This window comes from Micromonospora sp. CPCC 205546 (assembly GCF_036902715.1).
Taxonomy (GTDB): domain Bacteria; phylum Actinomycetota; class Actinomycetes; order Mycobacteriales; family Micromonosporaceae; genus Micromonospora.
This window is the reverse complement of sequence record NZ_JBAKHL010000015.1, coordinates 57,672-112,055: the sequence shown is the minus strand read 5'-3', so window position 1 is coordinate 112,055 and position 54,384 is coordinate 57,672. Positions and strand designations below refer to the sequence as shown.

The following is a 54,384-nucleotide window of genomic DNA, read 5'->3' as shown; positions in this document are numbered from 1 at the left end:
CCGGCGGCCGGGGGGCAGGGCCCGCCGGCCGGCACGGACGCCGCGCGGCGCGCGCCGGCCGGCCGCGCATCGAGCGAGGTCACCGCCTCCTGATCCGGTGCCGGGGCGTCCCGCCGCCCGCTGCGGGTGCGCCCGGCGGGCGGGCCGGGGGAGGTGTTACCGTGGAATCCCGTGGATCGCGTGATCACTTTGCTGATCGGCACGGCGGTCTGCACGACCGCGACGGACGACACGGGAGCAGGCCTTGGCCCCTTCAGCACGGACGACCAGGCACATTTTCGTCACCGGGGGAGTCGCCTCCTCACTGGGTAAGGGCCTCACCGCCTCCAGCCTCGGCAACCTGCTCACCGCGCGCGGCCTGCGCGTGGTCATGCAGAAGCTCGACCCCTACCTCAACGTCGACCCGGGGACGATGAACCCGTTCCAGCACGGCGAGGTCTTCGTCACCGAGGACGGCGCCGAGACCGACCTCGACGTCGGGCACTACGAGCGGTTCCTGGACCGGGCGCTCTCCGGCAAGGCGAACGTCACCACGGGCCAGATCTACTCCGAGGTGATCGCCAAGGAGCGCCGCGGCGAGTACCTGGGCGACACCGTCCAGGTCATCCCGCACATCACCAACGAGATCAAGGCGCGGATCCTGGCGATGGCCGACCCGGACGACGACGGCCAGGTGCCGGACGTGGTGATCACCGAGGTCGGCGGCACCGTCGGCGACATCGAGTCGCTGCCGTTCCTGGAGTCGATCCGCCAGGTCCGCCACGACCTGGGTCGGGACAACTGCTTCTACCTGCACGTCTCGCTGGTGCCCTACCTGGCGCCCTCGGGCGAGCTGAAGACGAAGCCGACCCAGCACTCGGTGGCCCAGCTGCGCAGCATCGGCATCCAGCCCGACGCGCTGGTGCTGCGCTGCGACCGGGAGATCCCCGACAAGGTGAAGCAGAAGCTGTCGCTCTACTGCGACGTCGACCGCGAGGCCGTCACCGCCGCCCCGGACGCGCCGAGCATCTACGACATCCCGAAGGTGCTGCACCGCGAGGGTCTCGACGCGTACGTGGTGCGCCGCCTCGGCCTCTCCTTCCGCGACGTCGACTGGGCCAGCTGGGACGACCTGCTGGACCGGGTGCACCAGCCCCGGCACACCGTCACCGTTGCCGTGGTCGGCAAGTACGTCGACCTGCCCGACGCGTACCTGTCGGTCAGCGAGGCGATCCGCGCCGCCGGCTTCGGTCACCGCGCCCGGGTGCAGCTGCGCTGGGTGCCCAGCGACGAGTGCGTCACGCCGGCCGGCGCGGCGGGGGCCCTGGCCGGCGTGGACGGCGTCGTCATCCCGGGCGGCTTCGGGGTGCGCGGCATCGAGGGCAAGATCGGCACCGCCCGCTACGCCCGGGAGAACGGCATCCCGCTGCTCGGCCTCTGCCTCGGCCTGCAGTGCATGACCATCGACGTGGCCCGGCACCTGGCCGGCCTGGAGGGCGCCAACTCGCTGGAGTTCGACGAGGAGGCGGCGCACCCGGTCATCGCCACGATGGCGGACCAGGAGGACATCGTCGCCGGCAGGGGCGACCTGGGCGGCACCATGCGGCTCGGGGCGTACCCGGCGACGCTCGCCGAGGGCTCGCTGGTCGCCGAGGCGTACGGCAGCGCCGAGGTCAGCGAGCGGCACCGGCACCGTTACGAGGTGAACAACGCCTACCGCGACGCGCTGACCAAGGCGGGCCTGCACATCTCCGGCACCTCTCCCGACGGGCGGCTGGTCGAGTTCATCGAGCTGGACCGGAGCCTGCACCCGTTCTTCGTCGCCACCCAGGCGCACCCGGAGCTGAAGAGCCGCCCGACGCGGCCGCACCCGCTCTTCGCCTCCTTCGTGAAGGCGGCGGTGACCTACTCGGAGGCCGACCAGCTCCCGGTCGACCTGGACGCGACCGAGAGCACCGCGGCGGAGAACGCCGCCCGCAACGGTGCCGCCGCGAAGGCGACGTCGGCCTCGTGAGCGAGCACAGCGAGACGCGCACCGGGCACGGCGGCGCGAGCGCCCTCGAGCACCGCTACGAGGTGCGCTCCCGCACCGAGCGCTACCGGGGCCGGATCTTCGGCGTGGTCAGCGAGGAGGTGGCCATGCCGGGCGGCGGGACGGGCGTGCGCGACGTCGTCCGGCACGTCGGCGCGGTCGCCGTGGTGGCGCTCGACGCGGCCGGTCAGGTGGTGCTGATCCGCCAGTACCGGCACGCGGTCGGGCGGTACCTGTGGGAGCTGCCCGCCGGGCTGACCGACGTCTCCGGCGAGGACCTGGCCGCCGCCGCGCTGCGGGAACTGGCCGAGGAGGTCGACCTGACCGCCGGGCGGGTCGACGTCCTGGTGGACCTGCACAGCTCGCCGGGCTTCACCGACGAGCTGGTCCGGGTGTTCCTGGCCCGGGAGCTGACCGACGTGCCGGCGGAGCAGCGCCACGAGCGACGCGACGAGGAGGCCGACCTGCAGGTCCTGCGCGTCGACCTGGACGAGGCGGTCGGCATGGTCCTCGCGGGCGAGATCACCAACGCCTCCTGCGTGGCCGGGCTGATCGCCGCGGCCCGGGCCCGCGACACCGGCTGGTCGAAGCTGCGCCGGGCCGACGCGCCGCTGCCGGGCTGAGCCGGCCGGAGAACGCGAAGGGGCCGTGCGGTACGACCGCACGGCCCCTTTCGTCGTTGCGCAGCGGTCAGTCGCGCAGCGGCCGACCCTGCCCGTCGACGCCACCGTTGATCAGGATCAGGATGCCGTCGACGAAGCCCCAGATGCCGCCGATGCCGCAGGTCACCAGGGACACGATGAGCTGGATGACGCCCGTCTTGGTGTCGCCCATGTAGAAGCGGCCGATGCCGAAGGTGCCCAGCACGATCTGCAGGACGCCCGCGACGACCTTGCTCTTGTCGGAGACACCCGACGGGTACCCGGGCTGGTTGGGGTAGCCGGGCTGGTAAGGAGGTGTGGTCATGAGGCGACACCCTAGTGATCCACTGGTCTCCTGTCCGCAGCGGTATCCGAAGAGTGGGACGATAATGGATGAACACTGTCCTGACGGCTGAGGTGACGTCGCACCGCCGGCCCCGTTCCATGCCTGACACATCGTCAGCGTGTGCGGGCACCGGATGTCACTGTGCTGCCTCATCGGTGGCGGCGACGCGCCTAGACTGCCGCCGGCGGGACCGGTGGACCGCGGCGGCAAAGGGGCCGCCGTGGCACCGCGCAGTCGGGGGAGCGCAGCCCCGAAGAGAGGTGTCTGCATCGTGAAGGTCGGAATCCCCCGCGAGGTCAAGAACCACGAGTACCGCGTGGCGATCACGCCGGCGGGCGTCAACGAGTTCGTCCGCGGCGGCCACCAGGTCTTCGTCGAGTCCGGCGCCGGGGTCGGGTCCAGCATCGGCGACGACGAGTTCGCCGCCGCCGGCGCCAAGATCCTGGCCACCGCCGACGAGGTGTGGGAGACCGCCGAGCTGGTGCTCAAGGTCAAGGAGCCGATCGCCGAGGAGTACCACCGGATGCGCGAGGGGCAGGTGCTCTTCACCTACCTGCACCTGGCCGCCTCGAAGGCGTGCACCGACGCGCTGGTCGACCGCAAGGTCACCGGCATCGCGTACGAGACCGTCGAGCTGCCCGACCGGTCGCTGCCGCTGCTCGCCCCGATGTCCGAGGTGGCCGGCCGGCTCGCCCCGCAGGTGGGCGCCTACCACCTGCAGCGGCAGGGCGGCGGGCGCGGCGTCCTGATGGGCGGCGTCTCCGGCGTGTACGCCGCGAAGACGGTGGTCATCGGCGCCGGTGTGTCCGGCATGAACGCCGCCGCGATCGCGCTGGGCCTGCAGGCCGAGGTGCTGCTGCTCGACAAGAACGTGGCCCGCCTGCGCCAGGCCGACGCCATCTACCGCGGGCACCTGCAGACGGTCGCCTCCAACGCGTACGAGATCGAGCGGGCCGTGCTGGACGCCGACCTGGTCATCGGCGCGGTCCTGGTGCCCGGCGCGAAGGCCCCGACCCTGATCTCCAACGAGCTGGTCTCCCGGATGAAGCCGGGCAGCGTGCTGGTGGACATCTCCATCGACCAGGGCGGCTGCTTCGAGGACTCGCGTCCCACCACGCACGCCGAGCCGACCTACCAGGTGCACGACACGATCTTCTACTGCGTGGCGAACATGCCGGGCGCGGTGCCGCACACCAGCACCTACGCGCTGACCAACGTCACCCTGCCGTACGCGCTGGAGCTGGCCAACCACGGCTGGCGCGAGGCGCTGCGGCGCGACCCGGCGCTGGCGCTGGGCCTGAACACCCACGACGGGCAGGTCACCTACGGCCCGGTCGCCGAGGCGCACGGCATGGCGCCCCTGGCGCTGGCCGACGCGCTGGCCTGAGGGGTGGCGGGCTGACCGGCATACCCGACGGGGCCGGCACGGGCGGGCAGCCCGCGCCGGCCCTGCGCCGTGCCGTGCGTGGCTACCTCGACCACCTCACCGTCGAGCGGGGACTGTCGGCGAACACGCTCTCGTCGTACCGCCGGGACCTGGAGCGCTACCTGGCCACCCTGGCGGCGGCCGGCGTGCCGGACCTGGCCGCCGTCGGCCCGGGACAGGTCGAGGCGCACCTGGCCCGGCTGCGCGCCGGCGACGAGGAGCACCCGCCGCTCGCGGTCTCCTCCGCCGCGCGGGCCGCCAGCGCCGTACGCGGCCTGCACCGGTTCGCGTTGCGCGAGGGACTGGCCGGCGCCGACCCGAGCCGGGACGTCCGGCCGCCCACGCCGCCGCGCCGGCTGCCCCGCGCGCTGCCGGTCGACGCCGTGGTGCGGCTGCTGGAGACCGCCGGCGCGGTGACCGCCGCCGGCGAGGGCGCGCCGCTCGCGCTGCGCGACCGGGCGCTGCTGGAGTTCCTGTACGGCACCGGGGCGCGGATCTCCGAGGCGGTCGGCGCCGCCGTGGACGACCTGGACGTCGACGAGGGCACCGTGCTGCTGCGCGGCAAGGGCGGCCGCACCCGGCTCGTCCCGATCGGCGGGTACGCCGTCGAGGCGGTGCGGGCCTGGCTGGTCCGGGCCCGGCCCGGGCTCGCCGCCGCCGGCCGGGGCACCCCGGCGGTCTTCCTCAACGCCCGCGGCGGCGCGCTGACCCGGCAGGGCGCCTGGACCATCCTGCGCCGCGCCGCCCAGCGGGCCGGGCTGCCGGTGGACGGCCCGGAGGCGGTCTCCCCGCACACCCTGCGCCACTCCTACGCCACCCACCTGCTCGACGGCGGCGCGGACGTGCGGGTGGTGCAGGAACTGCTCGGCCACGCCTCGGTGACCACGACCCAGGTCTACACCCTGGTCACCGTCGAGCGGCTACGCGAGGTCTACGCCACCGCCCACCCCCGGGCGCGGGGGTGACCCGCCAGTCCCGTCCGGTCCGGTCCGGACCCGGGTCCACCGCCGGCCGGTCGAACGGCCGGCGCCCGTTGCACCCGTGGTTGCCGCGGGCCGGTCCGCGCGGCGCGAGGGGGCCGGGGCGGGGTGCCGCCGGTGGCTGGCCTGGTCGGCGGGGAGGCGACACGCCGAGCGGGTGCGACCGGGCCGCCGGACGGTGGCGTACAGTCGGCATCGGCGCGGACCTCCTGGGGCGACGGTGATGCGGACCGGGGTGCGCAGCGGCGCCGCGAAGGACGTCGGACGGCTCCGACGCCGGGTGGTCGTCGGGAGGGGGCAACGAGCACATGGCTGGCAACGGTGACCGTGCCGAGACCTGGACGTCGGAGCTCCGCGAGCAGCAGGCCACGCTCGGGGCGGATCTCGGTCCGGCGGATCCGGCGGCATACACGATGCGCAAGCCCATTCCCGAGCCGATGCCGACCGATCGGCACGGCCCGGCCCGGATCATCGCGATGGCCAACCAGAAGGGCGGCGTGGGCAAGACCACGACGACCATCAACCTGGGCGCCGCGCTGGCCGAGTACGGCCGCAAGGTGCTGCTGGTCGACTTCGACCCGCAGGGCGCCCTCTCGGTCGGGCTGGGCGTCAACCCGCACAACCTCGACCTGTCGGTCTACAACCTGCTCATGCAGGACGACGTCACCGCCGAGGACGTCCTGATCAAGACGGACGTGGCGGGGCTGCACCTGCTGCCGGCCAACATCGACCTCTCCGCGGCCGAGATCCAGCTCGTCAACGAGGTCGCCCGGGAGATGGCCCTGGCCCGGGTGCTCCGGTCGGTCCGCAAGGAATACGACTACATCCTCATCGACTGCCAACCCTCGCTGGGCCTGCTGGCGATCAACGCGTTGACCGTCGCGCACGGCGTGCTCATCCCGCTGGAGTGCGAGTTCTTCAGCCTGCGCGGGGTGGCGTTGCTGCTGGACACCATCGACAAGGTCCGCGAGCGGCTCAACTTCGACCTGGAGCTCGAGGGCATCCTCGCCACCATGTACGACAGCCGCACCACCCACTGCCGCCAGGTGCTCCAGCGGGTGGTGGAGGCGTTCGGCGACAAGGTCTACCAGACGGTGATCACCAAGACCGTCAAGTTCCCCGAGTCCACCGTCGCCGGTGCCCCGATCACCACGCTCGACCCCGCCTCGTCGGGTGCCCGCAACTACCGCCAGCTGGCCCGCGAGGTGATCGCCGCCCAGGCCGAGCGGTAGGCCGGGATGCACCTTCGCGCCGGACGGCCCGGGGCGTGGACTACGGTCTTCCGGTGACCGCGCCACCCCTCGACCCTCCGACGACGCCGGAGCAGCCGCCCGTACGGGCCGCCGAGGCCGTCGCAGAGGTGTCGACCGACCCGGCCGGCGTGCCCGAGGCGGCGGCTGAGAGCGGCGGGTTCACCGTCCGGCTGGCGAACTTCACCGGCCCGTTCGACCTGCTGCTGCAGCTCATCAGCAAGCACAAGCTCGACGTCACCGAGGTGGCGCTGCACAAGGTCACCGACGAGTTCATCGCCTACATCCGGGCCATGGGCGACCAGTGGGACCTCGACGAGACCAGCGAGTTCCTGCTCATCGCCGCGACGCTGCTCGACCTGAAGGCGGCCCGGCTGCTGCCCGCCGCCGAGGTCGAGAACGAGGAGGACCTCGCGCTGCTGGAGGCCCGCGACCTGCTCTTCGCCCGGCTGCTGCAGTACAAGGCGTACAAGGAGGCGGCGGCGCACATCGCCGCGCTGGAGGAGGTCGGCGGCCGGCGCTACCCCCGCGCGGTCACCCTGGAGGCCCGCTACGCCGAGGCGCTGCCCGACCTGGTGCTCGGCATCGGCCCGCAGCGGCTGCTGAAGCTGGCGGTCCGGGCGATGACGCCGAGGCCCGTGCCCGAGGTGTCCACCGCCCACGTGCACATGGTCCGGGTCAGCGTCCGGGAGCACGCGGGCATCCTCACCGAGCGGCTGCGCCGCGCGGGCACGGCCACCTTCTCGCTGCTGTGCGCCGACTGCGAGGCCACCCTGGAGGTGGTGGCCCGGTTCCTGGCCCTGCTGGAGCTCTACCGGGAAGGGCTGGTCGCCTTCGTGCAGGAGCAGGCGCTGGAGGAGCTGACCGTACGCTGGACCGGTCCCGCCGAGGGCGACCACGACCTGCACGTCGACGAGTACGCGGGCACCCCGCCCGAGCCGGCCCCGACGGCGCCCGAACCGGCGGGCTCCGGCCCGCTGCCGGCGGCGTCGGCCGGGCGGCGGCCGGTGCCGGAGGGCACGGCGGACGAGACCGGCCCAGCCGCGGTGGCAGGTGTGGCGGCGGACGACACCGGCCCGGCTGCGGCGCACACGGGCTCGGCGGAAGACAGCGGAACGGCGGAACACAGCGGGACGGCGCCGGGTGCGGCGGCGGACGGGAACGGGCCGGCGACGACGGAGGAGCGAGCGGGATGAGCAGCGAGGAGCGCCGGGACTCCCTGGCCGACCAGGCCGCCGCGTGGGTACCGCCCTGGCAGCGCCCCACGGCCCCCGTCGCAGCTCCCGAAACCGCAGATCTTGGCACCTCCACGCCCCCGGAGGGGCCTGAACCTACCAAGATCTCCGGAGACGTTGCGGGTGCGGCGGGGGAGACGGGCGGCGGGGAGGGTAAGGGCGGTCGGGGCGTACCGGCGAAGGGTGCCACGGGGCGACGGCGGGCGGCACCGGCACCCGAGCCGGCGCCGGAACTCGACGACGTGGAGCTGCGGGGTGCGCTGGAGGCCATCCTGCTGGTGGTGGACGAGCCGGTCAGCGAGCTGACCCTCGCCCAGGTGCTCGAGCAGCCCGCCGAGCGGATCGGGCCGGTGCTGGACGACATCGCCGCGGGCTACACCGCCGCCGGGCACGGCTTCGAGCTGCGCCGGGCCGCGGGTGGCTGGCGTCTCTACACCCGGCCGGAATACGCCACCTACGTGGAACGGTTCGTACTGGACGGGCAGTCGGTGCGGCTGACCCAGGCCGCGCTGGAGACACTGGCGGTGGTCGCCTACAAGCAGCCCGTCACCCGGTCGCGGATCTCCGCCATCCGGGGTGTCAACTGCGACGGGGTGATCCGTACCCTGGTCTCCCGCGGGTTGGTCGAGGAGTGCGGCGCCGAACCGGACAGCGGGGCGTTCCTCTACCGGACCACCACGATGTTCCTGGAGAAGCTCGGGCTGAACAGCGTCGACGACCTCCCGCCGCTGGCCCCGTTCCTTCCCGACGACGTAGAAGAGCTTGCCGATGCCACGCGATGACCGCACGCCCCGCCCCGACGCGCCCGCCTTCGAGGGGGCCGAGCGCCTGCAGAAGGTGCTGGCCGCCGCCGGCGTGGGCTCCCGGCGCGCCTGCGAGGACCTGATCTTCCGCCGCCGCGTCACCGTCGACGGGCGGGTGGCCCAGCTCGGCGACAAGGTCGACCCCGCCACCGCCGTGATCCACGTCGACGGCGAGCGCCTCGTCGCCGACACCCGACTGGTCTACCTGGCCATGAACAAGCCCCGTGGGGTCGTCTCCACCATGGCCGACGAGAAGGGCCGCACCGCCCTCGCCGACTTCCTCGGCAACCGGGTGGAGCAGCGGGTCTACCACGTGGGGCGGCTCGACGCCGACAGCGAGGGCCTGCTGCTGCTCACCAACGACGGGACCCTGGCGCACAAGCTGATGCACCCCTCGTACGGGGTGCAGAAGACGTACCTGTGCGAGGTGTCCGGGCCGATCCCACGCAACCTCGGCAAGCGGCTGATGGCCGGCGTGGAGCTCGAGGACGGGCCGGTGAAGGTCGACTCGTTCCGGGTGGTGGACACGCTGGGACGAAGCGCCCAGGTGGAGCTCAGCCTGCACGAGGGGCGCAAGCACATCGTCCGCCGGCTGCTCGGCGAGGCGGGCCACCCGGTGAGCCGGTTGGTGCGTACCGCGATCGGGCCGATCCGGCTGGGCGACCTGCGCGCGGGGCGGACGCGGCGGCTGACCAACGCGGAGGTCGCCGCCCTGTTCAAGGCCGTGAGTGACTGACCCCCGGGTTCGGGGTACGGCTGCCGGTAGGCTCCGTCACGCCCGGCGCCGGCGGCGCCCACGGCGCGGCGCGACGCCGGGCATCATTGAGAACGTTTGGACAACCGCTCGCGGCACATCCGGTGTTTCGTGAGGTACGGGCTGAGGAGGACGACGGTGGAGGAAAACGAACGGGCCGGGCGATGCGTGGTCGCTGTGGACGGGCCGTCCGGTTCGGGTAAGTCCACCGTCTCCCGACGGCTCGCCGTCGGCCTCGGTGCGCGCTATCTCGACACGGGCGCCATGTACCGCGCCATCACCTGGGCGGTACTGCGCTCGGGGGTCGACCTGACCGACGTCGAGTCGGTGGCCAAGGTCGCCGGCGAGGTGGACCTGCGCATCGGCACCGACCCGCAGGGGTACGGCGTGACCGCCGACGGCGTCAACGTCGACGCCGAGATCCGCGGGCCGGAGGTGACCGGGGCGGTCTCCGCCGTGGCCGCCGTGCCGGCGGTGCGCGCGCTGCTGGTCACCCGCCAGCGCGAGATGATCGACAATGCCGGCCGGATCGTGGTCGAGGGCCGCGACATCGGCTCCGTGGTGGCGCCGGACGCCGACCTGAAGGTCTACCTGACCGCCTCCGAGGCGGCCCGGGCCGCCCGGCGCAGCGCCGAGGACGCCACCGACGTGGCGGCGACCGCGGCCGACCTGGCCCGGCGGGACCGCCTCGACTCGACCCGCAAGGCCGACCCGCTGACCCGGGCCGCCGACGCCGTGGTGCTCGACACGACCGAGCTGGGCATCGACGAGGTCGTCGCGCGGCTGCGCGACCTGCTGACCGATCGGGGAGTGGCATGACCGGCGCCGACGGTTGGGTGGAGCTGCGGGAACCGGACGTCGCGACCGAGGAGCCGACCGGCCCGCAGCCGGTCGTGGCCGTGGTCGGTCGTCCCAACGTGGGCAAGTCGACCCTGGTCAACCGCATCATCGGCCGCCGGCAGGCGGTCGTCGAGGACGTGCCGGGGGTGACCCGGGACCGGGTGCCCTACGACGCGCAGTGGGCCGGCCGGCAGTTCACCGTGGTGGACACCGGCGGGTGGGAGCCCGACGCCAGGGACCGGGCCGCCGCGATCGCGGCGCAGGCCGAGACGGCGGTCGCGACCGCCGACGTGGTGCTGTTCGTGGTCGACGCGATGGTCGGCTCGACGGACGTGGACGAGGCGGCGGTGCGGATGCTGCGCCGCAGCGCCAAGCCGGTGATCCTGGTCGCCAACAAGGCCGACAACACCTCGATCGAGATGGAGGCGACCTCGCTGTGGTCGCTGGGTCTCGGTGAGCCGTACGCGGTGTCGGCGCTGCACGGGCGCGGCTCGGGCGACCTGCTCGACGCCATCCTGGACGCGCTGCCGGAGGCCCCGAAGATCGTCGAGAACCGGCCGCGCGGCCCCCGCCGGGTGGCCCTCGTCGGTCGGCCGAACGTCGGCAAGTCCAGCCTGCTGAACCGCTTCTCGGGCGAGGAGCGGGCGGTCGTCGACTCGGTCGCCGGCACCACGGTGGACCCGGTCGACAGCCTGGTGGAGATCGGCGGGGAGACCTGGCAGCTCGTCGACACGGCGGGCCTGCGCAAGCGGGTCGGCAAGGCCAGCGGCACCGAGTACTACGCCAGTCTGCGCACCGCCGCGGCGATCGAGGCCGCCGAGGTCGCCGTGGTGCTGCTGGACTCCAGCGAGCCGATCAGCGAGCAGGACCAGCGGATCCTGTCCATGGTCACCGAGTCGGGCCGGGCGCTGGTGATCGCCTTCAACAAGTGGGACCTGGTCGACGCCGACCGCCGGTACTACCTGGACAAGGAGATCGACCGCGAGCTGCGCCGCATCCCGTGGGCGATCCGGCTCAACCTGTCGGCGCAGACCGGTCGGGCGGTCGACAAGCTGGCGCCGGCGCTGCGCAAGGCCCTGGCGAGCTGGGAGACGCGCGTACCGACCGCACACCTCAACTCGTGGCTGACCGCGCTGGTGCAGGCGACCCCGCACCCGGTGCGCGGCGGGCGGGCGCCGAAGATCCTCTTCGCGACCCAGGCGGGGGTGGCGCCGCCGCGCTTCGTGCTGTTCACCACCGCTCCGCTGGACGCGGGTTACCAGCGGTTCGTCGAGCGCAAGCTGCGCGAGGAGTTCGGCTTCGAGGGCAGCCCCATCGAGATCTCCGTACGCCCCCGCAAGAAGCTCGGCCCCGGCGGCCGGGGCAAGGCGCACGGCTGACCCGCCGCACCTGAGGCCGGGTGGGGAACTCCTTTCCCACCCGGCTTTTCCCTTGCCCACCAACTTCCCTATCCTCCTAGGACGCCTTAGGGGAGGTGGGCGGGACGACCCCTCCGGCGCAGGAGGGGGCAGTGCGGACGGCGCGAAGATCCTGCGCTAAGCTGTACCGGCTGTCGCGGGGAGATCCGCGCGGGAGCATCGGGACGTGGCGCAGCTTGGTAGCGCACTTGACTGGGGGTCAAGGGGTCGTCGGTTCGAATCCGGCCGTCCCGACAGCACGAAAAGAGGCCGTCGACCGGGGCATACGCCCTGGCCAACGGCCTCTAACTCGTACTGGGGTAGTAGGAATTCGCTGATCTAGACGGCGCGTAGCTGGGGACCATCTGGGGACCGGCGAGCCTTCAAGTGGGCGCTGAGCGCCGTTCCCGCATCCGTGATCGACTGCCGGTCAGGGTGCAGGTACCGCTGTGTCGTACTGAGCGACCCATGCCCGGCGATCTTCCGCAGCACGTGCACCGGAACCCCCGCATCGGCCATCCAGGTCAGCCCGGTGTGCCGCAGGTCGTGCCGGCGTAAGTGTTCGTAGCCCAGCTTCGTCACCACCTCGTCCCAGTGCGTCGCGTCCCGCAGGACGGCAGTGCTGATCCGTCCACCACGCGGCCCGGTGAACAGTCGGGAGTGCGGCTCGGCGACCGAGTCCAGGCGGCGGGCGACGATCGGTCGCACTTCCTCGATCAGCGGAACCACGCGTGCACGCTTTCCCTTGGTGCCCTTGTCGACCAGGCCGCCGGGGCTGGGCGTGGTCTGTCGGCGTACCGTCCACATCCACGACTTCCGGTCGATGTCCTCGGCCCGGACGCCGGAAACCTCGCCGATTCTGGCCGCTGTGCAGGCGGCGAAAATGACCACGTCTCCCCAGCCTGGAAAGGCGTTCGCGGACCGTTCCACCAGCGCGGCGGCAAGCGTGGTCAGTGATTCCCAGTTGGGCAGGGCGAGCGTGCGCGGGTCGTCCAACTCGTCTTCTGCTCGCCGGTATTCGCGCTGCCATCCGGTCACCTGTGCGGGATTGCGCGGGATGATGCCGTCCCGAACGGCCTGCTCCATGACCCTGACCAGCACGGCAAGACTGTTCTTGACCGTGGAACGGCTGCACTCGTCGGCGATCCAGCCATGCACGGCCCGGTCAACGGCACCGTTCGTGATCATTCGTACGGGAATGTGACCGAGGGCGGGCACCACCCGTTTCCGCCAGCCGGCGAGGTATGGATCTAGCGTCTTCCGCTCCAGGCCACGTAGCGCCAGCGTCATCACGCCCTCGCCGTATTCGGCCAGTCGCTTTGTCGCGGCGACTGGGTCGACGCCGCCTTGCGCCGCACTGGCCATCCCGTCGATCCATGCTTGGGCCTCTTCGGGGGTGGCGACCGTCGTCGACTTGGACAGCCGGCGCTTCGTGGTTGGGTCGACCCATCGGACGCGCGCCCGGTAGGGACGATCTCGGCCTGGGCGGAACTCCACATCGGAGGCGAGGTGCACGCCGATAGGTGCCTGCTGCGGAGGGGCCATCATGCCGCCTTGGGGTAGACCCGGCGAGCGGAGAGCCACCGCTCTACGTCGGCCGTCGCGTACTTCACCACGCGGTCGGAGATCTGAATGAACGGCGGGCCCTGCAAGGGCGGGACGGTACGCCACCGCCGGATGGTCGACGGGTCGACGTCGAGCAGCCCGGCAAGCTCCTCGGTGGACATGAACGGCTTCGGCGAGAGCCGGATGACGTTCTCTACCTCCGGAACGGTGGGCGTTTCTGGCGGGAAATTCTGCGTCACGAGTCGCACGGTGAGCGCCTTTCGGGCGAGAGGTGCCATCGAGGTGGGGTTAGGAAGGTCGCGCCGTAGAGGCGCGCTGAGCGGCCCGCTGAGAGCGCCCTGAAGGCAAGATCTGCGGCGGGTGAGGGTAAAGGGATGCGTCAGAGTGTCTGTCTGGCTCTCAGTGGGCCGGCTCGTGGGTCGGCGGCGGGTGGTTGGTGCGTTGCTGCGCGGGAGGGCTGAACCATCTCCGCATCTCCGCATCTCCGCAAACATGGCTGTGAGCTGGGCGAATGCTTGCGGAGATGCGGAGTGCTGCTGAGGGGTCATCTCCGCAAAGAGGGTTCATCTCCGCAGCGAGGTTGCGGAGATGCGGAGATCGATGATCCTCTAGATTTTGATCTCCGCAGAGTGTTTCCCCTGGTGAAGCGCCGTTGCTGCGGCGTTGCGGAGATGCGGAGATGGTTCAGCGGGTTTTACCCCTGGTGGCGTTCGACCCAGAACACGGACCGGTCGCCCCGGTCGTTTTTGCCGGCGCGGATGACGTGATCGCCGCGCCAGCGTCCGGCCTGTCCGGTGAGTAGCCGGCCGAGTTGCAGGGGGTTGGGTAGGCGGCCGTTGTGGGTGGTGATGAACTGCCCGTCCCACGGGTCGTTGACGTCGCTGCCGAGGTGCATCGGTTCGGCGTCCTGGCGGAGTTCGGCGGCGGTCATCGCACGGCCGCCGTGGCGGTCGTGCCAGCAGGTGAGGAACGCGCGCCAGCGCGTTTCGTCTTCATCGATCTCACGGATGTCGGCGGCGTTGGTGAGGAACCCGTCGATGCCGTGGTGGGCGAGGAACCCGCCGAGAGCCTGTGCCCACGGGGTGAACTGCCGCATCGACAACCCGGTGACCCGGGGTGCTCCCCGCCGGGTCCAGTCGAGGACGAGGACCAGGAGGTGCCACAGGACGGTGAGTTGGTTGGCCGGGTCGGTGATCCATTGGTCGAGGTGGGGAATGCCGAACCCGCGTTGGTCGCGCAGCTCGGGGCGGGGCATGTTCGGGTCGAGGTGCACGCGCACGGTGCGCGAGGCCATGTCTCCGCCGACTTGCAGGTTGTTGCCGGTGGCCATCCATAGCCGGTCGTTGACGGTGGCGACGTTGCGCGACGCGCCCAACTGCCGGTCGGACCACACGCCGCTGGTGACGAGCTGGGCGAGCACGGCGGAGTCGATGACGGTTCCCTCGGCGAGGTTGTCCCAGATGACCACGCCGACCTGCTCGGCGAGAACCGCGGTGATGCTCTTGCGGAGTTCTTCATCGGAGTAGGCCCAGGTCATGACGCGTTGCCCGTAGAGCATTCCCGGCCCGGCGGTCAGGATCGTCTTCCCGCTTGACGGCATGGTCGCGTCGATGAGCGCGAACGGCGTCAGGCTGCGGGTGAAATGCCGCAGGATCGGCGTAGCCAGCAGCGCCACGTAGTTAGCCCGATCAGCGGCACTGGCCCACGGGAAGTCGCGCAGGAACCGGCCGAGCAGGAACGTACGTGCCTCGTCTACCTGCTCGGGGGTGGGTTCGTCGGGCACGGGCGGCAGCGCCACCTTGGAGGCGAGGTAGAGGCCGGTGGCCGGGTCGTAGCCGGGCCGCTGCAACAGCGTGCCGTCACGGCGCAGCACGGGAGCGCCGATGATCCCGCGCAGCGGCGGTACGCCTGGCCACGTCTTGCCGGCCAGCACCGACGAGAGGATGTCGCGGGGCGGGGTCACCTCGTCTTCGAACATCTCCGGGTCGCCGGTGTCGCTCTTGCGGGTCTTGAGCCGGTACACGTAGGCGTGCTCGGCCAGCAGCCCGGCCAGGCCGGCGGGGTTGACCATGCTCGCCGACACCGGCAGCGGCGAGTCTTCGTCGGCAGCGGTCGCCAGCCCACCGGAGACGGCTTCCATGTGCACCAGCGAGCCGGCCGACACGTACGTGTCGGGTAGCAACCCGTCGACGAGGGCGGCCTTGAGCACGCGGATGGTTTCCGGCCCGGAGCCGATCTGTAGGCGGGTGGTCATGCTGCCGCCTTCCCGAGGTTGGTGAGGTGACGTGGGTTGCGTGCTCCGGTGCGTAGACCGGATGCGATCGTGCGGGCGACCTCGGCGGGCCGCAGGCCGATCGACAGCGCGGCCGGCTCCAGGACTGCGGTCACGTCGTCGTCGGTGAGCGCCCCGCCTGCGGCGAGCTGGCCGAGCGCGACGGCGGAGGTGAACAGGGCGTGGTTGCGTTGCCCGTCCGGGGCGGCGGTGAGGTGGGCGACCTGGCGGCGGATAGCCGCCGCGACGTACGGGCCGCGCCGGTCGGCCGGCAGCGCCACCGGGGCGGGCCGGTAGGCCGGTCGCGGGGCGGGGGTGAGCAGGTCTGCCAGCCATGCGGGCAGCGGCGCCGGGTCGCAGTCCAGCGCCACGGCGTAGGGGCGGCCGGCGACGGTGCTGCCGGCGGCGACGACGTAGCCGCCGTGCGCGCGGGTGTCGACCTTCCATCCCAACCCGCCCCGGTCGCCGGTCGTGTTGCGCATCTCCGGGCCGGTGGCCGGGTGGCGGTAGTACAGGTGGCTTCCGCCGCGCCCGGTGGTCACGGTGTACGTGGTGTCGATGCTGCCGCCGTGGCGGCCGGCCAGTGTGGTGAGCACGTCCAGGCCGTCACGCGCACCGGCCCACCCGGCGGGCGGGGTGTCGTCGGCGGTCTTCTGCACGTCCAGGTCGACCACCGCCAGCCCGGACGGGCCGCAGGCGATGCCGACGCCGTAGGGGCGCGTCGACCACGCTCGCCGGATGCGGTCCGGGTCGGTCGTGGCGCGAGGTTCCCAGCCGAGGTGTCGGCCGGCGGCGCGGCAGCGCGGGTCGAGCTGGGTGCAGGTGGCGGCGGTGTGGTCGGGGAACGCGGGCCGCTTGTCGTCGGGGCGCAGCGGGAAGACGTGCCATCCGCGCGCGGCGTGGGCAAGGGCAGCGGCCAACAGGCCAGGGTCGGGCATGAGGTCCCTTCCTTCGGTCGATGGCGGACACAGGGGCGTAGAGGGCGGCTCCGGCCGCCCCGCGAGCGCTGAGGGCGTATGCGCGGGACAGCGGGGGCCTTGCAGGTAGGGCCGCAGCCCATCGGTGGTGTGGCAGTAGCGGCCGGCGGTGCCGATCCAGTGACCGCACCGGGCCACCGGCCCCGTGCGGCCGGCGGTCACCGCGCGGCCCGCCCCGGTCGAGGTCGGGCCGCGACGGCTGCGCGGGTCACGGCCTGGCGCACGTCGCCGAGTAGCCCGGCCAGTTGGCGGCGGGCGGCTACCTCGCCGGGGGCGAGGGCTACGCGAACGCGTATCTCGGCGTGTTCGCGTCCGGTGGCGGTTCGTACCCTGACGAGGACGGCGCGGGCGTGGCCGGCGACGTCGACCACGATTTCCTCCGAGCGGTGCTCGCCGAGGTTGCAGCGGTGGTCCCGCCCACACCACGCGGTGTGCCCGGCTTGGCCGGCGCGGCGGGTCATTGGTGGCCGTCGCGGTGCTCGGCGCGGATGTAGTCGAGCAGCCGGCGGCCGACGCGGACGCGGATGCCGGTGCCGTCGCAGCGGGTGCAGTCGCGGCGGGTGCCGATGGTGGTGCGGTGTGAGCGTGCTCCCCGGCAGCGGCGGCAGCGTCCCCACGGCGAGGCAGCGCAGACGACCAGGTAGCACAGTGCGTAACCGAGGGCGGCGAGGCTAGCGAGCGGCAGGATGGTGGTCACAGGATGCCTCCACAGGCCGTTTCGAGGGCGTAGAGGGCTGACGCCGCTAGGAACTAGGGCGCTGGCCAGGGTTGGGATTGGTTGCTAGCGGGGGTGCTAGGTCTAGCGGGGGGTGCCGCTAGACCTAGCAACCACACGCTGTCCGGGTTAGGCGGCTTTGTCGCCGCGCCGCTTGTGACGCTCCGCGACCGCATCGGCGATGTGGGCGCGTTCGATGCCGCGCCGGTTGGCGCCCTTGCCGGTGGCCGGGTCGGTGCCCCACACCTGCCCCGTGGTGATGCCGTACGGCTTGAGCGCCGCCGTGAGCTGATCGCGGGTCAGGTCCCCGTACGCGTCGGCGTTCAGCTCGGCGAGCCGCTCGGTCAGCGTCTCCGCCCACACCTTCGCCTCGGTCGCCGGAACGACGGTGAGGATGTCGTCCAACAGGGTGTCCCGGCGGGCCGCCGGGGTGGCGATGCTCTGCCCGATGGCGTGGCCGGTCAGCGTCCCGGCAGCCTCGCGCAGGGCGCGTGCCCGGTCGGTGATCTTCTCGGCGGTGGGGCCGTCGACGTAGAAGGTGCGCACGATCTGCGCGTCGTCGGCGGCACCGACGAGGTAGCCGACGCCCTTGTCTTTCTTGGCGAACATGGTCGCCCGGATGCCGTTCTTGTACGCCGAGGTGCCAAGGATCATGTCGTTCTCGATCTGACCCATGACCCGCAGGCAGAACCGCGTACCGGCGTTCGCGGAGACACCCGTGGGCAGGCTCTTGGCGTCCGGGCGTTGGGTGGCCACGACGAGGATGACGCCCAGGGCGCGACCGAGCTTGATGATTTTCTCGGCCAGTTCCCCGGCTTCCTTGCCGAACTCCGGGTGCGAGAACAGTTCCTGCACCTCGTCCAGCGCCACCACGAGCCAGTGCAAGCCCAGCTTCTTGCGCCGGGCCAACTCCGGGGTGACCTTGTTGTCCGGGCACACCGCCTTGGGCAGGCCCTTGATGACGGCGGCGCGACGCTGGCACTCCTTGCGCAACTCCCGCAACGCCAACAGCCCTTCCTCAGCGGTGTCGTCGTCCTGCCCCGACGCATACCGCGCCGACACCTTTTCGAGGGGGTCGAGGCCGCCAGTGCCCTTGAAGTCGAAGCACCACAATTCCGCGTACGGGTCGAGGGCGGCGGCGAGCATCGGCACCTGCGTGGCTGCCGTCTTGCCGTAGCCAGGAATCGACCCGATGAGCAGGTTCGTGTACGGCAGTTCGAAGGAGATGATCCGGCCGCGTGGGTCGGTGCCGAACGGCACCGGCCGCCCCAGGTCGAACCCGCCGGACGCCTTGAGCAGCGGCCACGGCTTCGGCGGGGTGGCGGCCATGTCCTGATCGCCTACCCACAGCAGCAGTCGGCCGGGGTGCACCTCCGGCTGTCCCTCCGGCCACACGCAGCCCAGGGGGCGGGTGAGGCCGGCGGCGAGCCGGTCGCGGCGCTCGATCACGTCCCCGGCGGTCACGCCGGGCGGTAGGTCGATGTCGGCCCGCCACCCCGGCCCGTCGCGGACGATCGGCGCGGTGAAGGCGATAGCCCGGTTGCCCTGCTTGGCGATGGCTTGGGTGATGCCGGAGATACCGAGCACGGCCAGGGCGCGCACGACCACATCGGAGGTGAGCCGGGCGACGCGGGGGATGACCACGGCGGTGTCGAGCAGCGGCTTGTCGGCCGGCTGACCGAACATCCCACACAACGTGACCAGCATGGCCAGCACCGCCCACCGCGACCAGGGCGGCGCGAACGCCACCGCAACGCCACCGGCGAGGGTGATGGCGAGGGTGAAGGTGGCGACGATGCCGCGCCACCGCACGCGCCGGTCACGCTGGCGGGACAGCTTGAGGTACAGGTCTCCGTCGCGGGTCTGGGAGGTCGACTGCCGCAACTGCTCGCCTTCCCAGTCGAACAGCCACCGGGTCGCACCCGAGAGCATCCGGGCGGCACCGGCAGGGGCGCGCAGCAGCAGCTTGCCGCCGTACTTCGGCAGGCGGGTGACGTGGTAGGCGCTGGTGTGCAGCAGGTGCCCCACCGCCCAGCGCATCACGTCGCGCAGCTCGTCGCGCGAGCGCAGCCACGCGGGCAGGATCGGACGGCGCTGCCCGGCGCGCACACCGGAGAGGGTGAACCGCGGGGACTTCTGCGCGGCGGGCGAGTCGACCAGCGCCGGCCCGCCGTCGTCGTCGGGGTCGGTGGTGCGGGCGGCGCGGGCGGCGTCCAGGTCGACCACCTCGGCATCCGGGCCGGCGGTGATGTCGGCTTCGGCGGCGTGCCAGTCGAAGCGGTCGTCGTCGTGGGGGGAGGTCATGATGGGTGTTCCTCCAACGGTCGGAAGATCGGGCAGGGGGCCGGCGGCACGGCGCGGTTGTCGAGGCCAGGTGCCGTGCCGCCGGGCGGGGTCAGCTCTTGACGGAGATGCGGTTGCCGCAGTCGCCGCAGGTCGCGTGCGTGCGCTGGTTGTCGGCGGTGATATCGCGCCAGTTGCTTTCGTTGCCGCAGGCCGGGCACCACAACTGCGAGGTGCCGGTGGTGATGCGCCCGCCGGTGGAGCCGATCGAGATGCTTGCCATCAGTGGGTGTTCCTCTCGTCGTGTCGGCTGGGTCAGATCTCCCACATGGCTCCGCACTGGGTGCAGACCATGTACTTCTTTCCGTTGGCGTAGGTGTAGTGGTAGGCGGGGTGCGCGCAGCTCGTCACGCTGGATCTCCTTGCTGGTCGGGGTGGTCCGGTCGGGCCACCTCCGCGCGGGCACCCGGTGATGAGCGGGTGCCCCACGGGGGTGGTCAGGCCGAGGCCATCAGGGCGGCGATGAACAGCCAGCCGATGTGCCAGGACTGGTCGAGGGCGTAGGCGCCGGTGCCAAGCGACGGGTTGTCGTCGCGGCCGGGTCGGGGTGCGCCGAGGGCGTAGAAGCGGGCGGAGCCGAGAGCGGCAGCGATGCGCTGGAGCGGGGTGCGTCGGTCGGCGATGTAGTGCGAGACGGCCGAGATGGTCAGTCCGACCGCCACAGCGGACGGGTCGAGCCGCAGGCCGGTACCGGCCACCAGGAAGACGAGGGCCAGTACGGCGGTGAGGGTGTAGGTAGCGACGTGGGCAGCGCAGGCGATACGGCCCGGCCAGCCCGGCTCACCCTTGCAGTCGGCCTGGTGCTGGGTCTGCACCCAGTGATCGGCAACCTGATGGGCGACGTAGAGGGCGACGAACACGGCAGCGAACGCGGCGGCGTGGCGGCCGGTGGGGTCTGCGAACATGGATGTCTCTCCTGAGGTCGATTGGCTGAGGGGTGAGGGCCGGCGGCACGGCGCAGGTTGCGAGCCAGGGGCCGTGCCGCCGGGCATAGCTAGTCGTGGGTGCGCACGAGGTGTGCGAGGGCGGCGCCCATGCCGAGCACCGCGACCGGCAGGCACGCGACGGCGGTGGTGATCCACCACGGTGCCGAGGTGACCCCGGCGGCTTCCAAGAGGTGGTAGGCGATCTGGCCGAGCGCGCCGACGGCGAGGGAGCCGAGGGCGGACCACTTGGCGAATCGGCGGGCCGGGGCGGGCACCCTGCCGGACAGCCACACGTAGAGGGCGTACGCGCCGTACGTCTCGACACCGATCGGCAGGGTGATCGCCGAGTTGATGGAGAAGCTGTCCCAGATGCCCGGCAGCGGGTGCACCACCCCGAACCCGGTGAGTCCGCCGAGCCCGACCCACCCGGACCAGATCGCCACGAACGCGGGCAGCGCCAGCAGCACCACCGGCCACACCACCGCCGGACGGGCCGGCGGGTTCGGGGTGGGCGTGTCCGGGTGACCGACCACCGTGACCTGCCCGTCCGGCTCGGGGGGCGTGATCTTCGCCGGGGTGGCCGGCACGGGCTTGGCCGGCGGGGTGTGTCCGGGTGCGGCCGGGGCGGGGGCCGGGTGCGGGCCGATCGGCTCGGCGTAGTCCCACGCCACCGGGGCCGCCTCGGTGACGTCGGCCGGGGCGTTGTCGAGCGGCAGGAGCGCACCTCGGACGATCATCGCGGCGCGGATCTGCTCGACCCGGGTCTGCTTCTCGTGCTCGGCGGTCAGGCGGGCGCGCAGGTCGTCGGCCTTGGGTGCGCCGATGTGGAACTCGCGCATCAACCGGTTGCGCGACGGCAGGCCGCCGAGTTCGGTGGTGAGCTTCCGAGCGGCCGGCAGGAGCGCGTCTACCGGCTGCGGGTAGCGGGTGCCGTTGATCGTGGGGGCGGTCATGCTGCGTCCTCCTGGGGGAAGGCGCACGCGAGGCATTCGCCCAGCGAGCGCGGAATGTAGTAGGGCCGCACCTGCCGGCAGATGCGGCAGGTACGCCGGGCGGTCAGCGCCTTGCCGATGGCGGCGCGCTGGGCGGGAGTGGCGGTGCGCTTGGGCCGGGCCAGGTCGACCCGGTACAGGTAGGCGGTGCGGGTACCGCCGACACCACGCCAGAGGACCTGAGCGGCGACCGGCTGACCACCGGGGCGCAGGCCGGCGGCGGTCAGTTGACGGCGGGTGGCGTAACCGGGCGGGGCACCCCGCCACCAGTAGGTAGGGATGCCGTAGCGGGTGCCGTCCGGGTCGTGGTAGGCGGCGCGGATGCGCGACATCAGGCCGCGCGATGCGGGCCGGCGAGGGTGCCGGCGGCCAGCTCGGCGACGGCGCGGGTAACGCGGGCCTCGGCCCGGCGCAGACGCCGCCAGTCCAGCACGGTCGGCCCGCCGTGGTCCTCGGCGTAGAACATCGTGATTTCGGCGTCGAGCAAGTCCAGTTCGGCCGCAACCAGCGGCCATTCCGCGTCGATCGCGGCCAGGTCGGCGACGGTCGGCTCGGCGGTGACGGGAGCGAGGTGCGTTCGCACAGGAACCTCCGGTACAGGTCAGAACGGCGGGGGAACCCTCGGAACCGAGCCAGTGCCGCGACCGAGTAGCAGACGCGCCACCAGCCCGAGAACCGAGGTTGTGCAGCACGCGCTATCCGCTTCGCTCGCCCCGCTCGCCCGGGACATACCGGGGTCGACCACCAGGTGGTTCAAGGCAGGGAGTGCCGCTCGGCGGCTTCGCGCGTGCTCATTCCTGTCGCTGTGGAGTTCTCAATGAACGGCCTGATCCGGCGTCTCGTGGGCGTGCGGCAACGTGTGCCGTCGTCCCCTGAGCCATCCGGCCGGTACAACGTGGCGCTGTATTCGTGACGCTACAGCGTCACGTTGTATTCGGGCAAGCACTCATACCGCGTAGGCTTGTACTGATGACTGACGCTGACCTGCCCGCCGACTGGTGGACGACGGACCACGTACGCACCTACCTCGCTTCGGTAGGTGCCCCGATCAGTCGTGCCACCTGGGCTTCTTACGTCTCACGAGGGCAGGCGCCCGCACCCGATCGGATGTTCGGCCGGTCCCCGGCCTGGCAGCCCGAGACCATCCGAAAGTGGCAGGCCGAGAGGCCACGTAGAGGCACCACCGGCTAGGTCGGATCATCCGGTGCCTCCCGTCCTCGGCTCCCGTTCGCGGCGGCACCTTGCTCGCCTGCCAATGAGCCTGCCCGGCGAGCGGCGATCCGGGCAGGTACTACGCACGGACACGAAGGACACGACGTATGTCCACTGAGGTCCCCCGGCAGTTCAAGCCGAACCTTGTGCTGGTCAACCGCCGGAAGGCGGCCGGCTGGGAGTCGCGCAAGCGAGCCGCGCGAGAGCTACACCGTGTCGGCCAACAACGCGGCATCCGAGAGACGCCCACGGTCGAGGCCATCGAAAAGGCGATGTACCGCCACGAGACCGGGCGCGTCGCAGTCACCGACCCGATCTACCGGCAGCTCTACTGCCTGGCGTACGGAGCAAAGCCCCACGACCTGTTCGGTGAGCTGACCAGTGGCGCTGAAGACCGGCCGCACTTCTCGGCGCGATCCCACAAGTTCGTGACGGCGTTCGTCGGCGCTGACGGCGCTGCCCGCCTGCGGGAGGTCGCAGGCTGCGCGCCAGCGGTGGGGGAGTGGCATACCTGCTACTCGGTACCCGTCGAGCACCCGGAAGGCGACTGCACCCTGTACGTCTGGCCCTGCGGGTCGGTGGTCTTCCACCTTGTCGAGCCTGTGCAGCTGTCCACGATTGCGGCGCTGGCCGCGTGGCGGGTCGCCTCGTATGGCGACAACATCAATTGGGCTATCGACTACCTCGCGCCCATTGCGCCAGTCGAAGATGAGTCTGCGGTGTATGTCCTTGGTGCTCACTGGGTCGTCGAGCCAGCATGGCCAGCAGAGCTGCTAGGAACTGCGCTACGCATCATGTCCACGCCGAAGGTGTTGCTGCACCGCGACCGCCCTATGGATGACGAGCACCTGGCGCACGCCGAACTGATCGAGCAGTCGTTGCTATCCGAGGCATACGACCACGTGGGCATCGAGTCGTTCGGCTTGCAGGGCATCTCAGTGGGTTACGCCTCATGGTCCGGGGTCGTCTACCACCCGATCTCAGCCGAGCGTTCCTTGACGGAGGCTGAGGTAATCTCCTGCGAGCTAGCGATCCAATCCATGTGGGCGTATAGCGACGCGATCGCCCGTCAGGTGGAGCAGGGGCGAGACCCACAGGTGCCGTCCGAGTACGGATGGCGCTACCTTCGGGGAGTGCGCTCCCGACTCACTATTTCGCGCCTACGGGAGCCCGGACAGCATCAGGCGATGCGTCGGGCTATTCTGCGGACGTGTGACCTAATGCCAGCCCTAGACCAAGCCATCGAAACCCTCCGTGAGACGGATCGAGGTTGAGCCAATGACATCGGGTCGCCCTGTGCTTGTCGTGACCGACATGCAAAACGGCTTCGTGCGAGAGCAATCAGCACACGTTGTTCCTGTCGTTGTCGACCTCGTGCGCCGCTGGCAGGCAGCCGGCGGCGACACACTGTTCACCCGGTACCTGAACTATCCGGGCAGCCCCTTCGAGCGCTTCTTTGGCTGGCAGCGGCTCCAGGCGTCCCCTGACACTGATTTCGTTCCCGAGTTGCGCCCGTACGTAGATCAGGGCGCCAGGCTAGACAAGAGGATCTATAGCCCATTCACTCCGGAGGGTTTAACGCTCTTCAAGCATCGAGGATGGGAAGAGTTTTACTTCTGCGGTATCGCTACCGAAAGCTGCGTCTTGAAGGGTGCCGTAGACGCATTTGAACACGACTTCACGCCGTGGCTGATCGCGGATGCGTCGGCTAGCCACGCGGGCACTGAGGCTCACGAGGCAGGGCTATTGGTCGTACGACGCTTCATCGGTCCCGGCCAGGTGATCCGGCTGGCCGACATCCCAGCCGCGCTTATCGACCCGCTACCGCAGTCACCCGATGCCTCTTGAGCTGCGGAGACTGTCCTCAAGCCTCGGTGACACTCGGTGAAAGCGCAGCCGGTCGTCTGCCGGCGGTAAGAACTTTCTGTGCGTCAAGGCGGCCTGAACGGGCCGCACGCGCCGCCGCCTGGGCGCGCGTCCGTCGCTCCGCTGGCGCTCCGACTCCGGCCACACGCAACACGCCCGGCGGCTGGCGCGGAGAGCGGGAAGCCCGATAGGCCGCCGCAGAACGACGGACCGTTGGCCGGCGGGGTGGTGAGCCGGCAGCCGGCCGGGCCGCGCGGCCACGAGCCCGCGCGGCGTAGGGAAGCACACGCCGGCCGCGTCGGCGAGCTGGCGGCGGGTGCGGGGTCGCGGCTACTGCGCCTCCGGCGGGGGCGCTCTGGCTCCAGGATGACCGGGGGCCGTTGGCGGGCGCCGGGTCCGTGGGTGGTTGCAGTGGGAGCCATCCCGTCCGCCATCAACCCGGGCAAGCCGAGCAGACCGCCGCCCGATCCGCCAGCGTCCGTACGAGCCGTCAAGGTCCGCCCGTCGTGGCGGGCCGGGCGGCGGCCCGCTCCCCGGAGGGCGGGTCGATGGCAGACGGGATGGGTTGAGCCCTTCGCCTAGCGATCAACTGTCATCCTTCCGACAGTTAGCTCCACCGGCTTCCTAAGCAAGTAGAGCATGGTGGTTTGCTCTACGGCACTTTTCTTTCCGCCTAGGAGCTTGCTTCTTCATGCGTCGCGGAGGATTCTCGCGTGCAAAGCACTTTCAGGAAGGGCGCGATTTGAATTCGGGAGATTACGCTGGGATTATCGTCGGCGCGGTGATCAGCGTTATTACCCTGATTATTGGCATACGGGTCGGTAGGCGGAATCGTCAGCGTCCAGAGTTGCGATTCGTGACGGACTTCGATCAATTGATTGGTGCAGAGGATGGATATCTGGCCGAGGGCGTCGCTGTAACTCACGACGGGCATCCAATTGGCGGAATTAGTAGAACGTGCTTCGCTATCTGGAACCATAAGGGCGACGTGATAAGCCGAACAGACGTTCTGCCAAATGATCCTCTCAGGATCGTACTTCCCAGTGACGACAGGGCCCTTCAGGTGCGACTGCTTACCCGCAGTCGCGAGCAGACAGGTATTTCGGCGCGAGTTACAGCGGGGGAGCACACCACAGTCTCACTTAGCTTCGATTTCCTCGACGCGGACGACGGCTGCGTTCTGGAAGTTATTCATCAGGGAACAAGGCCTGCTCGTCTTGCGGGTACCGTCCGAGGCGCAACTATTGTAGATAGGGGATCGGCGAACCTGTCGACGAGTTCACTGGTCAGGCTTGGCGAAAAGCGATGGATTCGTCGATTAATCAATTACCACTTCACTGGCATGCGCGGGGCTATACGGTTTGTAGCGTATGTCGGCGCCGTAGGGGGGGTTCTGGCAGGACTCATCTCTGATTTCTCCAGCTTGAATCCATTGCGCAAGGGGCGGATGGTTGACATAGCAAAGTACGATCTATCAAGCCTTAAAGGGCAGGCTGAATTTGCCCGGAAAGTAAACGATGTGGGACAATTTGATTTATACACCGCGCTCGGTCTGTCGATTATCATCTTGTTGATTTTAGTGATGGCCGTGATGGCTACGGTTGAAGTCTTCAACCCAGCGCGTCAGGTGATTCCTTCGCAGATTCTGCAAGAATGGTTCGTGCTTCTCAGGCAGTGGGAGAATTCAGCTGACACCCGGCCCAGAGAGCAAGTGTCAGATTGACTGCACTACAGCAATGACGCCGGACGGCAGGACCCCTGGCGAGCGCTGCCATGCACGAAGCCCCGAGCATGGCAGCCGCTCCGGGTCGTGTGCGGACGCGATGCAAGAACTTGTAAGCGAGACGTCAGGACGGCGGCGGGACCGTGCCCGTTGCGTTCCCGATCCTGCGGTAGCGGACGGACAACGACGGTCAAGGTCTGACGGGGGCCGAGGTGCCTACCCAGTGGCAACCGCAAGTGGCAGGGCCGCCTGAACGGCAGAGCCGAGAATTCCTAAACCGTGTGGCTGCGGTCGCCGCCTGCACCGATATCTGGGGACCAGCCAGGGACCACACGCGGTGCTCGATGCTGAGCGGTGCGCCGTTGGGAGCACGGCTTGATCATGGGCATAGCGTGTGTGACGTGCGGGAACGCTTACCAAATCGTCCTGGGGGTCAAGGGGTCGTCGGTTCGAATCCGGCCGTCCCGACAAGGTGTTATCACAAGTCAGAAGGCTGATTCGAGTAATCGAGTCGGCCTTCTTGCGTTCTTGGGGACCACTTCGGTCAAGTGTGCCGTCTGGTAGCGCTCCTTGACCGCTGGTCAAGCGCGGATGACCCCGCCGGGCACCACAAGGGCTACCAGCCTCCCGGACGGGGCCAAGGTGGCTCGTCCGGTAGGCGCTCCACCTTGTCCCCGTCCGGAGGAGGCTGGACGCTCTGGCGACTGCCCGACGAGGAGATCCGCTTGTCGCTAGTGTTGCCGCAAGCTGACGCGCTAGGGGGTGGCCATGGCCACCTGGTCGAGCTCCAAGTAGATCCGTCTCCCTGAAAGGAGCTAAATGGCGCAGCTCGAAGAATCGGGCCAGATCGTGATTCTCAATGGCCCACCGCGCTCTGGGAAGTCCAGCATCGTTGTCGCGATCCAGGACACGTTCGAAGGCGTCTGGATGAACCTAGGGGTCGACCACTTCAAGCAGACGACCCCGGCACAGTTTCAGCCCGGAATCGGGCTGCGACCGGGCGGTGAGCGTCCCGACCTTGAGCCACTTATCGTGACTTTGTATCGCGCCATGTATGAGGCGATTGCGGCGCACAGCCGCCTCGGGATCAACGTCGTTGTCGACGTTGGGCACCACGACTCCTACTCGGTTCCGCGGCAGATTCTCTCGACGTGCGCTCGACAACTTCAGGGCCTGCCAGTGCTGTTTGTGGGCGTGCGTTGCCCGGTCGAGGTTGCCCTGCAACGCCGCCGCTCAACCTGGGGCGGCGTCGGCTATAGCCAGGGCGGCGCGGTACAGAACCCGGTGGACCTGTGGCACGAGGCAGTCCACAGACCGGGTATCTATGACCTTGAGGTTGATACGTCGGTGCTTAGCCCAGAGGAGTGCGCTGATCGCATCGCCCACCGCCTTGCAATGGGTCCACCACCATCGGCATTCCAACGCCTCGCCTGACCGACTGCGGAAGCGCTCGGCATCTACCTCATGAGCTGGCTGCGCGGGCTGAGATATAGCGGCTTCCGCCTGTGCCCGCACTTCCTAGACCGTGTGCTGCGCTCGCCAAGCGTGTCAGCACGACCTCGTACAGGGCGTTGCGCGCCCACTCCTGGTCCAGGTTGACGCTGCGGTCTTGCCGCCAGAGCAGCCGGTGTGGCAGCTCCACGACACCGCTGGTCGGTCCGTGCAGGGCGGCAAGATCGTCTACGACCACGGCGGATCGGCCCGGCCGGGCTAGATACCGCCGGGCGGAACGGGTCGAAGTGGCGCTGATGCGTCGAGGGTAGCGCCTCGAACGGGTAAAGACGGGATGCTGCCGATGCCAACCGGGACGCCCATCAATGGCGGTCGGTCATTGGCTCGACCTCGGCTTGTCGGCATCGCGACCGCCGCCACGGCACCGACTCGCTAATCATGGCCGCGCAGCCTCTGCCATAGGGACAGCGAGGAGCCGGTCAGCCAGCGCTGCTGTCGTGGCACGATCAACCCTCAGCGCTGCCCGTCGACGCCACGGAGCCTGCGGGCGGCGGTGAACAGGAAGAACTGATCCTTGAGCGCCCCGGATCCGTGTTGAGACGGCTTTCAACCGAGTGGCAGCGGTGCGACCGGGCGAACCGTCGTGAACTGGGCGTGCTCGTACCGGGTGGCGGAGAGCAGCAGCCACTCGTCGCAGCCCTGCCATGGGTAGACGTTGGCGGCTCCGCTACGTACGGTCCGGGACCCGTCACCGGTCCATGGCCGTGCGTCTGCCAACCCGCGGATCCACACGTCGGCGTAGAGCTCGTTCGCCGATCCCACCGCCGCCAGCCCGAACGGGTTCTCCCCGGCGGCCGTCCGCGTCTCGTCGCCAAAGTCGTCGAGCAGATAGTCCTCGCCGGGTTCCCGTCACCGCGGAAGGTCAGCGTGGTGGTGCCGGCCCGAGCCTCGTATCCCACTGCGCCTCGCTGAGCAGCCGGAACGGCAACAGCTTGAGCAGGTCGTCTTCGAGCCGCGCCGTGCACGTGTCCGCCTCGGCGTACGGCTCCTCGTGCTCGGGCAGCCAATACCGGACCTGCGCCACTGTCAGCGGGTGCCGGGCGATCAGGAACGGCTCGACCCGCACCTCGCGTATCGGCTGTGCGTCCCCGGTGCCAGCGACGGACGGCTCGACGGTTTCCTCGACCTCGCCGCTGCGCTTGATGGCGCGTACCGCGTCCAGCTCCGCGTGGGCCAACCACCACCCCGCCGGGTGTCCTCGACCGCGCCCGGTCGAGATTGGCGGCCAGTGGCCATATCTTGCTCCGACCGTGGCGGGTTTTATCCGATGCAGTCCTCGCGGCCGTTCCTTCGCCGTTGCCGAGCAACTCTGGCGGAAGTGGATGATTGAGGAGGACGACTTCTTTTAGAACCGACGGCACCCGCGATCGCGCCGGCATCACCATCGACACCGCGCGCCGGGGATGATTCCGACTCTGCCCGCCCGGGACGATGGAAGATCGGCATCTACTGGCACGCGTATGCCGCCCGCGCTGCCCGCCACCTGGATGGTTATTCGAGTGGTCATCTGACGGCGCCGGGCGAGCGGCATCCGCCGGTCCTGTGATGGGATACGACGCATGATCGAATCGCAGGCGCCGATGTTGGAGATGCTGTGGGAGCCGCACGACCCTCGCCACGCGCTCGACGAGCGGTTCGGCTTCGGCGATTCAGAGTCGGCCGGCCGCTGGGTCGCCGCGATGCTGAAGGAGCATTGGGGCGTTCGCATCGACTCCTGTGAGCGAATCGTCATGAGCGGTGGCAACGCGATAGCTTGGGTCGGCACGCCGTCTGGCCGACTGCTCGCGAAATGGTCGGTAGTGCCCGAGCGTTTTCCGCGTTTGATGGAGACGGCGCGTCTCACGAGCTGGCTCGACGGTCGAGGGCTACCGGTTTCGCCGCCGGTTCCCGCACGAGAAGGCCGCCTCCAGGTCGAGGTCGACCGTGTCTCGATGGGCCTGCAGCGCGAGATCGTGGGCGACCTCCTCGACACCGCTGATCTCAGCCAGGTGCGGGCGGCCGGACTCATACTCGCGCAATTGCAGGACGCGCTGGCCGCATACCCGGACGCCGATCACCTTCTCGCCCCCGCCGTTTCGTTCAAGCCGTTGACGGCCCGGGTCACCGACTGGCTCGACTCCCGCGCCGACCATCTGCCGATGGCCGCTCGTGACACGCTGCGCGGGCTGGTCACCAGCGCACCGCCCGACCGGCTTCCTCGCCAACTCGTCCATTTCGATATCCGCTCCGCCAACATCTTGTGGGCCCGCAGCGAGGTCGTCGCGATCCTCGACTTTGAGGAGGCCCAGCATGATCACCGAATCGTCGAGCTAGCCCGCGCGGCGGTCCTGCTTGGCACCCGCTACCACAACTGGGGGCCAGTGTCGGCCGAAGTTCGCGCAGAATTCCTTACCGGCTACCAGTCCGTGCGTCCGCTGACCCCGGCCGAGGTGGGCTGGTTGAACATCCTCCTGCTCTGGCGGGCCCTGGCGATGGTGCCGCCTGGCGACGACCCGACCGGGTGGGGACCGTCGGCCTTTAGTCAGCTGAGCCAGGAAACCGCAAAGTAGTTGCGGACGATCGCATCTCGCACCGTCCGGAACTACTTTGCGAGCCGCTGGTCAACGCCCTGATCATTGGCCTGGAGCTATGGGGCGCGAGCCGACAAGGCCCGGCTGCCAGCACGCGGGGCCCTGCAACAACTGCCTGCGCTACGCCCTCGTGTGGCGGGAAAGTCATGCACGCGCTGCGGCAGCCACGCCAACTCACCCTCGGCCTGTTCGGTGCCTACACCCCGAACGCCAACCAGCACGCCGGATCCGCCTTCCCCGCCCGCCTCTGTCGTCGACCGCGTCGTCCACGCGGCTATCGCCGCCCGATGCTGCAGCCATGAGGTCGCCCGGGTCCCAAGGTCCGGCCGCTGGCCAGCGCCGGTAACGGTTCCGATCACAGGGGCGTTAACGGTCAGCCGCAAGGCTCGATGCCGTGAGCACCGATGGCAGTGCCAGCGCTTCTGGTCAGGCTCGGCACCGGGAGCACCTCAGCCCCGGTCGCTCCCACCGGATTTATCCTCGGCTCTCGGACGAGGAGAGCGCGCTGGTCGTTGAGGCGGCCCGGCGAGCCGGTCTCACGCCAGCGGGATACGCGGCGCAGGTGGTGGTCGGCGCAGCGCGCGCAGAAGAGCCGGCCACGGGCCTCACCGGTGACTTGCGGGAGTTGCAGCGAGAACTGTTCGCTGCTCGCCGCGCAGTGAACATGTTCGGCTCCAACGTCAATCAGGCTGCTGCGGCCACGAACTCGACCGGGGAGCTGCCCGGCTGGGCCGTCGAGGCGGTGCAGTTGTGCGTGCATGCCGTCGCCCGCCTCGACCAGGTGACGGCACTGATCGACCGGCGGCTGCGGTGATCGCGCGCGTCCACCGTCGCGGCTGCCGCGTCGGTGGGCTGCTGCGTTACCTCTACGGGCCGGGGAAGCAGGAGGAGCACGTCGACCCGCGGTTGGTCGCGGCGTGGGACGGTGCCGGGGACCTGGCCGATCTGGAGCCGGAGATCACCGCCTCGGGTAAGCGGGACTTCCGGAGGTTGACCGCTCTCCTGGAGGAGCCTGTGCGCGCGGGGATCCGTGCGCCGGCGAAACCTGTGTGGCATTGCTCGATGCGCCTGGCGCCGGAGGACCGCGATCGGGTGCTTACCGACGGCATCTGGGGGCGCATGGCCCGGGAGATGCTCACCGAAGCGGGACTCGCCACGGAAGCGGACGACCCGGGCCTGCGGTGGGTGGTGGTGCGGCACAACGACGACCACGTCCACATCATCGCCACCCTCGTGCGTGAAGACGGCCGCACAAACTGGGCCCGCAACGACTACCCCAAGTGCGTGAAGGCCACCTACAACGTCGCCCGCCGCTACGGCCTGTGCAGGCAGGTACCCCCGGCCGACCGCACCGCTCACCGGAGGCCCCACCCGGTGGAGGTCAACAAGGCCCGCCGCAAGGGTTGGAGCGACACCCCTCGCGACGAGTTGCGACGGCGGGTCCGCACCGCCGTCGCCGCCGCAGGCACCGAGCTGGAGTTCCTCGACCGGCTGGGGGAGGCAGGGGTGCTGATCAGAGTGCGTCGCAGCACCGTCAACGCCGATGAGATCACCGGCTACGCCGTCGCACTGCCTGGCGCGCACACTGGTGACGGGCAACCGGTGTGGTTCTCCGGCGGGCGACTCGCCCCCGATCTGACCCTGCCGAAGCTGCGCCGCCGGTGGGGCGACCCGCCGCCGGCCGCCGCCCCACCGTCGGGAGGTCGGGTCACAGCCCGCGCCCAAGCTCTACGCGACGCCGCCGGCGTCACCCAGGCGGCGGCGGAAGAGATCCGCCGCAGCGCGCGCGAGGATCCCGCGGCCGCCCAGGCCGCCGCTACCGCCGCAGCCGACGTACTCACGAGCCTGGCGTACGCGAGGGAAGGCAGCCTGCGTGGGCCGTTACACCGAGCGGCAGAGGTGTTCGACCGCGCCGCACGCGACATGCGCGCACGAACCGCGCGCACGACGTCCCTGTCGTACGAGCTACGAGCGATGTCGCGGCTGGTAGCGCTCATGGGCCGCATCGCCGGAGACGAGGACTCGGTCGCCGCGATGGCGCTCGTGCTCGACATGGCCCGGCTTGCCGACGCGCTGGAGCACCTCCGCACCGCTCAGCAGCGACTGCACCAGGCGCAGGCCGCCCGGGATGCAGCCCGGCAACTCCGGGCCATCGCCGCTGGCGGGCAGCGGCCGGTAACGACGCCGCTCACGGTGGCGGCAACACCCAGCCCGACAGTGGACAGTGCCCGCCGCGCGATGCGGGCCCGGTAACGGAAGGAGCCCAGCATCATGCAACCGCAGCACGATGACCCGGTCGACGAGGCCAGACAGAAGGCGATGCAATTCTTCGGCGTCGTTTCCACCCTCAGCGAGGCCGTCGCCCGCTTCGCTGCGGTGGGCATCCAGCGCAGGGCCGCCGAGGAGGAACGCGTGGCCGGCCGGGAGCGGGCCGCCGAGGCGGCCAGCCGCGCCGCCGATCGGCTCAGCGATTCCGTCCGCGCCGATCGGGAGCGACTCGCCCGCCGGGTCGACGGCGCGTGGCTGAAGGACGCCACCCTCACCGAGGTGGCCGAGGTTTGGCGTATCGCGACGGTGCACGCCGCCGCTGGCGACCCCGTCGCGCAGAAGCTCGCGGGGCTCGCCCTGGACCGTCTGGGTGAGCTGCATCCGCAGTGGCGGGCCGCGTACGACCGGCAGCGGGCGGCTGGAAAGTCCGCCCCCGACGCCGCCCGCGCCGCGGCCCACGAGGTCTGGGAGAGCGAAGCGACGAGGGCCGGCGCCAGCGGCAGAGCGGCGCGACCGCACAGTGGCCCCGAGGGCCCGAAGCTGCGGGCCGGCGCGAACGGCAGGGCGTTACCGGCTGGTGGACCGGCGCTTAACGACCTGGACGCCGCCGTACGCGCTGAAGCCGGCCGGCTGCTCGCCGACGTCAGTCCCGAGGCGCTGGACCGGCTCCAGCGTGACCTGCGCGCCAGCGGCCGGGCGCCAGCGGCGGACGGCCTCGGACTGGCACGCCAGTACGTGGGTCAGGCCCGCAAGGCAGGCGCACTGACGCCGGTGGTCGCCGATGCCGTCGATCGCGACCTGCTGGCACGCGCGGACGAGGATCGGGCGCAGGCCCGCGCCGTCGCAGGGACGCCGGATCACCCGCGCACCGCAGTCGACGAGCGTACCGAGGGGCTCGTTGTGGCCACGGGGCATTTCGGATCGGCCAGCCACGACGAAGCCGCGGCCCAGCAGCGCCGCCTTGGCAGTACGTTCGCTCCGCTGGTCGTCGGCGGAAAGGTGGACCCCCTCGTGGCTGCCAAGCGACCGGCGACCGTGGTGCCGCAGCGGGTCCGGACGGTGACGCGATGACCAGCGTGGAAACCTCAAGTCCTTCCGGCGAGGTGGACGGGACGACAGAGGACCTCGCAGCCCAGGTGGCGCTGTTGACCAGGCAGGTCGCCGAACTTCAGCAGGTTGTCGCCGACCGCGCGGCCAGCGACGGGAAGGGGCAGCCACCGGTGTACGCGACCGTCGAGGAGTGGGTCCGCGACTACCTCCTGCCGGGATTTCCCCGACCGGTCGGCGAGGTTGGGCTGGTGCGGTGGCACTGGTGCGAGCAGTGGTGGCGCCACGACGAAGCCGTGACCCGGCTGACCGCCTTGTGGTACGGCTGGGAACACGCCCGGCTGGAGATGACCGGCATGCTCGGCTGGCTGCGCGAACTGGACCACCACCTGCCGGTGCTGCTCGGCCCCGACGGGCCATTTCGCTCCTGCGCCCCCGGTATTGATGGCAGCGCTGCCCGACACAAGGCGCCTACCGTTGCTGCCTTCGAGCAAGCGCCGGAGCAGTGGTGGGACTGGTGGGATACCGAGTAGGCAGGTTATCCACGGACCCTCGCCCGCGGGCTCGACAGAAGAGTGCAGCGGTGACGCGCAGACGGCCAGCAACCGATCTGCGGCAGCGAGAAAATTAGCCACCGGAGCAGACTCGGCGTTGGCTTACTAGCCCGAGGCGGCCTGGCGCAACCATCCGACGCGCTGTTCTCGGCTGCTCTGGTAGTCTCCGCGCGCTGTCGACGCCATGAGCGAATGCATCGGGCCAGCCAGTACTAACGTCCGTGTCATGGCAGCGGGAGCAGCGGGAGCGTTTCGTCGGACGCCGATTGAGCGATCGGACCAGCGCGTCGCATGGGAGCGGACGGACCAAGCATTCTTCGCTGCCGGGGCGTGTCACATCCTCGCCTGGGTCTGCCGAGATTCCTATGCGGACCGATCGATTGAGATAGCGGCCGTCCACTTCGCTGGCGAGCGGCAGGTCTTCCACGTCTACGCGATCTGGGATGGCTGGGCGTTCGACCACTCGGGCTGGCATCCCGAGCCGCAGTTGCTGACGGTCAACACAGAGTTCGAAGGCTACCCGCTGGAGCGCGTCAAGATCACGGTCAGTCTCGCTGAGTTCTGCGAGAAGCACCACCACCGTATGCCGAACCAGTATTGGCATGACCCCCTTCCCCGTGCTCTTGAGTACGTGGGCCGCTACATCCCACCGTGGGCGTAGCGCTTCCGGTGCACGCCCGTTGGCTGGAGCGGGCGTCACCTGCCTAACGCAGGTGACGCACCCTGACGCCCGGTTGGCGGCAGAAAAGACTCACGTGGGCGGGGCCTCATCCGCGCGTCTGCCAACAACAAGATCATCTACGTCCGCGCAGACTCATCCATGCTCCACTCGTGCCCCTCGGAACAGGTCCAAGTTGGTTGACCGTCGCCGATCACGCACCCACCGAGCACGATCCGCTCCTCCTTCGCCGCGGCGATCATTTCCGGGCCAGGTTCCCCGTACATGATCGGTACGCCAGGTCGACCACAGTTAGGGCAGGTCGAGGCTGGCGAAGTCATGCCAGGCACGGCGCGTCTCGGGCCGGCGCTCGTCCGGGATGCCCGGATCCTGGCGGCCAGATCATTCGGTGCTATCGGCGGGTCTTGAGTGTGGACCATCGCGTGGCAGTTGGGGCATAGCGGCCGAAGGTCCGCGATTGGGTCAACCTGATAGTCGGGTCCGAGCTGCGACACCGGCGTGAGGTGGTGGACATGGATGAATCCTTCGCCCAGCTCGCCGTAGACGGTCGCAAAGTCGAGCCCGCAGGCTACGCAGGCCAGGCCCCAGTGCTCAACGCACGCCGCGCGAGCACGTGGATCGCGTTCGTAACGATTGACGACGATGGTCCGTACCGCGCCCTCTGGGAACAGGCCCGGGGACAGCTCGCCTGCGTCGCGGGCCTCGCGCTGCGGGCCGAAACGCTCCCACAATGCGTGAACGACTACCTCAGACTCTGCGGGGACCGATCTTCCCGATTCGTAGACGTGGTCCCACGGCACACCCGGGGCCTCCCGGTTCAGCACGGGCGGGGGGATCCGATCCGGGATCGGCAGCAGGCTCAGCCAATCGATGTCTACATAGTTAGCGGCCTTACCGGGATCCGAGAAATGCGGGCCCTCGTACGGCTCGGACAAGACGACGGCACGTCCGATCAGACCGCGGCGCTTACCCTGCACCAGCAACCAGGCGTCAGATCCCGCAGTGATGTTGACCCGTCGGCCGACGCTCCATGTGTCGCGTGCCGTCCCCTTTCGCCGCACTTGGTCGATCCATTCGTCGTAATCGGCCCAATCCCACCGCTGCGGGTTCCAACCTAGGAGGATCGCCGCCATGCCTGCACCTTTCCCCGTAGGTTGTCCGGCGGCGGTGATCCTAGCGGGTCTCAGTTGACAGCACCCTCGGTAAAACGGCCCAGCGACGCGCCCGTGGCCATGAGATCAACCAGCCGTGGCAGCGACCCGTACGCGGCCTCGCGAACTAGACTCATCGGCTTGAAAGTCGCCTATCCAACCGCTTCGGGCAAAGATTTGCTCGAAAATGGTGCGAATCCGTCCGGATCGATTCCGGCGGCCTTGTAGCGAGCCCACGGATCGTGTTCGGCTCCCGGAACCAAACGCATACCGAACCCGGCCGCGTTGATCGCGTCATCCTCAGCCTTCGTGATGACGCAGCAGGCGAGGCGATTGTCAAGTACGTCGCGAAGTTGGCCGATGTCGGCAGACGGATGATCGAGTAGGTCACGGATCACGAGATGGACAGGCTCGCGGTGCTCGATGACGAGCCGGCATTTGGGGTCCGCGATGATCGCGCGACGTGCAGCCTCGGACCAGGGCAAGGGAGCCGGGTACTTGCTGCGAACCAGCGGCTGCGGACGGCGGGGAGCTTGCCAGTAGAACCACAGCCACTCACGCAGCGCCTTCACGCTGGCACGCGAGTTCGTTTCGGCCTCCCACCGTCGATGGGCATCGAGCATCGCGGACATGCAACGTAGGTCGGCGGCATCGCGGTCCCCAATCACGACGGCACCGGGCGAGGGAGAGCTCACGCCTGAGAGCGTATGCCGATCAGCGGCATGTGCGGACATCACTGGCTGGGCGGCCCGGGTGAACTACGCTTCGATGCCGGCCTGCCCAATGCGCGGCGCCGGTACCGCGTGTCCCTGAGCCCAGGGGTGGCAGCCGCGTGGAGTGCTCCCGCGGCTGGCTGTGATGGCGATCTTTCGGTATACCTTCGCAGCCGTTATATTGCCGTGTGTGGAGACTCCGTTGCGCGAACCCACGTTCCTGATTCTCACCGCCCTGGCCGGGGAGCCGATGCATGGGTATGGCTTGATCGCTGAGGTGGCCCGGCTTTCCGACGGCCGTATCTCGCTGCGCCCCGGCACGCTGTACGGCGCACTCGACCGGCTGGTCGACGCTGGCCTGGTGGCCGTCGAACGGGAGGAGATCGTCGACGGCCGGTTGCGCCGCTACTACCGACTCGCCGAGCCGGGTGGTGAGGTACTGGCCGTTGAGACCGAACGCATGCGCCGCAACGTCGAGGCGGCGACCGCCCGGCTGCGCGCCACTATGCCGTCGCCTCGCCTAAGTGGTGGACTCGCATGATCCCGGTGGAGAGCTGGCATAACTGCACTGGAGAACAGGATGGAGGCAGCTCTGCCGTGACCGGGCTGGAACGCCGCTATGCGCGGTGGACGGTGCTGTTCTATCCGGTCGACTATCGGCGTGAGCGCGGTTCGGAGCTGGTGGACACTTACCTGTCCCTGGCGGCGCCCGGACGCAGGAGACCCTCAGTCAGCGACGTCGCGGACCTTGCGGTCGGTGGACTGCGGCAGCATCTGAGGATCGCGCAGGGACTCGGTCCCGGTTTCCGCCTCGCTGGCTTGCTCGCGTTGATGACGGCGACCGCGTTCGCGACCTGGTGGGCCGGTTTTGAAGTGCTTGCCCCCATACCGCCCTGGTCTTCGCGGGTCGGGCCGTTTCTCTCACTCGCTGTTGCGGCGTGGGGGGCCTGGTTGCTCGCCGCCGTGGTACATGTCGCGGCGAGCAGCCGATGGTTGCGCTGGGCGGTTGGCCTGGCCGTACTGGTGACTGTCGGCATCGTGCCGGCCGCGGCGCTGACCGGATTGCCCCGCCCGCCGCTGGCGGTGCTGCTGCCCCAGATCGTGCTCGGTGTCGTCGCGCTCGGTGCGGCGGGCCAGCGCCAATGGTGGGTCCGGCTCATGCCGATCGCCGCTGCGGCGGCGGTCCTGCCGATCACCATCGGAACCGCGCCCAGCCTAGATTTTATGACCGGCTACTTCGATCTCACCATGACGGCCTTGCCCGCCACTGCGGTCGCGCTGCTGATCGGCACGCTGCTGATCGCGCTCGGCTTGGCTGCCCGGCGCGACTTTCGCGGTGCTTGGGCGATGCTGATTCTGCTCGCCCCGATCGGGATGCTCGCGGTGAACCCGCTTGGCGCGGTGCTCGACTCCGGCTCCGGCCCTGGCCGGGCCGTGATTCCGGAGTGGTCATCCATGGTCGTCGCGTCGGTGCTGGCGGTCACGATTGGACCGATGCTGGTGTCGCTCGCCCTTGTGACACGGGGGCGTTGGTCGCCGAGCCGCCGTTCGCGCGGCACGGGCCGGCGCCATTGCCCTACCTGCGGCGCACCCTCGACGCCCGCGTAGTCCACAGCACGACCGAAGCGCAGCCTGCGAGCCCGACACCAGCCTTCCACCCCATCCATCCCATAGAAGGTCTGGGCGCACGGTGGACCGCAGCACCTCATCGCCTTGATCAGGTGCACTGTTCTCGACATGAGCGGGCATTCAGGCGGTCGGCGCCGGTCGCTCCTCCCGTAACGCGACGTGACGTCGGCTCGTTGAGCTCGGACCCCCGTGGGGCCAGTCATGGGCGTCCTGGTGGGCCAGGTTCGGCAACTGCGGATGCAGCGCAAGCAGAGCGCTCGTGCTGAATCGCGTCTCGTCCTCATTCATGCTCGGCGGCGCTGCTGGCGTGGGCCGAGCTGACTCGCATAGGCGGGCCCAGGTTGAGAGGGGTCGGCGGGTGTCCGAGGAGAGGCGGGTACGGATCGCAGCGGTGGAACCGCGATCGGGCGGGAGCGACCGGCGTTTGAGTTGGCGGGACCGCTGTCGAGTCCTGCGGGGAAGTCACCGATTCGGTGCAGTAGACCGTCGGCGGCGTAGGCCATCACTGTGCCGATACCGTCGGGGGACCGCTCGGCGATCCGGGTCCTCTCGACGATGTGCTGCGCGAGCCGGTACGCCTCACCAGGGTCTGCCGCGTCGAGCACTCGGGGTGAGAGGATCCGCGCCGCCTCGTAGCGGCCCCCGATGTCGTCGAGCAGCTGCGGGCTGCGGCTGAGCAGGCGGTCGAGGTGGTGGTCGACGACGGCGAAGAGCAGCGGCCGGGTCTGGTGTCGCAGCGCGGCGCGCAACTGCGCGCGACCGTTGGGCCGGATGAGTAGGTCGGCCGGGTCGGCGCCGGTCGCGAACTCGGCGGCGAGCAGCCTGCCCTGCGCGCCCGGCTGCCGTAGCAGGTCGAACGCGGCGTCGGCGGCCTTGCGTCCGGCCGGGTCGCCGTCGAAGGCCACCACGGTGACGTCGCGGCATCCAGGCATCGAACGGAGGATGGCGGCCTGGGTTGCGCCGAAGGCCGTGCCGCACGGTGCGACCGCGACCGCCCCGGGAAGGCCGGATCGAGAGTACGAGAGCCAGATGGCGATCGTGTCCGCCGGGCCCTCGACGAGTACGGGCCGCCAGCCGGCCCGGATGCGGTCCTGCTGCTCGGCCACGCCGAAGAGCAGCTTGTCCTTGCGGTAGAGGGGCGACTCACGGGTGTTGAGGTACTTGGGCAGCTGCGGGTCGGCGGCGAGGGATCGGTTGCTGGCACGGCCGATGAACGCCACGACGTGTCCGTCGGGATCGCGGATAGGAAAGACGGTCCGATCCCGGAACACATCGATTAACCGATCCGGGCTGTCGCGGATGGGTCTGGACAGCCCCGCGACTACAAGCTCCTCGGGAGCGAAACCCAGTTCCTTCAAGTGATCCGTCAAGGCCGACCAGGTCCGTGGCGCGTAGCCAACCCGCCAGGGCCATTCCCTGTCGACCAGGGCGCCCAGGGCGCGGCTGGTCAGGTAGTGGCGCGGCTCCTCGGTGGCGGCGAGCTGGCTGCGGAACCAGGTCACTGCGGCTTCGTTGGCGGCAAGGAGTCGCCGGGGATCGTGCTCCCGGCCGGTGTTTGCCGCTCGGACTGGGTCAGGGGAGGCCATCACGACGTCGTCGCCTCCTCAGGACGCGTCATCCCGTGGTGGTTCCGGTTGGCGTTGGTGGTGATCCGTGCCTCGGCGGCGGTTGCCGCCGCAGCGAGCTCTGCGGCCAGTGGCCCGGTGTACCAAGGCCGCAAGTCCAGCATGACGGCCCGGATGCCGGTGGCCAGCAGCAGCGCGGTGCCCTTGGGCATGGCGCGAATTTGGGCGGCGTCGAGGATGCGCTGGCGCCGCACCGACGTTTGCCAGGAGGTGCCGCCCCGACCGTCGCGAGTGCGGGAGGCCACGGTGATGTCATGGTCGCCGACGAGCCGGGACAGGTCCTCGGCGAACTTCGCGTCGTCGATGCCTGCGCCCACGAGTTTCGCTGTGGCCGCCGACCAGAGGGTGTCCATGCCCCTGTCGCCCCACACTCGGGCGCCCTGCCGGTATGACTGCAGGATCGTCAGTGGGATCACCCCCCGGCTGCCCAGGTGCGAGTACAGGTCAGGGAGGTCGCGGATCTTGCAGATGTTCGCTGCCTCGTCCAGTACCGCGACCAGGGGCGGGTCGAGTCGACCGCCGCGCACCTCGGCGGTGCGCACCGCCTCACGGAGCAGTTGGTCGGCCAGCCCGGCGACCAGCGGGGCGGCGTTACCGGCGCCGTCCTTGCTGAGCAGGTACATGGTGTCTGCGCTGCCGGGGAACGTCCGCACGTCGAGGACCGGCAACACCCGGTGCTTTGGCGGGGTGACCCAGGCCATGATCTGCGGGTTGGCCAAGCAGGCGGCTGCGGTCCGGGCCGTCTCGTACAGGCCTTCGCGGGTCTCCGGCGCGCCGGCCTGCCGGCCGGCCAAGGCTCGGGCGGCCGCGGCGTACCCGTGGGTCTGGAGGATCTCGCCGGGTTCCCGAGCAGTGGAGTCCGACAGCCACCGTTGCACCGACGTGAGCGTGCCCCCGTCGAGCGCGGCCGCCAGGATCAGGGAGGTCAGCAGGTCCAAGGCACCGAGGATCCAAAAGTCGTCGCCGCCGCGGCCGTTGCGAATCTGCTGAACGAAGTGGTCGGCCAGTCGTTGGGCGTCCTCGATCCCGCCGACGGCTTCCAGCGGGTTCCACCACCAGCTCTGCTGTTCGTGAGTGATGGCCTGTGGGTCGAACACCCAGACCCTGCCGTGCTCGGCGCGGTGCGCGGCGGTGACTGCCCACAGATCCGCTTTGTTGCTGGTAGCGATGACCGGACCTGGCGCGTTGATTACCGCCGGGACCGCCAGCGCGGTGGTTTTGCCGGCCCGGGGCGCCATCAGCGCCACCAGGACGTCCTCCCAGGAGGCATACAGGGGCGCGCCGCTGCCACGTCGACGTCGGTGCCCGCCCAACATCAGCCCCGCCGAGCCCGGTTCGATCGCGTTCCCCGGCACGTGGGCGAGGCTGGGTCGTAGCCGACGCGCCCGCTGGGCGACTTCCGGCAACGTCATCGGGCGCACCTCCGACGGGGTAGCCAGCGACGGCAGCGGGTCGTCCGCCGGCGGCCGGCGGTCCTGCCACCACAGCCAACCTGCCGTTACCGCAGCCACCGTGACCGCCAGGATGACGGTGTAGATCACCGCTACCAGCGGCGGCGGCACGCCCGGGAACAGGGCGGCCCAATCGGCAGCGAACAGCGACTGCACGAACGGACCGCCGAAGCGTGGCCCGGCCGCGTTACCGGTAACGATTGCGGCGATCCGCCCTGCGAGCCAAGACAGCCACACCAAGATGATGGCCCCCCAGGCCAGGCCGAGCACCATGAACGGGGTCTGTAGCCCTCCGGCGTTGCCGCGCGGCTCGACGGGCTGGGTGCTCACGGCTGCGCCTGCCGGATCGCGGTGTCGGTGTCGTAGAGCTCCCACTCCTCACCGACCAGCGACAGCGCCACCGGAAGGCCGGGCCGCTCACCGGTCTTGACCAGATACTTGCCGCGGCCCGGGTGCACGCTGCCGGCGAACCACGCTTCCGGCGCCGCCCACGACGACACCAGGTCCCGCTCCGGCCCGGACAGGCGGATGACTTCGTTGACCCGGGCCAGTTCCCGAGGCGGCAGCCCGGCCAGGATCTTGATGGCGGACCGTTCGATGAAGCCCTGCGCCTTGGCGCGGTCCTCCTCGGTGGGCAGGGCGTCGAGGTCTGCCAGCGAGTGGGTGACCATGACCGAGGCCATCCCACGCTGCCGGTTCAGGCGGGTCAGCGCGTCGGCGTGCTCGACCAGCCCGGACGCACCGCGTAGGGCCCGCCACAGCTCGTCCATCACCCCGAGGTACTGCCGACGCGGGGCGAGACCCTGCTCGGCGAGCACGGCTGCCGCATCCACCACCCCGAAGCCGTAGCCCCACACGCACAGCATCGCAGCTGCCACGAGCTGGTCGCCGGCGGCGGCGACACGGGAGATGTCGACGCTGACCGCCGGCGCATCCAGGTCCAGGGGCCGGGTGGTGGGACCGTCGAACACCCCGCGGAGGCTGCCCTCGCACAACAGCGCGAGGGTCGGCACGAGCGCGTCGACGCGGCGGCGGTACTCCCCGTCACTGCGGGCCCGTGCCGCAGTGCGCAGCTCGTCACTGCCGGCCTCGATCAGGGCAAGCACGTCAGGCACGGTCGGATCGGCTTCGGACCGCTCGGCGAGCACGTCGATCGCCCGCCCGAGGACGACCTCCTCCGGGTTGTCGATCTGCCGGCCCCGCACAAGGGCGCACAGAGCCAGCAGCAGCGACATGCGGCGGCCGCGGATCTCCAGGCGCAGCTGCCGCGCCTCCGCGGCGCCCATGCGCTTCATCGCCGTACCCAAGGGCCCGGAGTCGAGGGGGTTGAGTCGGTCGAGACCGCGGCCGATGCGAATGACCTGCCCGCCGAGGTGCTCGACCAGGCGGGTGTAGTCAGGTTTGGTGTCGCCGAGGATGAGCGCCTGCGTGCCGGTGGCGGTCATGCCGGTGATCAGCCGCTTGACGATGGTGCTCTTGCCGACGCCGGGCTGGCCGAGCACGAACATGCCGGGGTTGGTGATGAGGCCGGCGCGCAGCCATTCGAGGGGGTCGAGGCAGACGACCTCGCCCCACAGCATGTGTCGGCCGATCGGGGTGCCGAGGGTCGGTGCTCCGGAGCCGGCGACGAACGGATACAGCCCGGCCAACTGGACGGTGGTGCCCTGGTATTCCATTCCGGGGTCGACGTGGCTGGCGCGGCCGGCGCCCGGGGCGCGCACTCCCCACGCGGGGGCGAGACCGGCGGTGGTCGGTGCCATCAGGATTTCCTCCAGTGGGGCGATGGTCAGCGGGGCCAATGGCGGGACAGCTGCGGGGGACAGACACCGCACGGCAGCGTGGTGGCGAAACCCGCCGCCTGGCTCGCCCACATCCGACGGAATCTGATCTTCGCGATGTCGGCGCGTGACTCGACGTCGGCGACGGCCTTGCCGAGGTCCTCGGGGTTGAGGACGGTGATGGTGCAGAACACCGACATCAGCCCGACGCCGGCGCCCACCGCCTCCTCGCGGGCGGTCTGGTTGGCGCGTTCCCGGTCGGCGAGGTCGCGGGCGGACTCGTCCCGCTTCTGCGCCCGGTGGTAGGCCTGCCGGAACTGCGCGGCGTTGACCTCCGCCTCCACGACACGGGCCGCATCGCCAGCGGGCAGCGGCCGATAGATCAGGCTCACCCGCTTCGGGTACGGGCCGGGCGCCAGCAGCCGTGCGAGAACGTCGGCGTGTACCGACTGCCGCGGTGCCTCGTGCATCGACCAGGTCACCGATGTGCCGGAGTCATGGACGTAGCGGTCGACGTGTTCCTCGGCGGCGACCGGGCCGGCTGAGTCCCAGTCCAACCACCGGGCCAGATCGCCGTCGCGCGCGCCCAGGCGAGCGACGTCACCGCGGATGGCGGGATCGTAGGCGGTGCGCACGATTGCGGTGACCTGGTCGGCGGTGGCCCGACCGAGGACCGTCAGCCCGCAAGTGCCCAGCGAGTCCTGCAGCCCGGTCAGGGCGCGGCTGATCTCCGCCAGTGCCTCCTCGACGCCCTTCGGCTTCGTCGGAGACGCCGCCGGATTGAAGGTGATGCTGACACGGGTTCCGATGTCGGCAGCGGCAGCGGGGGACACCTCCACTAGGCGCTGCAGGACCCGCCTCGCGGCGGCGGGACCGTGCGGCACGATTCGGCCGGAGATGTAGTCGGACAACCGGGAGCCAGGGTCGGGTGCGGTGTCGACGGCTACCGCGATGTGCTGGACCGTGGGTAGGTAGCCGAGGTTGGCAAGCCAGCCTCCCCAGTTCGCGACCCACGATGCGGTGGCGTCCGGGTCGGCGAGCCAGGTGGAGGTGGCGGCGCAGCGCAACGTCACCGTCATGCTGCCCAGCCGTCGGTTGTAGACGACGCCGTAGTTGCCACCGGTCTCGTCGGCGACCGTGAGCACGGTGGTCGGAGCGAGGACACCGGGCAGCTGCCAGGCGCTCTCGCCGACGGCCATCACCCCGGACCGGTAGGAGGTGTAGCCGCGGGTGGTGCCGATCAGCCATCGGACGCGCCGGATGATGCCGGTGGCCAGCGGTACGCCGTCCCAGCGCAGTAGTAGCAGGGCGATGGTGGCGACGGCGGGAGCGGCCACCCACGCCAATGCGGTCATGCTGATCGACGCGGCGATCAGCAGCGTGGTGATCGCCGCGAACACGCTGAGGGTCTGAGCTGGGCCGAGGCCGAGCAGGCCCATCCCGCGGCTGCGCCGCCAGCCACCGTAGGTGCGGATCTGCTGGTCAGTGGTCATGGTGGTCACCTGTTGTCCTGGCTAGTGGAGGCGGCGGACTTGGCGGCGCTGCCACCGGCTTCCGCGGCCGTGGCGACGCCCGTGACGACGAGAGCGGTAGGCCCTGTCGCGGCTGCGTCGACTCCTGAGGCTGCCGTCGCCTTACCTCCGGCGGCGCGCCCTGCGGCGGCAGTGCGACCCGCGGCACCCCCGACGGGAATGTCGCTGGCGGCAGTTGACGCCCCAGCACGGGGCATTGCCGTCGGTGTGACGGGGACGGCGCCGGTCGGTCCGCCGCTGGACGTACCGCCCAGGCTCGTGTCGAGGTAGCGGGCGTGCTCGCCGGCGCTGGACCCGCCGGCGCTGCGCAGCGACGACGCGGCGTGCAAACCCGCTGCAGCGCCGGCGGCGGCCATCCCGGCGCTGCCCCCGCCGGAGGCGATCGCGCCAGTCGTCCAGCTGAAGAACTTCATCATCGTCGGGAGTGCGACCACGGAGAGCACCAGCACCGCGAGGCCCATGAGAAAGCTGCGCCCGTTGCCGTCGGTGAGGATGTAGCCCGTCGCATACACGGTCATGGCGACGGGCTTGAACGCGATCAGCGCGATTCCCCAGCCGGTGACCTTCGACAGCCACTGGCTGGTGCCGCGCATGATCGAGCCGGTGGCCGCCAGCTGCAGAGTGCCGGCGAGGATCACCACCGAGCCCTCGCGGAAGATCATCAGTACGGCCTGGACAGCGGAGAGGAAGAAGACCAGGCCGCCGATGAAGATCGTCACCAGGGGTGTCACGCCGGCAGTTGGTAGGAGCATGGAACCCAGCGCCGCGCTGAGCGCGTCGAGGGGTGGCCTGTTGGAGCCGTTGATGATGGCTCTGTCCAAGATCCACAAGGAGTATGAATCCGAGGCCTTGAGTGCCAGGTGGGTTCCACCGATGCCGATGGCGCCCCACAGCGCGCTGGTCCACACCCCGCGAACGGCTTGCAGCATCGGCTCGCCCTTGCGGGTGATGACCATGGTGATGCCCTGCCAGATCAGGCCACCGACCATGACCAGGACCGTGATCGGCAGGAGGAAGCCCCGTAACTGCTGAGCGGGCCCACCAGCGGCGTTGCAGTCAGCGAGCCAGCCCGCCGCGTTCGGGTCGCCAACGCACAGATCCGTGGAGGGCACCAAGATCCAGGACGCCATGACGGTGATGACCCACTTGATGGCGTCGTTCATCGAGCCCGCGAGCCCGCCGAGGAACATGTCGGTGACCGAGCCGCCGATCTTCTCGCTGACGCTGCTCTCTGCACCGAAGACGCCCGTGCAGCTCACAGGCATGAACGGATTGCACATGATCACCGTCCAGGGATGAAGGGATGGAAGCCGTCCGGGCTGCCCGCTCGCGACACCGCCGCGCTGAAGTCACCGCCGGCTGGGGCGAGCAGCGCCCAGTCCGTGCCGGTCCACTGCAGGTACACGGTCGTGGCGGCCAGCAGGGGGTTGCCCTGCGCGTCACGGGCCTCGGTGAGAAGCAGCACGGACGCCGCCTGTTGGCTGTAGTTGGTCAGCTGGTATCCGCGCAGTACCGCCTCCAGGCGCCCGACCGGCTGCCCGTACGGGACGTTGGCGTTGGCGCGTAGGTGGTCGTAGTCCTGCCCGATCGTCGACCGCATCGCCGGGGCGTCCGCGCCGACGACCTGCTTCTGCAGGGTCTGGTCGAACACGCCCGGTCCGAGCTGAGGGGCGCAGCGCACCGTGATGTGCACTGCGGCGAGAAGCGCACCAGCCTCGTCGTGGCTGAAGCGTCGCGCTGCACCGCCGCTGGTGTCGAGCGGACCGGCCTGACCGGACACGGGCAGGGAGATCCCGGCAACCGGCGTCCATCTGAGGTCGGCGGGCAATGCCACGGCGCGGGCAGTGGGGTCAGGGACAGGAGCGGCGGCGGTGACGCCCGCCTGCTGCGCAGCCGCGGTGGGTTCGTCGCGCATGGCGGCGACGGCCGCGACGCCGAGCGAAGTCGCCGCCGCGGCCGCGAGAGTGATGGTGGTGACCCAGCGACGGGTGCGGTGCCGGGCCCGGTCGATGACGTCGTAGGTCATTACCGCAGGACCGCGCCGACAACCAGGGCGCCCATCGCGCCGAGGGTGAGCCCGCCGAGGACCCACGGGATGCCGGCCGCGCCGTCGGCGGCCAGCGAGGACCGGTTGCGCCGACCGACGGTCATCATGATCCCGGAAGCGAACAGGCCAGCGACCCCGCCAATCATGAGGACCCACTTCATCCAGCCCAAGAACATGTCACCGAAGGCCTGCAAACCCTCGGGTGCGACCGGGGCCGGATTGGGTACGTCGACCGGCTTGGGCGCGCCACTCGGAGAGGGCGCCGCGGCCAGGACGTCGACCGCTCCCTGGGTGTTGTCGGCCGCGAACGCGAGCAAGGTAGCGAGCACGGGTCTCTCCTAGGTCATCGTCGGGGTGTCGCACCGGGTGGTGCGTCTGCCGATGACCTTCGCCGTGTGGCGCTGACGGGACCGTTGCCGCTGGTGTAGCCGGCAGCGTTACCACCCCTCGTGACCTGCGATGGCAGCGGTAACGGCGCTACCCAGGCGGCATCGTCACGCCATGTTCTCCATGAAGATCACGCCGCCGAGCGCCGGCGCGCTCGGCGCCGCGATGCTGGTGGCAGCCGTGGCTGGCTGCGCGACCCGCCCCGCCGCCCCCAGCCGACAGGACACTGCCGCTCAGCCGACCGCCGCCGCACCCTCGGTCGCGCCTCCCGCAGTGCCGCCACGTGACTCGAAGGCCGACTACACCGATCCGGCGCACGTATGCCAGGCGTTCGTCACCGCCCTTTACCGGGTCGACACCACGCGCGACACCGGGCCCGGCGACGCCTTCGCCCGCGCGTCGGCCTACGCCACCGGGGCACTGGCGGGTCAGAGCGCTGCCGCTGACCGCGACGGCCGATGGGAGACGTGGGCTGCGCACCGCGTACGCGTCGACGTCCACGTGCGTCCACAGCCGGATATGCACCCGCAGCACGACAGCACCATCGAGGCGCACCGGGCCATACGACTCACCGCGACACCGGTCGGCGACGACGGATGGCGTGGCTGGACTGAGCACAGTGTCGTGTTCTGCACCCTGCGCGCCGGAGACAGCGGCCAGCCCGGATGGCGGGTGGCGCACTACGACGTCCAGCCGGTGCGGCCATGAACAGCAGCACGGCGTGGAAATGGGGCGCCGCCGCCCTGGCCGTCGCGTTCCTCGTACCGCTCACGCTGGTCATGGTCGGCGGTGTGGTGGTGGCATTGCCCCCTTACCAGTGCACCGTCGTCCCACCGTCACCCTCATATAACCCGGCCGGAAGCGCGGCAGACGCCTCCTGGAACCCGGCGCAGGTCGGCCACGCCGCCACCATCGTCCGGGTCGGCGCCGAAAAGAACGTGCCGTCGAAGGGGTGGACGGTTGCCGTCGCGACGGCGATGCAGGAGTCGACACTGCGGAACCTCGCCAACTCGACGGTGCCGGAATCCTTGGGCATTCCCCACGAGGGCGTCGGACGCGACCACGACTCCGTGGGCCTGTTCCAGCAGCGGCCCGGGTGGGGCACTGTCGTGCAGCGCATGACCCCCGACTACGCCGCCGGGAAGTTCTACGACGCTCTGGTCACGGTCAACGGCTGGGAGCACATGTCCCTGGCCGAGGCCGCCCAGGCGGTGCAGGTCTCCAAGTACCCGGACGCGTACGCGAAGTGGCAGAGCGAGGCTCAAAGCCTGGTGCAGCTCGTCCGCGGCCAGCTGGGCATCAGCTGCAGTGGGGGCGCGACTGGCGAGTGGCGGGTGCCCCTGCCCGAGGGCAGCTACAGCGTCGGTGACGGATGGGGCGCCCCCCGGGGGAACCGCGCTCACCGCGGGATCGACCTGATCGCCCCCACCGGCACACCGGTCCTGGCGGCAGCCGCCGGCACCGTCACCTCCGCCGAGTGCACCAGCGCCTACTGCGACCGCCCCGGCAACCCCGAGCTGCCCGGCTGTGGGCTGACCGTCGAGGTCCAGCACGCCGGCGGGATGGGCACCACCTACTGCCACCTGGTCTCCCTGAGTGTCGTCCCCGGGCAAACCGTCGACGTCGGCCAGGAGATCGGTCGCGTCGGTTCCACCGGCCACTCCAGCGGCCCACACCTGCACTACCAGATCCACCGCAACGCGCCGCCGATCAACAACAACACGGCGCAGGACCCGGCAGTCGTCATGGCTGACCTAGGCATCCGCTTCTGACCCCCACCTCCTGTGAGTGGAGACCCGATGGACCAGATCAGAGCCTGGACGATGCTGTTTCACCTGCAGTCCCGCATGCCCGGGATGTCCGTGGATCGGCTGGCCGCACCCATCAGCCAAGCACTGACCGGACGAATGCCCACGTCACCGGCCGCCGAACGCGCCGTCGTCGACGCCGCGTGGAAGCCCGGCTACCGGAGCGGCGCGGAAGCTGGACACCGGCGAGCCGTGGAAGGTTTCCAAAACGCTGCCTTTGACGCCATGTCCCGACTCACTCGCACCGGAATCGACGACCCCGACGCCCGCAACCTCCTATGGGCGGTGGCAGAAGCCGCCACCGTCATCGGCCGGACCGGCCCTCAGAACACCCCCGGCCGTGCCTGCGAGAGCGCCCACGCGGCCGCCCGCACCGACTACCCCGACCTGAGTCCCATCGCCGCAGGCGTCGTCGCCGGCTGGAACCACGGCCAGAGGCAGGGGCGGCAGGACGCCCGCCATTCCACCAGCCAAGCGATCTACGCCGCCTTGGCCAAGAAAGGCGGCGAGCAGCAGATCAGCAGGACTCAGATCGACGGACCACCCGCCGTGGACTGGTTCGTCGACGTCATCGGCGGAGTCCTCAAGGCCCCGCCCGAAGAACCCACGCTCCCATCTTTCCCGGTCGCTTCCACAGTGGCCGCCGCTTTCCGGCCATTCCCGGCCAGCCACACCGCTGCCCCCACCGTGAGTCCGGCGGCCGCCGTTCCCCAACCGGCATCGCCCCGGCGAAGCCGCTGACGAGTTCCCATCCCAGCCTCGCCGCCCAGCCACGCCAACCACCACCACTGAAGGGACCGCGATGAGTATTCAGCCGCAACTTGACCGAGACGCCATCATCACCGCGCTGCAGGACCAGATCGACGACCTCACCGCGACCTGCGAGGCGCAACAGCGCCAGCTCGACGCCCAGCAGAGGCTCATCAACCAGCTTGCCACCCGGATGGGCCTGCACCAGGACGGATCGGCGGGACGCTGACATGGCTACCCGACGAGGGACGTCGCCAAGCGACAAGCAGCGAGAACAATGGGCCGCCGATCGACGGGCCAAGCTCGCCGACCTCCACGAGCGCGTTGTCGCGGAGGTCGGCAAGATCACGGACAGCGATCAGTGGCGCCGCTGGCTTCAGTTCGCCGCCAAGTTCCACGGCTACTCCTTCAACAACGTCTTGCTGATCATGGCGCAGCGCCCAGATGCAACGTGGGTGGCCGGCTACAAGCGGTGGAAGACCGAATTCGGTCGGCACGTGCGCAAGGGTGAGAAGGGCATTGCCATCCTGGCCCCAGTCACGAAGCGCGTGACGGACGATCCAGAGGAAAGCTCCAAGGACCGCAGCGAGCCCACGAAGCAAGGCCCTCAGCTGTCGGCAGGGGAGCAGACCGCCCAGCCGGCGCGAATCCTACACACGTTCAAGCCCGTGGCCGTCTTCGACATCAGCCAGACCGAAGGTCCGGACATCGATGTGCCCGGCGGACCTGCATCCGCTGACGTTATGCCCCAACTCCTCGAGGGCCAGGCGCCCCCAGGGTTGTACGACCAGCTGGTCATGCTCGCCGAGGAGCGGGGATACACCGTTGAGCGCGGTGACTGCCGAGGCGCGAACGGGTTCACCGACTACACCAACCGGTTGATCAGGGTCCGCGACGACGTGGACGACGCCCAGGCAGTCAAAACGATGATCCACGAGCTCGGCCACGTGGACCTGCACACGCCAAGCGACTTCGGTTGGGAGACCACCCGCGGCTGCCGGGGCGAGCGGGAGGTCGAGGCCGAGAGCGTCGCGTTCCTGGTCGCCGAACGCTACGGGCTGGACACCTCGACGTACACCTTCGCCTACGTTGCTCTATGGGCGCAGCGCGCCGCCGAGCAGACCGGCCAGAGCCCAGAGGGCCTCGTGCAGGCTGCCGGCCAGCGCATCGTGGCCTCCGCATTCCGCATCACCGAAGCCGTCGACACCAACCGCACCCCCGATGGCGCCACCGTCGCACCGGCGCTGGCCGCCCAAGTGACCAGCGGTGTACGCCGCGCCTCAGCGGCGCGCGCCACCGCCGAAGCCTCCGTCAGCCGTGCGACCGCCAGCATCGACCAGCCGCTCGTCGCAGCCGCGCGCGCGTTTCCACCGCTTCCCCGAACGGTGTACGCCGGCGACCTAGCTCCAGCCCCGGCCGCTGCCAACGCCGTCACCGTCCGGAGAGGAGCGCGCCAACCATGATGCAATCCCACATGCTGCGGCACACGTTCGTGACGACGAAGCTCGACGGGGGCGTCAGCCTGCGCGACGTGCCGATCGCTGCTCGCCACGTCGACCCGCGTACCACCACGCGCTACGACCGGGCCCGCAAGAACCTCGACCGGCATCCCAACTACATCCTCGCTGCCTACGTAATCTCTGGGACGTAGCCAGCGCCCGCGGCTTTGCCGATGAGAGGAACACCCGCTCTGACCAGATTGACAACTGGCCGATGCAAAAGCATCCTCTCCGTGGCGCCACCTTCAACGACGGTGCCTGGCGTACCGTGCGGCTCGAATTTTCAAGTGGTGGAGGGCGATGAGTAGCGAGGATTCGACGGCGCGGCGCGTTCGGTTCTACGGTGCCACAGACATTGCGACGCACTGGCAAGCTGGCCGCGCTGCCGAAATCGCTGAGCGCTTCGATGCTGCGGACGTCCCGACGTGCACCGCGGACATCATCGAGTTGCACAACGTTCAGCAGTATATCGAAGCTGGGTTCTTCCCAGCTGGGTATACCGACGCGCAACGTGCGCAGACCCGAGCACGGATTCCGGCCCTGCGCAGCGTCATTGCGAGATTCTTTACCGCGATCGATGACACGAATGTCGGTGAGCTCGTTCAGGCGGTCGACTACGATTATCACGCGGATCTGCTTGAGCTTCTAGGTAGGAATAAGGCGTTCGAGCGCTGCAACCCAGAGGGCATGCTATCCGCGCTCAACGCAACAGGTGTCGACCTCGGCGTGATGCTCGCGAACAAGAGGCTTGTGCAGGCATGCGACTCCCAATTGCGCGACGTGCTCGTGTCGGACGTGCGCAACGCCGAGCATGTAGTACGGAAGTACATGCACAAGGACAGCAGGAACGAAGTGCATCTTCCGAAAAGTTTCACCCCCGTCGACGCACGTGAGTTGTTGCAAGGTTATGTCGATAGCGTCGACGCGAACCCAAACTACGTCGGGCTGATTGAGACCGCCCCCGTCAACAGCCAGACCGGCGTCGACGCCAAGCTCAAGTTGAGGGCGAAGCGGCGCAAAGACCGAATGACCGAGGAGCTCTTCCGCGACAACGCAGGGGTCAAGACTGGCTGTGAAGTATGCATATCTGACACTCAGGATGATCCGTTCATGGTCGACATGGACGGGACGGTGGCAACCTTCACGTACGGCCGCAGTTGGCTGGATCAGACCCTAGACAGCCCCAGCATCCTCAACAACTTCCAGCACCTTTTCGAGTTCGCCGATCGTTACGTCCTACTCACATTGCCTGCGTACCCGGCGGACCTAGGCGTCTTTGAAAGGTTTCTGGCGACTACAGGCAAGACCGACTACCACGTTGGCATGGCATTTCACGCCATCGATATGAGCTCGCTGCTGCAGACGCGTCTCTACCACCACTACCTAGCGTCGCACGACATAGACCTGGAAACAGTAATCGCCTGGTTCTTCGAGGAGTATCTCGTCGAAGAGTTTGACGCCATGAACTTTTCATTCACGCCTTCGGGCAGTGGCTCGTCCTACCTTCAGAAGGCTAGGCATCTTTTTGCTGAGATGGAGAGCGTCGCCATGCAGTTCACCCTGTACGTAGAGAACGGCGAGCTCGACAGGGATCTTCTTGCAGTCACATCGGACCCCGTTCGCTACAAGCATGTGCCAAGCCTGCTCGTCGGAAAGTACGTCTACGCGGACGAGAGCGAGGAGATATCCGGCGTTCTTCACGCTCTCTTCTCAGACCAATCGGGGTTGACGTACATCAGCGATGCACTGAACGGTCAGAACGCCGCGCAGCTCCTTATTCAGAACGAGGTCTCTTACGTCGACTTTGCGGAACATCAGAGGTCGACGGTCGACCACCTGATCACGCTCGGCGTTCTTGAGGACACCGGCACGCGCGTGCAGATCGCCAGACGTGAGCAGTTCCTAATTCTGAGGTTACTGTTCAGGACTCAAGCGGTCAGCTACTACCACCTCTCAAATCAGGGGCGGGCGGAGGTAGACTCGATGGTCGCAAGGGGGTGGGTGACTCGGCGTGCGTCGCTGTTGTCCGCGCCAGAGGGCAGCTACTTCAACTACTACCTCAACAAGGTGGAGTTCAGTAACGGTCCAGAACTGCGAAACAAATACCTTCACGGATCACAGGCGAACGCAGACGGCGAGCCTGCGCACTTCCGCACCTACATCACCGCGCTCAGGCTGATCGTCGCGCTGGTAATCAAGATGAACGATGACTTCTGCTTGTCAGCCATAAATGGCATAGAGCGCGACGAGGAGTAGATACCGTCGCGCGCCAACGGGTGTCACATGGCGTGCAGGCTGCCGGCCGAGTACGTCGCTTCCGCCGAAGCTCAGAAGTCCGGATCTGCGTTGAGTATGCGCGGAACTGCCGATAAGCGGACGCCCAGAGGCCTCGGCTGGAAACAGACTCGAACCAGGGCCAACGGTGTTCGGTGCCTCGTTGATCATGCTCGCAGATCTTCACTTGTCGTTCGCCGCTCACTCGTTCTGGGGAACACGTAACGACCGGAGTGATTTCCCGGGAGGCCACGCTTGGCCGTAGGTCCGTCGTCAACGTGCGGAAAGAGCCTCCTCAATCGACCGGATCACTGGAGACCAGGCGTCCTTGACGTCGGCGAACTGGCGTTGGCCCGTTAGGGCCTTACCGCTGTACCGGTGTGCCTCCCAGTCTTCCCGTAGGAAGACAATCTCGTCGTCTATACGTACAACCATGGCCGCGATGAGCGCTCCAAGAGCAATATTGAACTCTGAAGCCGCGAATGGCTGTCGACCCTGAAATTTTTTGATGAAAACCCCGCGCTCGCCAGAGTGCCCATGGTTACGCGTGAGATTCATCAGTTTGTTGAGGAATCGGATCACCTTCTGGTCGGGCAGTTCTTCGTCCACCAGCTCCAGTCGATATTCATACCAGGGGTATCGGATCTTGATAGCGGATGGAACTCGCAGTTCGAACTCATTCGTCGGCGGCAGCTGCGTCGAGGTGGGAGGCAGTTGCAGCGCCTCGGCGACCTCGATTACGACAGACGACTCCTGGTCGCCGGCGGTGTCCAGGTCGGGTCGGCGCGCGAACTCCAAAGCGGGTCCTTCGAATCGGACTGTTTTCGCGCGGATG

54 protein-coding genes and 1 tRNA gene (1 of these 55 cut by a window edge) are annotated in these 54,384 nt (G+C 69.4%); 30 read left to right on the top strand and 25 right to left on the bottom strand.

What is annotated here, in order from left to right; translation table 11 throughout:
- The first annotated feature begins 244 nt into the window (after positions 1–244).
- Positions 245–1,993, top strand: a complete 1,749-nt coding sequence (locus tag V6U77_RS10785; protein ID WP_334606118.1) for a CTP synthase — start codon at positions 245–247, stop codon at positions 1,991–1,993.
- Positions 1,990–2,634, top strand: a complete 645-nt coding sequence (locus V6U77_RS10780; RefSeq protein ID WP_334606117.1) for an NUDIX hydrolase — start codon at positions 1,990–1,992, stop codon at positions 2,632–2,634. The genes V6U77_RS10785 and V6U77_RS10780 overlap by 4 nt, the downstream gene beginning before the upstream one ends.
- Positions 2,635–2,701: 67 nt before the next feature.
- Here V6U77_RS10780 and V6U77_RS10775 read toward each other — a convergent pair whose 3' ends face one another.
- The gene (locus V6U77_RS10775) at positions 2,702–3,109 is read right to left on the bottom strand and encodes a TM2 domain-containing protein (RefSeq protein WP_442934408.1); all 408 of its coding nucleotides are present in this window, start codon (positions 3,107–3,109) and stop codon (positions 2,702–2,704) included.
- Positions 3,110–3,269: 160 nt separating this feature from the next.
- On the opposite strand from V6U77_RS10775, the gene ald reads away from it, so the two are divergent.
- From ald to V6U77_RS10730, 9 genes are all read left to right on the top strand, one after another.
- Positions 3,270–4,385: an alanine dehydrogenase gene (gene ald / locus V6U77_RS10770; protein ID WP_334606116.1), complete on the top strand. Its 1,116-nt coding sequence runs from the start codon at positions 3,270–3,272 to the stop codon at positions 4,383–4,385.
- A gap of 11 nt (positions 4,386–4,396) precedes the next feature.
- Positions 4,397–5,389, top strand: coding sequence for a site-specific tyrosine recombinase XerD (locus V6U77_RS10765; protein ID WP_334606121.1), 993 nt, complete (start codon positions 4,397–4,399; stop codon positions 5,387–5,389).
- Between the two features lie 323 nt (positions 5,390–5,712).
- On the top strand, positions 5,713–6,636 hold the full coding sequence (locus V6U77_RS10760; protein ID WP_121397670.1) for a ParA family protein: 924 nt from the start codon (positions 5,713–5,715) through the stop codon (positions 6,634–6,636).
- A 53-nt stretch (positions 6,637–6,689) separates the two neighbouring features.
- Complete coding sequence (locus V6U77_RS10755; RefSeq protein ID WP_334606115.1) at positions 6,690–7,850, top strand: segregation and condensation protein A; 1,161 nt, start codon at positions 6,690–6,692, stop codon at positions 7,848–7,850.
- Positions 7,847–8,671, top strand: a complete 825-nt coding sequence (gene scpB / locus V6U77_RS10750) for an SMC-Scp complex subunit ScpB (protein WP_334606114.1) — start codon at positions 7,847–7,849, stop codon at positions 8,669–8,671. Before V6U77_RS10755 ends, scpB begins: the two co-directional genes overlap by 4 nt.
- Positions 8,658–9,428: a pseudouridine synthase gene (locus V6U77_RS10745; protein WP_334606112.1), complete on the top strand. Its 771-nt coding sequence runs from the start codon at positions 8,658–8,660 to the stop codon at positions 9,426–9,428. Before scpB ends, V6U77_RS10745 begins: the two co-directional genes overlap by 14 nt.
- 156 nt (positions 9,429–9,584) lie before the next feature.
- Complete coding sequence (gene cmk, locus V6U77_RS10740; protein WP_334606111.1) at positions 9,585–10,265, top strand: (d)CMP kinase; 681 nt, start codon at positions 9,585–9,587, stop codon at positions 10,263–10,265.
- The gene (gene der / locus V6U77_RS10735) at positions 10,262–11,665 is read left to right on the top strand and encodes a ribosome biogenesis GTPase Der (protein WP_334606110.1); all 1,404 of its coding nucleotides are present in this window, start codon (positions 10,262–10,264) and stop codon (positions 11,663–11,665) included. The genes cmk and der overlap by 4 nt, the downstream gene beginning before the upstream one ends.
- Positions 11,666–11,864: 199 nt before the next feature.
- A tRNA-Pro gene (locus V6U77_RS10730) sits at positions 11,865–11,938 on the top strand.
- A gap of 84 nt (positions 11,939–12,022) precedes the next feature.
- Here the strand turns inward: V6U77_RS10730 and V6U77_RS10725 are convergent.
- The 12 genes from V6U77_RS10725 to V6U77_RS10670 form a co-directional block, all read right to left on the bottom strand.
- Positions 12,023–13,228: a tyrosine-type recombinase/integrase gene (locus V6U77_RS10725; protein ID WP_334606109.1), complete on the bottom strand. Its 1,206-nt coding sequence runs from the start codon at positions 13,226–13,228 to the stop codon at positions 12,023–12,025.
- Positions 13,228–13,410: a helix-turn-helix transcriptional regulator gene (locus V6U77_RS10720; RefSeq protein WP_029124437.1), complete on the bottom strand. Its 183-nt coding sequence runs from the start codon at positions 13,408–13,410 to the stop codon at positions 13,228–13,230. The genes V6U77_RS10725 and V6U77_RS10720 overlap by 1 nt, the downstream gene beginning before the upstream one ends.
- 533 nt (positions 13,411–13,943) lie before the next feature.
- Positions 13,944–15,503, bottom strand: coding sequence for a hypothetical protein (locus tag V6U77_RS10715; protein WP_334606108.1), 1,560 nt, complete (start codon positions 15,501–15,503; stop codon positions 13,944–13,946).
- Entirely contained in the window at positions 15,500–16,441 is a 942-nt protein-coding gene (locus tag V6U77_RS10710; protein ID WP_442934407.1) for a bifunctional DNA primase/polymerase, read from the bottom strand. The genes V6U77_RS10715 and V6U77_RS10710 overlap by 4 nt, the downstream gene beginning before the upstream one ends.
- A gap of 215 nt (positions 16,442–16,656) precedes the next feature.
- On the bottom strand, positions 16,657–16,959 hold the full coding sequence (locus V6U77_RS10705; protein ID WP_334606106.1) for a hypothetical protein: 303 nt from the start codon (positions 16,957–16,959) through the stop codon (positions 16,657–16,659).
- Entirely contained in the window at positions 16,956–17,195 is a 240-nt protein-coding gene (locus V6U77_RS10700; protein WP_334606105.1) for a hypothetical protein, read from the bottom strand. The genes V6U77_RS10705 and V6U77_RS10700 overlap by 4 nt, the downstream gene beginning before the upstream one ends.
- A gap of 147 nt (positions 17,196–17,342) precedes the next feature.
- Entirely contained in the window at positions 17,343–19,517 is a 2,175-nt protein-coding gene (locus tag V6U77_RS10695) for a cell division protein FtsK (RefSeq protein WP_334606104.1), read from the bottom strand.
- A 91-nt stretch (positions 19,518–19,608) separates the two neighbouring features.
- Entirely contained in the window at positions 19,609–19,779 is a 171-nt protein-coding gene (locus tag V6U77_RS10690; RefSeq protein ID WP_334606103.1) for a hypothetical protein, read from the bottom strand.
- A gap of 214 nt (positions 19,780–19,993) precedes the next feature.
- Positions 19,994–20,461, bottom strand: a complete 468-nt coding sequence (locus V6U77_RS10685; RefSeq protein ID WP_334606102.1) for a DUF3307 domain-containing protein — start codon at positions 20,459–20,461, stop codon at positions 19,994–19,996.
- Positions 20,462–20,550: 89 nt separating this feature from the next.
- Positions 20,551–21,435 carry an ABC transporter permease gene (locus tag V6U77_RS10680; protein WP_334606101.1) on the bottom strand — a complete coding sequence of 295 codons (885 nt, stop codon included), beginning with the start codon at positions 21,433–21,435 and terminating at the stop codon, positions 20,551–20,553.
- Positions 21,432–21,806 (bottom strand): RRQRL motif-containing zinc-binding protein, encoded by a 375-nt coding sequence (locus V6U77_RS10675; RefSeq protein ID WP_334606100.1) that lies wholly within the window; start codon positions 21,804–21,806, stop codon positions 21,432–21,434. The genes V6U77_RS10680 and V6U77_RS10675 overlap by 4 nt, the downstream gene beginning before the upstream one ends.
- Positions 21,806–22,057 carry a DUF6284 family protein gene (locus V6U77_RS10670; RefSeq protein WP_334606099.1) on the bottom strand — a complete coding sequence of 84 codons (252 nt, stop codon included), beginning with the start codon at positions 22,055–22,057 and terminating at the stop codon, positions 21,806–21,808. Before V6U77_RS10670 ends, V6U77_RS10675 begins: the two co-directional genes overlap by 1 nt.
- Positions 22,058–22,793: 736 nt before the next feature.
- On the opposite strand from V6U77_RS10670, the gene V6U77_RS10665 reads away from it, so the two are divergent.
- From V6U77_RS10665 to V6U77_RS10650, 4 genes are all read left to right on the top strand, one after another.
- Positions 22,794–23,960, top strand: a complete 1,167-nt coding sequence (locus V6U77_RS10665) for a hypothetical protein (RefSeq protein WP_334606098.1) — start codon at positions 22,794–22,796, stop codon at positions 23,958–23,960.
- Between the two features lie 4 nt (positions 23,961–23,964).
- Positions 23,965–24,534, top strand: coding sequence for a cysteine hydrolase (locus tag V6U77_RS10660; RefSeq protein WP_334606120.1), 570 nt, complete (start codon positions 23,965–23,967; stop codon positions 24,532–24,534).
- A gap of 874 nt (positions 24,535–25,408) precedes the next feature.
- Entirely contained in the window at positions 25,409–26,275 is an 867-nt protein-coding gene (locus tag V6U77_RS10655) for a hypothetical protein (RefSeq protein WP_334606097.1), read from the top strand.
- Between the two features lie 819 nt (positions 26,276–27,094).
- A complete protein-coding gene (locus tag V6U77_RS10650; protein WP_334606096.1) occupies positions 27,095–27,709 on the top strand; it encodes a chloramphenicol phosphotransferase CPT family protein in 615 nt (204 codons plus the stop codon).
- A 624-nt stretch (positions 27,710–28,333) separates the two neighbouring features.
- On the opposite strand, the gene V6U77_RS10645 is transcribed toward V6U77_RS10650, so the two are convergent.
- Both V6U77_RS10645 and V6U77_RS10640 read right to left on the bottom strand, forming a co-directional pair.
- Positions 28,334–28,549: a hypothetical protein gene (locus V6U77_RS10645; RefSeq protein ID WP_334606095.1), complete on the bottom strand. Its 216-nt coding sequence runs from the start codon at positions 28,547–28,549 to the stop codon at positions 28,334–28,336.
- A gap of 100 nt (positions 28,550–28,649) precedes the next feature.
- Positions 28,650–28,964 carry a hypothetical protein gene (locus V6U77_RS10640; RefSeq protein ID WP_334606094.1) on the bottom strand — a complete coding sequence of 105 codons (315 nt, stop codon included), beginning with the start codon at positions 28,962–28,964 and terminating at the stop codon, positions 28,650–28,652.
- A 382-nt stretch (positions 28,965–29,346) separates the two neighbouring features.
- Between V6U77_RS10640 and V6U77_RS10635 the strand changes: the two genes are divergently transcribed.
- From V6U77_RS10635 to V6U77_RS10610, 6 genes are all read left to right on the top strand, one after another.
- The gene (locus tag V6U77_RS10635; protein WP_334606093.1) at positions 29,347–30,336 is read left to right on the top strand and encodes a phosphotransferase; all 990 of its coding nucleotides are present in this window, start codon (positions 29,347–29,349) and stop codon (positions 30,334–30,336) included.
- A gap of 415 nt (positions 30,337–30,751) precedes the next feature.
- Positions 30,752–31,171, top strand: coding sequence for a hypothetical protein (locus tag V6U77_RS10630; RefSeq protein WP_334606092.1), 420 nt, complete (start codon positions 30,752–30,754; stop codon positions 31,169–31,171).
- Positions 31,168–32,610, top strand: a complete 1,443-nt coding sequence (locus tag V6U77_RS10625; protein WP_334606091.1) for a relaxase/mobilization nuclease domain-containing protein — start codon at positions 31,168–31,170, stop codon at positions 32,608–32,610. Before V6U77_RS10630 ends, V6U77_RS10625 begins: the two co-directional genes overlap by 4 nt.
- Before the next feature lie 18 nt (positions 32,611–32,628).
- Positions 32,629–33,696 (top strand): hypothetical protein, encoded by a 1,068-nt coding sequence (locus V6U77_RS10620; protein WP_334606090.1) that lies wholly within the window; start codon positions 32,629–32,631, stop codon positions 33,694–33,696.
- Positions 33,693–34,205: a DUF4913 domain-containing protein gene (locus V6U77_RS10615; RefSeq protein WP_334606089.1), complete on the top strand. Its 513-nt coding sequence runs from the start codon at positions 33,693–33,695 to the stop codon at positions 34,203–34,205. Before V6U77_RS10620 ends, V6U77_RS10615 begins: the two co-directional genes overlap by 4 nt.
- 247 nt (positions 34,206–34,452) lie before the next feature.
- Complete coding sequence (locus V6U77_RS10610; protein WP_334606088.1) at positions 34,453–34,887, top strand: hypothetical protein; 435 nt, start codon at positions 34,453–34,455, stop codon at positions 34,885–34,887.
- Between the two features lie 137 nt (positions 34,888–35,024).
- Here V6U77_RS10610 and V6U77_RS10605 read toward each other — a convergent pair whose 3' ends face one another.
- Both V6U77_RS10605 and V6U77_RS10600 read right to left on the bottom strand, forming a co-directional pair.
- Positions 35,025–36,038, bottom strand: a complete 1,014-nt coding sequence (locus tag V6U77_RS10605) for an HNH endonuclease (protein ID WP_334606087.1) — start codon at positions 36,036–36,038, stop codon at positions 35,025–35,027.
- Positions 36,039–36,208: 170 nt separating this feature from the next.
- A complete protein-coding gene (locus V6U77_RS10600) occupies positions 36,209–36,751 on the bottom strand; it encodes a hypothetical protein (protein WP_334606086.1) in 543 nt (180 codons plus the stop codon).
- A gap of 208 nt (positions 36,752–36,959) precedes the next feature.
- On the opposite strand from V6U77_RS10600, the gene V6U77_RS10595 reads away from it, so the two are divergent.
- Positions 36,960–37,310, top strand: a complete 351-nt coding sequence (locus V6U77_RS10595; RefSeq protein WP_334606085.1) for a PadR family transcriptional regulator — start codon at positions 36,960–36,962, stop codon at positions 37,308–37,310.
- Positions 37,311–37,366: 56 nt separating this feature from the next.
- Positions 37,367–38,377 carry a hypothetical protein gene (locus tag V6U77_RS10590; RefSeq protein ID WP_334606084.1) on the top strand — a complete coding sequence of 337 codons (1,011 nt, stop codon included), beginning with the start codon at positions 37,367–37,369 and terminating at the stop codon, positions 38,375–38,377.
- Between the two features lie 305 nt (positions 38,378–38,682).
- Here the strand turns inward: V6U77_RS10590 and V6U77_RS10585 are convergent, their stop codons facing one another.
- Genes V6U77_RS10585 through V6U77_RS10555 form a run of 7 tightly spaced genes read right to left on the bottom strand, consistent with a single transcriptional unit; the run spans position 38,683 to position 47,160 of the window.
- Positions 38,683–39,984 carry a toprim domain-containing protein gene (locus V6U77_RS10585; protein WP_334606083.1) on the bottom strand — a complete coding sequence of 434 codons (1,302 nt, stop codon included), beginning with the start codon at positions 39,982–39,984 and terminating at the stop codon, positions 38,683–38,685.
- Positions 39,984–41,804 carry a type IV secretory system conjugative DNA transfer family protein gene (locus tag V6U77_RS10580; RefSeq protein ID WP_334606082.1) on the bottom strand — a complete coding sequence of 607 codons (1,821 nt, stop codon included), beginning with the start codon at positions 41,802–41,804 and terminating at the stop codon, positions 39,984–39,986. Before V6U77_RS10580 ends, V6U77_RS10585 begins: the two co-directional genes overlap by 1 nt.
- Positions 41,801–43,234, bottom strand: a complete 1,434-nt coding sequence (locus V6U77_RS10575; protein ID WP_334606081.1) for a hypothetical protein — start codon at positions 43,232–43,234, stop codon at positions 41,801–41,803. The genes V6U77_RS10580 and V6U77_RS10575 overlap by 4 nt, the downstream gene beginning before the upstream one ends.
- Before the next feature lie 26 nt (positions 43,235–43,260).
- Positions 43,261–44,745 (bottom strand): SCO6880 family protein, encoded by a 1,485-nt coding sequence (locus V6U77_RS10570; RefSeq protein ID WP_334606080.1) that lies wholly within the window; start codon positions 44,743–44,745, stop codon positions 43,261–43,263.
- Between the two features lie 5 nt (positions 44,746–44,750).
- Entirely contained in the window at positions 44,751–46,070 is a 1,320-nt protein-coding gene (locus V6U77_RS10565; RefSeq protein WP_334606079.1) for a hypothetical protein, read from the bottom strand.
- Positions 46,067–46,810: a hypothetical protein gene (locus V6U77_RS10560; RefSeq protein WP_334606078.1), complete on the bottom strand. Its 744-nt coding sequence runs from the start codon at positions 46,808–46,810 to the stop codon at positions 46,067–46,069. Before V6U77_RS10560 ends, V6U77_RS10565 begins: the two co-directional genes overlap by 4 nt.
- Positions 46,810–47,160 carry a hypothetical protein gene (locus tag V6U77_RS10555; protein ID WP_250100100.1) on the bottom strand — a complete coding sequence of 117 codons (351 nt, stop codon included), beginning with the start codon at positions 47,158–47,160 and terminating at the stop codon, positions 46,810–46,812. The genes V6U77_RS10560 and V6U77_RS10555 overlap by 1 nt, the downstream gene beginning before the upstream one ends.
- Before the next feature lie 181 nt (positions 47,161–47,341).
- Here V6U77_RS10555 and V6U77_RS10550 point away from each other — a divergent pair, with 181 nt between their 5' ends.
- The 7 genes from V6U77_RS10550 to V6U77_RS10520 all read left to right on the top strand — a co-directional run bounded on the left by V6U77_RS10550 (position 47,342) and on the right by V6U77_RS10520 (position 53,531).
- Positions 47,342–47,926 carry a hypothetical protein gene (locus V6U77_RS10550; protein WP_334606077.1) on the top strand — a complete coding sequence of 195 codons (585 nt, stop codon included), beginning with the start codon at positions 47,342–47,344 and terminating at the stop codon, positions 47,924–47,926.
- Positions 47,923–48,990, top strand: a complete 1,068-nt coding sequence (locus V6U77_RS10545) for a M23 family metallopeptidase (protein WP_334606076.1) — start codon at positions 47,923–47,925, stop codon at positions 48,988–48,990. The genes V6U77_RS10550 and V6U77_RS10545 overlap by 4 nt, the downstream gene beginning before the upstream one ends.
- 27 nt (positions 48,991–49,017) lie before the next feature.
- The gene (locus tag V6U77_RS10540) at positions 49,018–49,767 is read left to right on the top strand and encodes a hypothetical protein (protein WP_334606075.1); all 750 of its coding nucleotides are present in this window, start codon (positions 49,018–49,020) and stop codon (positions 49,765–49,767) included.
- Positions 49,768–49,828: 61 nt separating this feature from the next.
- Positions 49,829–50,005 carry a hypothetical protein gene (locus V6U77_RS10535; protein ID WP_327027847.1) on the top strand — a complete coding sequence of 59 codons (177 nt, stop codon included), beginning with the start codon at positions 49,829–49,831 and terminating at the stop codon, positions 50,003–50,005.
- Between the two features lies 1 nt (position 50,006).
- Complete coding sequence (locus tag V6U77_RS10530) at positions 50,007–51,239, top strand: ArdC-like ssDNA-binding domain-containing protein (protein ID WP_334606074.1); 1,233 nt, start codon at positions 50,007–50,009, stop codon at positions 51,237–51,239.
- Complete coding sequence (locus V6U77_RS10525) at positions 51,236–51,427, top strand: hypothetical protein (RefSeq protein ID WP_334606073.1); 192 nt, start codon at positions 51,236–51,238, stop codon at positions 51,425–51,427. The genes V6U77_RS10530 and V6U77_RS10525 overlap by 4 nt, the downstream gene beginning before the upstream one ends.
- 148 nt (positions 51,428–51,575) lie before the next feature.
- Positions 51,576–53,531, top strand: a complete 1,956-nt coding sequence (locus V6U77_RS10520) for a hypothetical protein (RefSeq protein ID WP_334606072.1) — start codon at positions 51,576–51,578, stop codon at positions 53,529–53,531.
- Between the two features lie 291 nt (positions 53,532–53,822).
- Here V6U77_RS10520 and V6U77_RS10515 read toward each other — a convergent pair whose 3' ends face one another.
- Positions 53,823–54,384, bottom strand: partial view of a hypothetical protein gene (locus V6U77_RS10515; RefSeq protein ID WP_334606071.1) — the final stretch only. It continues 1,499 nt past the right edge of the window; 562 of the gene's 2,061 nt are visible here — the last part of the coding sequence; the start codon falls outside the window, past its right edge; its stop codon occupies positions 53,823–53,825.

What these genes read in the sequence shown, in the direction of transcription:
- V6U77_RS10520 (WP_334606072.1), top strand. Translation starts at nt 51,576, where the DNA reads ATGAGTAGCGAGGATTCGACGGCGCGGCGCGTTCGGTTCTACGGTGCC.
- V6U77_RS10775 (WP_442934408.1), bottom strand. Translation starts at nt 3,109, where the DNA reads ATGTGTCAGGCATGGAACGGGGCCGGCGGTGCGACGTCACCTCAGCCG.
- V6U77_RS10705 (WP_334606106.1), bottom strand. Translation starts at nt 16,959, where the DNA reads ATGACCCGCCGCGCCGGCCAAGCCGGGCACACCGCGTGGTGTGGGCGG.
- V6U77_RS10675 (WP_334606100.1), bottom strand. Translation starts at nt 21,806, where the DNA reads ATGTCGCGCATCCGCGCCGCCTACCACGACCCGGACGGCACCCGCTAC.
- V6U77_RS10605 (WP_334606087.1), bottom strand. Translation starts at nt 36,038, where the DNA reads ATGGCGGCGATCCTCCTAGGTTGGAACCCGCAGCGGTGGGATTGGGCC.
- V6U77_RS10680 (WP_334606101.1), bottom strand. Translation starts at nt 21,435, where the DNA reads ATGACCGCCCCCACGATCAACGGCACCCGCTACCCGCAGCCGGTAGAC.
- V6U77_RS10715 (WP_334606108.1), bottom strand. Translation starts at nt 15,503, where the DNA reads ATGACCACCCGCCTACAGATCGGCTCCGGGCCGGAAACCATCCGCGTG.
- V6U77_RS10535 (WP_327027847.1), top strand. Translation starts at nt 49,829, where the DNA reads ATGAGTATTCAGCCGCAACTTGACCGAGACGCCATCATCACCGCGCTG.
- V6U77_RS10725 (WP_334606109.1), bottom strand. Translation starts at nt 13,228, where the DNA reads ATGGCCCCTCCGCAGCAGGCACCTATCGGCGTGCACCTCGCCTCCGAT.
- V6U77_RS10760 (WP_121397670.1), top strand. Translation starts at nt 5,713, where the DNA reads ATGGCTGGCAACGGTGACCGTGCCGAGACCTGGACGTCGGAGCTCCGC.
- V6U77_RS10665 (WP_334606098.1), top strand. Translation starts at nt 22,794, where the DNA reads ATGTCCACTGAGGTCCCCCGGCAGTTCAAGCCGAACCTTGTGCTGGTC.
- V6U77_RS10530 (WP_334606074.1), top strand. Translation starts at nt 50,007, where the DNA reads ATGGCTACCCGACGAGGGACGTCGCCAAGCGACAAGCAGCGAGAACAA.
- V6U77_RS10545 (WP_334606076.1), top strand. Translation starts at nt 47,923, where the DNA reads ATGAACAGCAGCACGGCGTGGAAATGGGGCGCCGCCGCCCTGGCCGTC.
- V6U77_RS10660 (WP_334606120.1), top strand. Translation starts at nt 23,965, where the DNA reads ATGACATCGGGTCGCCCTGTGCTTGTCGTGACCGACATGCAAAACGGC.
- V6U77_RS10620 (WP_334606090.1), top strand. Translation starts at nt 32,629, where the DNA reads ATGCAACCGCAGCACGATGACCCGGTCGACGAGGCCAGACAGAAGGCG.
- V6U77_RS10560 (WP_334606078.1), bottom strand. Translation starts at nt 46,810, where the DNA reads ATGACCTACGACGTCATCGACCGGGCCCGGCACCGCACCCGTCGCTGG.
- V6U77_RS10745 (WP_334606112.1), top strand. Translation starts at nt 8,658, where the DNA reads ATGCCACGCGATGACCGCACGCCCCGCCCCGACGCGCCCGCCTTCGAG.
- V6U77_RS10585 (WP_334606083.1), bottom strand. Translation starts at nt 39,984, where the DNA reads ATGGCCTCCCCTGACCCAGTCCGAGCGGCAAACACCGGCCGGGAGCAC.
- V6U77_RS10690 (WP_334606103.1), bottom strand. Translation starts at nt 19,779, where the DNA reads ATGGCAAGCATCTCGATCGGCTCCACCGGCGGGCGCATCACCACCGGC.
- V6U77_RS10685 (WP_334606102.1), bottom strand. Translation starts at nt 20,461, where the DNA reads ATGTTCGCAGACCCCACCGGCCGCCACGCCGCCGCGTTCGCTGCCGTG.
- V6U77_RS10610 (WP_334606088.1), top strand. Translation starts at nt 34,453, where the DNA reads ATGGCAGCGGGAGCAGCGGGAGCGTTTCGTCGGACGCCGATTGAGCGA.
- V6U77_RS10575 (WP_334606081.1), bottom strand. Translation starts at nt 43,234, where the DNA reads ATGGCACCGACCACCGCCGGTCTCGCCCCCGCGTGGGGAGTGCGCGCC.
- V6U77_RS10635 (WP_334606093.1), top strand. Translation starts at nt 29,347, where the DNA reads ATGATCGAATCGCAGGCGCCGATGTTGGAGATGCTGTGGGAGCCGCAC.
- der (WP_334606110.1), top strand. Translation starts at nt 10,262, where the DNA reads ATGACCGGCGCCGACGGTTGGGTGGAGCTGCGGGAACCGGACGTCGCG.
- scpB (WP_334606114.1), top strand. Translation starts at nt 7,847, where the DNA reads ATGAGCAGCGAGGAGCGCCGGGACTCCCTGGCCGACCAGGCCGCCGCG.
- V6U77_RS10650 (WP_334606096.1), top strand. Translation starts at nt 27,095, where the DNA reads ATGGCGCAGCTCGAAGAATCGGGCCAGATCGTGATTCTCAATGGCCCA.
- V6U77_RS10550 (WP_334606077.1), top strand. Translation starts at nt 47,342, where the DNA reads ATGAAGATCACGCCGCCGAGCGCCGGCGCGCTCGGCGCCGCGATGCTG.
- V6U77_RS10570 (WP_334606080.1), bottom strand. Translation starts at nt 44,745, where the DNA reads ATGACCACTGACCAGCAGATCCGCACCTACGGTGGCTGGCGGCGCAGC.
- V6U77_RS10695 (WP_334606104.1), bottom strand. Translation starts at nt 19,517, where the DNA reads ATGACCTCCCCCCACGACGACGACCGCTTCGACTGGCACGCCGCCGAA.
- V6U77_RS10540 (WP_334606075.1), top strand. Translation starts at nt 49,018, where the DNA reads ATGGACCAGATCAGAGCCTGGACGATGCTGTTTCACCTGCAGTCCCGC.
- V6U77_RS10720 (WP_029124437.1), bottom strand. Translation starts at nt 13,410, where the DNA reads ATGTCCACCGAGGAGCTTGCCGGGCTGCTCGACGTCGACCCGTCGACC.
- V6U77_RS10615 (WP_334606089.1), top strand. Translation starts at nt 33,693, where the DNA reads ATGACCAGCGTGGAAACCTCAAGTCCTTCCGGCGAGGTGGACGGGACG.
- V6U77_RS10525 (WP_334606073.1), top strand. Translation starts at nt 51,236, where the DNA reads ATGATGCAATCCCACATGCTGCGGCACACGTTCGTGACGACGAAGCTC.